Here is a 53592-nt window from a genome sequence, read left to right as displayed (position 1 = left end):
TCCCTCTGGGGCTGGAGGACGTGGCGCAGCGCGACGGGGCGTACGAAGATGATCGTGACCGTGGCGACGACGGTGAACACCAGGAACTGGAATGGCGCCGAAAGTCCGGCCGCGGCGGATCCGGCCGTGATCAGCGCGGCCGCACCCAGCATTCCGAGCGCGGCGGTGAGAGTGAAGATCTCCGCCACGATCAGAACCGCTGCGACGATCAACCAGATCAGCCATGGATCCATTACGACCCCCTCCTGGAAGGTGTGGGCGCGCGAATGGCTGGGCGTATACCTCTGTTTTACCTTCTTCCAGGAAAACAGAACCCCTCCGGTACTGTCACCGCTTCGGCACGCCTTCGTGGAGACGGCCCCTTGCGCCGCGTGGTGCCGTGGGCTGGGCTGTGCCCATGAAGTAGACAAGCCTCGCGGCACTGACCGCTGCCCTGGTCGTCACCCCTCTCTTAGCGGCGGGCGCGCCGGGTCAGCGGGCGGCAGCCGCCGAGCGGGGCGCCGGCGCTCCGCTGCCGCCCGCCGACCCGCAGCTCGACGCCGTGCTGCGCACCAGCCCGACGGGAGGCGTCGACCATCGCGACCGTCGCCTTGCCCCACCACTCCGTGGCGTCCGGCCAGAAAGCCGCGTCGACGGTGAACCCCTCCTGCACGGCACCGCCGCGGATGGTGGCCGGGGCCCGCTCGACGGCGGTCGCTCAGGCGCGCAGTGACTCGACGGCCCCGGCGCGGCCCCCCTCGTCCCATGCCGTCCGAACTCCGCGACGCGGTGGACGAGTTCGTGCTCCTGGGGATGCCAGGGGGTGGCTCCGAAAGTCGGGGCCAGGTGTTCGAGGTCACCGAAGACGGGCAGGGCCTCGGTGGCCTCCCGGTCGCCGCCCGCGAGGTAGCACCTGCGGCAACGGCGGCTGCCTCGCCGAACTCTGGGGCCGGCGCGGTGAGCAGTTCCCGCCCCCGCTGAAGCCCGGCGACACCGTCACCCTCACCGTCGAGGGCATCGGCGCCCTCACCAGCACCGTCGTCCCCGGCGTGGAGCCCGTCCCACTGCCGTCCGGCCGGCGCCGGTCCCGGGAGCGGCCGTGAGCGGCCCGCACGCCGAGAGGCCGCCCGGCGAGGTCGTCGTCGTCACCGGCGCCGCCCGCGGGCAGGGCGCCGCCGAAGCCGAGGCCCTCACCCTCGACGGCGGCCTGACCGCGTGCGGCGGCGTCACGTCCGTCTTCGACGCCCTGCGCGGCTGATGCCGGACCGGGGTCACAGGGCGTTGCACTCCTGACTGGCACACCAGTCAGGATCTCAATTGGGCGTTTAACCAGTACTTCTCTCTCCGATAGTGTTGAGTTTTCCGCAACACGCGCCTAGGGTCGTGGCCCGTGGAAACCGACGACGTCCTCGACGGCGCACCGACCGCCGACACCGCCGCCCGCGTCCGCGAGGTCATCGCGGAGGCGGGCGTCAGCCAGCGTGAGTTCGCGCGCCGTGTCGTCATGGATCCGTCCAAACTGTCGCGTTCGCTGAGCGGCACCCGCCGCTTCACGGCCGCGGAGCTGGCGCGGATCGCCGACGAGGGCCGCATCGACGCGGGCTGGCTGCTCGGCACCCGGCCCCGCGAGAAGGACACGGCGCCGGCCGCCGGCGTCGAGGGCGGGCGACCGCTGCAGATCGTTCGCGAGACCGTCCGGCTGATCGCGGAGCACGGCTTCCACGCGGTGCGGGTCGCCGACATCGCCCGCGCCTGCGCCACCAGCAGCGCCACGATCCACTACCACTTCCCCGGCCGCGCCGAACTCCTGGAGGCGGCCGTGCGCTGGTGCATGGACGAGGACACCGCACGCCGTGCCGCCCGTCTCGCCGAGGCGGACGACGCGGCGGCGGAGCTGCGCCAGCTCATCGCGCTGCAGACACCGCGCACCGCGCAGCAGCGCCGCCAGTGGGCGGTGTGGCTCGACCTGTGGGCCGAGGCCGCGCGCTCCACGGCGGTGGGCCGGCTGCACTCCGAGTACTACCGGCAGTGGCGGGAGACCGTCGCCGACGTCGTACGCCGAGGTGTCGGTCAGGGCGTGTTCCGCGCCGGGGTCGATCCGCAGGCCGCGGCACTGACGCTGACCGCGCTGATCGACGGCCTGGCGACCCACGTCCTGTCGGTGAGCGGCCCGTCGTCCGACAGTGCCGCGGACGCGATGCACGCGGCACTGACCGCCCACGTCACCCACACGATTCTGGCTCCGTAGCCCACAAGGCCGCAAAAGTCCGCCCCTGCCCCGCACCCGCACCCGCTCCGCCATCGCCGAAGCGGCAAGATCCCGGGAGGCCCCCGTATGCCCATGACCGAGAACGTCATCATCACCTGCGCGCTCACCGGCGCCGGCGACACCGTCCGCAAGAGCCCCCACGTCCCTGTCACTCCGGAGCAGATAGCCCGGAACGCCGTGGAGGCGGCCGCCGCCGGAGCGGCCGTCGTCCACATTCACGTACGCGATCCGGAGACCGGCGATCCGTCCCGCGACCCGAGGCTGTACCGGGAGGTCGTCGAGCGCGTCAAGGAGACCGGCACCGACGTCGTCATCAACCTCACCGCCGGCATGGGCGGCGATCTGGTCATCGACCCGGACGACCCGCTCACCCACCTCCCCGGCACCGACCTCGTCAGCGGTCTGGAGCGCCTTCCGCACGTCGAGGACCTGCTCCCCGACATCTGCACGCTGGACTGCGGCTCGCTCAACTTCGGCGACGGCTCGAACCTCTACGTCTCGACGCCCGACATGCTGCGCGCGGGCGCGCGGCGCATCCAGGAGCTGGGCGTGCGTCCCGAGCTGGAGATCTTCGACACGGGTCAGCTCTGGTTCGCCAAGCAGTTGCTCGCGGAGGGCCTGCTCGACGACCCGACCGTGTTCCAACTGTGCATGGGCATCCCGTGGGGCGCGCCGGCGGACCCCGGAGTGCTCCAGTCGATGGTCAACATGCTGCCGGAAGGCGCGCGTTGGGCGAGCTTCGCGCTCGGCCGGATGCAGATGCCGTGGGTCGCGCAGTCGATCCTGCTCGGCGGGCACGTCCGCGTGGGCCTGGAGGACAACCTGTACCTCGGCAAGGGCAACAAGGCGACCAACGCCCAGCTCGTCGAACGGGCGGTGACCCTCACCGAGTCGATCGGCGCACGCGTCGCGACACCGGACGAGGCCCGCACCGCGCTCGGCCTCGAGCCGCGCAAGTAGTCCGCCCCACGACGAAGGATCGATCCCTCTCATGACCTCACCCGAGACGACCTCACCCGAGCCGGCCTCACCCAGGACGACCTCACCGAAGACGACGTCACCGGAGCTCACCGCACCGGAGAACGTCCGCCGCGTCGCCTGCGTCGGCGCCGGAGTCATCGGCGGCGGCTGGGTCGCCCACTTCCTGGCGCGCGGCTACGACGTGACCGCCTGGGACCCGGCGCCCGACGCCGGGCGGAAGCTGCGCCGCCTGGTCGACGCGGCGTGGCCGGCGCTCACCTCGCTCGGCCTCGCCGAGGGCGCGTCGGCCGACCGGCTCACCGTGACCGACACCCTCGAACAGGCCGTGGCCGAAGCCGAGTTCGTCCAGGAGAGCGCGCCGGAGAAGCTCGACCTCAAGCGCGATCTGCTGGCCCGCCTGGACTCGGCGACACCGCCCGGCGTCGTCATCGCCTCCTCCACCTCCGGCTATCCGATGACCGACATGCAGACGACGGCCGCGGACCCGTCGCGCCTGGTCGTCGGCCACCCGTTCAACCCGCCCTATCTCATCCCGCTCGTCGAGGTCGTCGGCGGCGAGCGCACCGACGCGACGGCGGTCGCCTGGGCCGCCCGGTTCTACGAGGTCGCCGGCAAGTCCGTCATCACGATGGACAACGAGGTACCGGGCTTCATCGCCAACCGCCTCCAGGAGGCCCTGTGGCGGGAGGCGCTGCACATGGTCGCGAGCGGCGAGGCGACGGTCCGGGACATCGACCTGTCGATCACCGAGGGCCCGGGGCTGCGCTGGGCGGTGATGGGGCCGATGCTGACGTTCGCGCTCGCGGGCGGCGAGGGCGGCATGGCGCACATGCTGGACCACTTCGGACCGTCCCTGAAGTCGCCGTGGACCCGCCTCGAAGCGCCGGAGCTGGACAAGGAGCTGTACGACGCCGTGGTGGCGGGCTGCGACGAGGCGGCGGACGGCCGCTCCATCGCGGACCTGGTGACCGAACGCGACCGGGGCGTCATCGAAGTACTGCGCGCCACCGGCCGCCTGGACCGCGAGGAGGACTCCCGATGACGAGACTCCCTCTGTTCCACAGCACGGTCCGCCGGGAGTGGATCGACTACAACGGCCATATGAGCGAGGCGTTCTACGTGCTCGTCTTCGGCCATGCCACGGACGCGCTGATGATCGAGACGGGCCTGGACTCCGGCTACCGCGAGTCCACGGGCTGCTCCCTCTACACGGTCGAGTCCCACATCCGCTTTCTCCGGGACGTGCCCGAGGCCGCCCATCTGTCGATACGCACGCGTGTGCTGGGAGCGGCGGCGCGCAAGACCCACTTCGTGCACGAGATGTACGTGGTGTCCGAACCGGAGACGGAGCCGACGCCCGAGGCGGCCCCGGTGGCGACCACCGAGCTGCTCGCGGTCCATGTCGACCAACGGGCGGGCCGGGCCGCCGAGTTCCCCGACACGGTCCGGCACCGCTTCACCGACCTGACCGAACCGGCTCCGGACTGGGCGGGCCGCTCGATACCGCCCCCGTAGGACTCCTGCCGGGACGCAGTCGGCCCGCCGCAGCGAGAACGCGGGTGAATGATCCACCTGCCTGGTGCCGGCCGTGGAGCAGGTGTCAGGCCGAGGGCTTCGACTACTGGGCGGGGTCGTGTGCCGCGCGGAGTTCCTCGTTGATGCGCTGGGCTTCTTCGAGTTGGTCCTCGAGGATGATGATGCGGCAGGCGGCTTCGACGGCGGTGCCGGCGTCGACGAGTTCGCGGGCGCGGGCGGCGATGCGCAACTGGTAGCGGGAGTAGCGGCGGTGGCCGCCTTCGGAGCGCAGTGGGGTGATCAGTCGGTGTTCGCCCAGGGCACGGAGGAAGGCGGGGGTGGTGCCGAGCATGTCGGCGGCCCGGCCCATCGTGTAGGCGGGGTAGTCGTCGTCATCGAGAGGTGTGGTGGGGCGGGTACTGGCAGGGGGCATAGACCTCTTCTTCCGGGGACGCGTCGGAGGGCCCGGACGCCCACTGGCGCCCGGGCCCCGAGCTTTCACCACCATCAACCGGCTGACTGCGCCGGCCTTTGTGTCCGCAGGTCCCGCCTGGGAGGGCAGGGCTGCCGGGCCGCACCTGCTTGACCTGCTCTCCCGGGCAGTTCATCTCTGCCCGGGCCCTTCGACTTCTTGGCTACGCGGACAACCCTAGCTTCCACTCTCCCCGATGTCTACAGCGGTCATGGCAGATTTACTCCATTCGCAGATCCTGTGATTCTGCCGCTTTTGCGCCCGTAAGCGTTACCTGCCTGGTCGAAGGCCAACCGCGAGGGCGTCTCGGCCGGCACATGGCCCGTCGCCTCACGGCCGGCGCCACCGTCACCCACGGACCCGGGCATGGCGAGCGGAGGCGAGAGTCCACGCCTGTCACCTGGCGGGGCGACGGCTCGAGGACTGTTCCGGATGCCGCGCCTGGGTCGTTCCTCGGGGCCGCGGGGGGACGGACGGCTTGCGCGAGCCGCGCGATACCTCGGCGCCCTGCGGCGGGCGGCGCGGGACGGAATCCTTGCGTCGGTCAGTAGGCGGCGAGCGAGATGGCGATGTAGTGCGCGGTGAACGCTGCCACGGTCAGGGCGTGGAAGACCTCGTGGAAGCCGAACCAACGCGGTGAGGGGTCGGGACGCTGCAGGGCGTAGACGACCGCCCCCGCGCTGTAGAGAAGACCGCCGGCGACGATCAGGGTGAGTACGGCTGCCCCGCCGGTGTGCAGGAAGTCGGGCAGGTAGCGCACCGGCGCCCACCCCAGGGCCAGGTAACACGGGGTGTACAGCCAGCGCGGAGCGGTGACCCATAGGACCCGGAAGGCGATGCCGGCCAACGCACCCGCCCACACTATCCAGAGCAGCAGCGACCGCTGGCCCGGTGAGAGGAGAACTACGGCCAGGGGGGTGCAGGTACCGGCGATGATCAGGAAGATGTTGGCGTGGTCGAGCCGTCGCAGAAGAGCTTCGCCGAGCGGCCCCCAGGTGCCGCGGTGGTAGACGGCACTCGTTGCGAACAGCAGCCAGGCGGTGACCGAGTACACGGAGCAGGCCAGGACCGCCTGCGGGGTGCGAGCCAAGCAGATGAGTACGGTGCCTGCGATCAGGGAAGCGGGAACCATCCCGGCATGGAGCCAGCCACGCAACCTCGGCTTGATCGGTTCAGCCAGGTCAGCCGCTCGCTCCACCAGAGCGCCAACCGAGTGAGCGCTCTTCCCCGCGTCGTCACCTTGTGACCGGCAGGGCGGCCCGTCTGCACGGTGCTCTGCGGCGACGTGCATGTCTTCGGCTTCAGCGGCGTCGTGGGACACAGCTTCCCGTCCTCCCTCGGACCCATGGGTGTCACCCGTACTGGTGCGATCATGCTAGGCAACCTCACCCGGACGGCTCTGTGGCAGGTCGGCCTCGCACTGCATCAGCAACCGCGCCGTACACCGGGCCCCGCGAACCGACGCATGCCGAATTCGGCGCACAGACCACGAGAGGGTCGCGTCACCACTCGCATCCGCCGGGCTCGTGGCCGACGTGAGGGTGCTGTGAGGGGAGTCGATAGGCTCATCATCACAGTCGGTTGCGTCTCCCGATGAGGCGGGTGGGGAGAGTGTCATGACCGAAGGTCCCTCAGTTGTTGCGAGGGTGTCGGGTGTATGCCTGACCGTGCAGTTCGGCGGGGACATGGACTGGCGGACCGCGCCGTATTTCCGTGACCGTCTTCTGGGCGAGATCGCCCGGGGTCCGCGATGTGTGGTGCTGGACCTGTCCTCGGTGCCGTTCTGCGATTCTGCCGGGGTGAGCGTGCTGCTGTGGGCCTGGCGCCAGGTGGAAGGGGCCGGGGCTGTGCTGGTACTCGCCTGCGCGCGCCCGCAAGTGGCGAGGACGCTGACCCTGACCGGGGTGGACAGCGTTCTGCGGATGTACGGCTCCGTCGCCGAGGCTCAGCGTGAGATGGCGGTCGACGGCTGAACATGGCACCAGGCCGCTGAGCCTGTGGCGGACCGCGACGTGCAGGGACATCCGTGCCGTGCGGGCGTCTATCGGCGTGCGGTGGCGGCTTACGGGTGTCGGACCGGGCGAGGCGTGCGGTGATGCGTTCGCCGACCGGCTCCTGCGACAGGAGCAGCAGGCGTCGGCCCCCGGCGGGCCACCGCTACCGCCGATCGCACCACGCGTGGTCCCGGCCAGCCTGGTTTCCGTCTGCGTTGCTGCCTGGACTTGCGCCAGGACGCCCCCGCCCCATGCCAGAGGCCCCGCCGAGTCCGGCCGATCCGGCGCGGACACAACAGCCGCGCTGCGCCCCGCTCAGTCATCAAGCGAGGCGGCCGGGGGTGTGTCGGGGAGCAGGTCGGCGAGTTCGAGGGCGGGGTTCACTTCGGTGGCGAGGACCAACAGCCGCAGCGGCTGGGGCGCGAGGTTGGTCACTGTCGTCTTGCGGGGCGAGCCTCCTTGCGACGGCTGCTCGAAGAGCAGGTGGAGACCGGCGACGTCCATGAAGCGGGCGTCATGCAGGTCCCAGACCAGCTCGGTCACCTGCGGCGGCAGTCCAGCAGCGGCGGCACGGAGCGTGGGCAGTGTGGTGTAGTCGATGTCTCCGTGCACGGTGACCCGGGCGGCCGTGCCGTCGATGCGCATCGTGAAGTGCATGGTGGGCGAGCCCCCTTTCCAGGGGTGCGGAGCCCAAAGGCGAAGCGCCCCTCGGGGGCGGGCCGACGATGGCGGGAGCTGGATGCCCTGGAAGGGGGCAACGCCCAGAACCCAAAGACCGGCACCCGCGGTACCGGTCGGTCTCGTGTCCTGCCATCGTCGCACAGCGAGACCCGCCTGGCCCCATAGCAGGCGGCCTTGAACGGCATGTGCACACCAGGCACACGTATACACCGCCGGTTCGGCTCACCGGAGGGCGTTGGTGGTCCGCCGGACGAGGAGGTCGGTGCGGATGTCGACCACTGCCCGCTTCACCGCGTCCGAATACCCTACTCTAACGTGACAGTAGATTGCGCGCTGGCGTGTGAACCGGACATGGCCTTGACGGACCTGCAGACACGAGACGAAGAGCAAGAGCGGCAGCACCTGGCCGAGCCGGTACGTCTGCTGGAGCGGGAACGGGAGCGGCTCGGTGCCTCCATCGAGCGGACCGCCAAGGAGATCCAGATGAGGGGGTCGATGAAGACCGAGACGCCGGTGGTCTGACCGGGCGCCGTCATCGCCATGGCGAGCGCGCTGTAGGCGACGATCCGCCGGCCGTGGAAGCGCTGCCCGGAGGAGGGGGTGACAGGAGTGGAAGGCCGAGCTGGAGCGCCGGTCGGAAGACGCTTGGCGGGGCGGCTCGGTGTTCCCCCTTCGACCGACTCCGGATGTCTTGGGGGATCCTGCTGACGCGGTCGGGGCCATGGGCTCGTCGGCGCATTGTTCCGGACCCGGCCCGCACGTGAGAAGGCCGCCGCCCCGCGTTCCGTGGTGTGACGCGGGGCCGGCGACCGGCCCCTCAGTGCCCGCCGGTGAGCTGTCCGGCCAGGCGCTGGTGCATGTGGGCGCTGGGCTCGTTCAGGCCCACGATGGTGACCTTCTTGCCGCGCTGGGCGTACTTGGTCTCGATCGCGTCCAGGGCGGCGACCGACGAGGCGTCCCAGATGTGGGTGCCGGACAGGTCGATGACGACGTCGTCCGGGTCGTCCTTGTAGTCGAACTGGTAGACGAGGTCGTTGGAGGAGGCGAAGAACAGTTCACCGGTGACCGAGTAGACGACCTGCTTGCCGTCCGGATCCACCACGCCGGAGACGTTGGCCAGGTGCGCGACCCGCTTGGCGAAGATGATCATCGCGGCGATGGTTCCGACGACCACGCCGATGGCCAGGTTGTGGGTGGTGACCACGCACGCGACGGTGACGACCATGACGAGGGTCTCACCCACCGGCGACCGCTTGAGGGTCTTGGGCTGGATCGAATGCCAGTCGAACGTGCCCACCGACACCATGATCATGACGGCGACCAGGGCGGCCATGGGGATGTCGGAGACGACGGGGCCGAAGACGACGACCAGGATGATGAGGAAGACACCGGCCAGGAAGGTGGACAGGCGGGTGCGGGCGCCCGAGACCTTCACGTTGATCATGGTCTGGCCGATCATGGCGCAGCCGCCCATGCCGCCGAAGAAACCGGTGACGATGTTGGCGATGCCCTGGCCGATGGACTCGCGCGTCTTGCCCGAGTGGGTGTCGGTGATGTCGTCGACCAGCTTCGCGGTCATCAGCGACTCCATCAGACCGACCAGCGCCATGGCGAGCGCGTACGGGGCGATGGTCGTCAGCATGTCCAGGGTGAACGGCACGTCCGGCAGGCCCGGGACCGGCAGGGAGGACGGCAGCTCGCCCTTGTCGCCGACGTTGGGGACGGCGATGCCCGCGCCCACCGTGATCACGGTCAGGATGACGATGGAGACCAGCGGGGCCGGGATCACCTTGGTGACCTTCGGGAAGAACACCATGAGGGCCAGACCGGCGGCGATGAGCGGGTAGACGGCCCACGGCACGTCGTGCATCTCGGGTACCTGGGCCATGAAGATCAGGATCGCCAGGGCGTTGACGAAGCCCACCATGACGCTGCGCGGCACGAACCGCATCAGCTTGGCGACCCCGAGTGCGCCGAGGACCACCTGGAAGACGCCGGCCAGGATGACTGCCGCGATCATGTAGCCGAGGCCGTACTCGTGGTTGAGCGGCGCGATGACCAGGGCGACGGCACCGGTCGCGGCGGAGATCATTGCCTTGCGGCCGCCCACGATGGAGATGACGACGGCCATCGTGAAGGAAGCGAACAGACCGATCGCGGGGTCGACCCCGGCGATGATCGAGAACGAGATCGCCTCCGGGATGAGCGCCAGGGCGACGACCAGCCCGGCCAGCACCTCGGTGCGCACGACCTTCGGGGAGGCGAGCCAGTCCGGCTTGGACAGGCGCAGCTTGGGAGCTTGGGGCAGCGGTGAGGACATGCAACCGTTTCTGTTCAGGCGCACGCGTCCGTTGCCGCTGGACACACGCGCTCGGCGTACGTGATTCCGACGAGGAATCGTCCGGCAGCCCAGCCGCCTCGGCGGGGGCCTTGCCGGACAGGGCGGCAACCCTCGGGTCGCCGGTCGGGCATCATTGCCCGGAAGTCTTCAGTGCCGCCAGAGACCCGATCGGGGCCGACACCACTGCGGTTTCGCCTCTACCCTGCGATTGACGGCCAAGGCGAGCACGTGAACAGTCTACTCTGACGTGAGGGCAGAGTGCGAGGTGCGGCTTGTGAAGCGCAGGTAAACAGCACCCAAGATCCTGTGATTGACCTCACGTGAACTGGTTCACTTAACCGTTTCGAAGCCCAGGCGGACAACAGAGGGAGATGGCAGGACGATGACGGAACAGCGGCAGATGCAGATCGGCGAGGTGGCCGAACGGACCGGTTTGTCGCTGCGCACCATCCGTCACTACGAAGAAGTCGGCCTCGTTATTCCCTCGACGCGCAGCAAGGGCGGCTTTCGCCTCTACACGGAGGCCGATCTCGAACGGCTCATGGTGATCCGCCGCATGAAGCCGCTCGATTTCTCCCTCGAGGAGATGCGGGACCTGCTGGACATCACCGACCGGCTCGCCACTCCCGACGGTTCGCCGACCGGCGAGGAGAGGGAGCGGTTGCGGGAGCGCCTGGACTCCTACCGGAAGGTGGCCGACGCGCGCTGCGAGACGCTGCGCGCGCGCCTGACGATGGCCGAGGACTTCGCCGCCACACTGCAGCGACGACTCGAGGCGGAGTCCGACAGGAAGCTGACCCAACGGTAGAGGCGAGGCAGGGCCTGGCCCTCTCCCGGCGTGGGGCCCGTCCTGCCGGCGGTCAGTACGCCCACCAGCGTCCGGTGGACGGCTGGGGCTCCCAGCGTTCCGCGCCGTTGTCGTCGGTCTTGCGCGCGTTGGCGGCCTTGATCTGCCCGCCGGCGATCGTGCAGAAGTGGGACCGGTTGCCGCGGGCGTCGATCCTCTCGAACCCGACTTCTCCGGTGTCCGTGCGTGTGGCTCGGCCCGCGGTGAGGATCATCTCGGAGTCGTCGCTCATCTGCAGCAGAAAGAGGCCCACTGCCCCGCCTTCCCCTTGTCCTCGTCGCTCTCGTCCACGTCGGTCGCACCGCCACGTGCCGTCGGCGGGCTGCGGGAGCCAGCCATGGCCGCCACCGTCGAGGAGTCGACGGCGGAAGACGGCTGCGCTCGTCTCGGCCCGGAAGGTGTGCGGCCGCTTCACTCCGCCGCTCCGGTCCGTTCCTTCCAGCACGATCTCGCCCTTGGCCGTGCCACCGGCAGCGGCCGCTCGACGACCGTGCCGTGGCCGGCGGCGCGCTGCAGCATAAGACCGCCATGACCGCGCCCTCCGTCGACTCAAGCACCGACCGGAATCCGCGGTAGGTCCTCCCGAGCGCGCTCGCATGCGGCGCCTGTCAACGCCATGCCCCGTGCAGTCAACCGCTGTCAGCCCATCGACAGGAAGCGTGTCAGTCCCTGCCTGACCGTCGTTGTCGATACGGCTGCTCGGGTGGACGAAACCACCGTTGGAGCAAACCCTGGAATGTCTCGATGGCCATGAAGCCACAGGCTGGCTAGCGTCGGACCCACTCGCGAGTCTCGTTGATTCGCTCAATCTCGGAATTCGGAGGGCATCATGGAAAATGGCGCGCAAAAGCCCCAGCAGGCAGAGGTGCGAGTCCCCATCAAGGACCTTGGCGCTCTCAGGGACGCCGTCGGAAACCTCAATCCCATTCTTCGCGCGGCGCTTGAGGTCACCGAAGGCGGGCAGCCGCCTGTAACCGTCGGGTACAACCGCCTCACTTTCAGCAGGAGCTGGAACGAAATTCCGGAGATGTAGGAAACCGCGCCGCTGCTGGACGGTAGTGGGATCGGTCAGTCCGGAACGTTGAACAGAATCGGCAAGGGGTTGGTCCTTGATTTCATCTCGTATGCGAGATCGCGCGTTTCGACGCCCTTCTGGTGAAGAGGATTCGTTTCCTGAACGGCGATCTACAGGAATTGCTCTTCCTGTTTCCTGCATCCTCAAGATCTCTTCGAGATGCAACCTGGACTGCACCTATTGCTACATCTACAACAAGGGTGATACGACCCATCTGACCCGCCCCCGGGTCATGTCCTTGGAGGTCGCCCGAGCCGCCATTCGGGAGATTACGGAGTATGCGTCCCGGAACGGCATCACCGAAGCGGTAGTCGCACTTCACGGAGGAGAGCCGCTTCTGGTCGGCAAGCCCTGGATGACGCGCTTTCTGGACGATGTCAGGAGAATGGCGCCGGCAGACGTGCGGCTCTCCGTTACCCTGCAGTCCAACGGCGTTCTCATGGATGCGGACTGGCTCTCACTGTTCGCGAGCCATGGAGTCCAGGTCGGAGTGAGCCTCGACGGGCCGGCAGTCTGGAACGATCGTCATCGAGTGAACCACCAGGGAAAGGGAAGCTACAGCCGCGTCCGCAAAGCGATCGACCTTCTGGTGACTCAAGGCGCCGAATCGCCTCCCTGGGGAATCCTCGTCGTGGCCGACCCGCGATTCCCTGGGACGGAGGTGTTCCGTCACTTGCTCGATATCGGTGTCCGGAACATGGATTTCCTCTGGCCGGACTACCACCATGAGGAAGGGCCGCCCTGGAACGCTGACCTTCTCGGCAAATACTATATCGATCTGTTCGACGAGTGGTACGGTAATGCGGATCCAGGCGTGCGGATCAGATGGTTCGAAGCGCTGCTTCATCTGATCCTGGGCGGTGAATCACAGATCAGCGCATTGGGTGCCCAGCCGGTGACCGATGTGGTCGTGGAAACCGATGGCAGCCTGGAACCCCTGGACATGCTTCGGATCTGCGGTGACGGCATGACGCTCACGGGTCTTGATGTCCGCAGGCACCCGATCGAGAGGCTGCGGGAGACAGAGCTCTATCGCATGGGGCTGAGGAACCAGGAAATTCTGCCGAACGATTGTCTGCGATGCCCTGTCTACGGGCTGTGTGGCGGCGGCGAGATGCCGCACCGATGGTCGAAGAAAAACGCGTTCTCCAACCCGAGCGTGCACTGCGAATCCCTGCTCGCGGTGATCGAACACATCGTCGGTACCGTTCGGAAGGAAATGGCCTTTCACGCCGTCACTTCTCGATCAAACAACGCCGTCGCACAATCGATCTCGGGATGAAGGACTTGTCACCCCTCAAAAGACTGCATCAGGCACTTGGCTGGTGTGGCACAAGTGAAGTGTGCGATGAGATCCACCGTGGCTACTCCGATTTGGTGGGGCGGCACCTGGGGCAGTTCCTTACCGAGGTAAGGTCTACCCGCCCCGATGTCGAAGCGGAAATCGTCGCCAAGCTGACCGGATTGAGCGACGAGTCGCTCACCAGGCTGTTGCTGGCGCCCGAGACGACGCGACTGCTGATGTGGCCCGACCCCGCGCGAGATGCTTCGGCGGCAACCGAATTCCTCATTCGATCCGTGCAGGCGGAGATGGCGCGCGAGGGCAGCGTCGCACAGCCCGTCGTGGAGCCGCTCTGGACGGCCTTGGGGGACACTCAGATCCTTCCCGGCGGCCAGGTCGTCGAGGGGCCCTCTATCAAGGGCGTGGCAGCTCTCGATCTCGACAGTCCCTATGCCCTTGGCATCGATGTACAAGGGATGCGCTTCACCCAGCCCGAGGGCAGAGCCCCGTTGGCAGGGCGGGAGAGGGAGGAAGCGCTGGCGAAGTTGTCGGCAGCCATCGACGGAATCGCTTCGGTGAGCAGCGAAACGTCAGCGTTCGTCGCAAGATTCACCAAGGCCCTGGTGCTCCTCCGGGATGACCGGGAGCGAGTCTTCTCTTCGGGATCCTGTGCCCAGTACGTCGGACGCTCGGTTCTGGGAAATCCGCAGTTCTCGGCCGTGGATCAGGCTTTCGTCGCTGAAGGTGTGGTCCACGAGTCGATCCACGGATTTCTGTACATGCACGAAATGCAGGAGAGTTGGGTGCTCGACGACTCCTTGTACAGCATGCAACCGATGGTTCCCAGTCCGTGGACCGGTCGCCGACTGCCGGTCAGGCCTTTCCTGCAAGCCTGCTTCGTGTGGTATGGCCTGTTCAACTTCTGGTCGGCGGCAGCGGAAACCGGGGCGTTCGGGACTGCGCGGGCGCTCGAGAGGCGACAGGCAGCCTTGTGCGGTTTCCTGAAGGAACCGCTCACTCAACTGATCAAGCCCTATGTCGACCAGGTGAACGGCGACTTGCTGGATGCGCTCGGAGATCTGCAGGAACAGGTAGCGGCGAACCACGAGGCCGTGTTCTGAGAGTCGGCTTCGGTCCTTGTCCCGCATCGTGATGATCTCGGTGTGAGGCGAGGTCACTTTCCTGATAATCGATCTCGTGGTGGGCCGTGGTGAGCTGACGGATGCGGCGTGGGAGCGGACAGCACCTCTGCTACCGAGGGTTGACGGTCGTGGGCGGCCGTGACGGGATCACCTGCAGGTGATCAACGGGGTGCTGTGGCGGTTGCGGACCGGTGCTCCGTGGTGTGACCTACCGGAACGACGATCGCGGCCTGCCCCTGGCCGCGACGTCATGCCCGGCAACGTCAACGACTCCACCGTCTTCGACGCCGTCCTGGAGGAGCTGACGGGTGCCCCGGGCCAGCGCCGGACGGCGGACCGGCCCGGCGAACCGTGGACGGGCGATCCACGCGGTGGATCCGATGGCATGTGGGCCGGCTCCTCCCCCGGCCGCACCGACGCCCGCCGGCCAAGCTCCACGGGGCAAGGACTGTGGTGAGGGAGTCGCCAGGAAAGGCCAGGCGATCCCCCGCCAGGGCTGAGACGACGGCACACACAGAGCGCCCGGCGTCCAGCGACTCCCGCATGCCCCCACCGTGCAGGCGAAGCCGGTGCCCCGCGAACCGGCACACCGCGTCATTCCGAAGAAATGCGAAACTCGAATTCGGGACGGTCCCACGGCACGGCGGGCGGGTTCGCCGGCGCGGTCCCGGTCCGTACTGCACCGACGCGGTGGTAGAAGTCCTCGGCGGGAAGATGCGACACGACCTTGACACGGTCGAGCCCGGCGGCACGGCCCTCGGACCGCATGTGTGCGACGAGCAGTCGTCCAATACCCCGCCCTTGCGCTTCGTCGGCGACGAACAGCAGATCGAGCTCCGGTGGATCGAGGACGAGCGAGTAGAACCCGAGGACCCGGCCTCCATGCTCGTCGCCGCCGACGGCTACGAAGGCGCGGTGGGCCTCGATGTAATCGGGACCGACCCGGTAGCCCGCGACTGCGGCTGCGTACTTGCCCTCGTAGGCACTCGAGCCACGCACGAGCCGCGTGAGCCGTTTGGCATCCCGTGCGACGGCCCGCCGTATCGTGATCGCCCGGCTGACCGGGGAAGTGCGCGAACTCATCCGGAGAGTATTACGCACCGGGGAGTGTGCTCGTGCGGCCGGTCGGCTGCCTGGCAGGCGTTCCCGCACCGCTCCCGGGGACCGCTCGTCCAAGCCCCGATCGACCACGTCACTCCCACCGAGTGGGCCGCCAGCAGCAGCAACCGGACGCCCGAAGGGCTGCGGAGAAGCCGGATAACGCAGCACCCGCTCAGCCGCCGCAGCTCTACCCCCACCTTGCGATGCCTCGACTTTCGCCGCATCACGTCATGCACGCCGACCAGGGCGCGCCCAAGTCGTCCTCTCGCGTGACCTTCGCTGCCGCAAGGCCGATACTGCCGACAGCGGCGCCCCGACCGAGACCTGCCCGACCGCCGGAACAACCTGACGACCGTCACCGAAGACAGCATTGAGTCAGCATCAGTAACGCCAGAACCCGCTCACGACCGCCCCGGACCGCCAAGATCACGAACTACCCACCCCCACCCCTGAACAGCCAGAACGCATGTCAGAGGTCCATCCGCTAATCTGCCTAGGAGATACCCATGAAGATGCTCATCAACGTCCCGGAGACCGTGGTCGCGGACGCGCTGCGTGGTATGGCGGCCGCCCATCCCGAGCTGACCGTGGATGTCGAGAACCGGGTGATCGTGCGCAGGGACGCTCCCGTGGCCGGGAAGGTCGCCCTGGTGTCGGGGGGCGGATCCGGGCACGAGCCGCTGCACGGCGGGTTCGTGGGTCCCGGGATGCTGTCGGCGGCCTGTCCGGGTGAGGTGTTCACCTCCCCGGTGCCGGACCAGATGGTGCGGGCGGCGGCGGCCGTGGACAGCGGGGCCGGGGTGCTGTTCATCGTGAAGAACTACACCGGTGACGTGCTCAACTTCGACATGGCCGCCGAGCTGGCCGAGGACGAGGGCATCCAGGTCGCCAAGGTGCTGGTCGACGACGACGTGGCGGTGACGGACAGCCTCTACACGGCCGGGCGGCGCGGTACGGGGGCGACGCTGTTCGTGGAGAAGATCGCCGGGGCCGCGGCCGACGAGGGCCGGCCGCTGGAGCGGGTGGAGGCGATCGCCCGCCAGGTGAACGACAGCTCCCGCAGCTTCGGTGTCGCGCTGAGCGCCGTCACCACGCCCGCCAAGGGCAGCCCCACCTTCGACCTGCCGGCCGGTGAACTGGAACTGGGCATCGGCATCCACGGGGAGCCCGGCCGGGAGCGGCGCCCGATGATGACCTCGGGGGAGATCGCCGAGGCCGCCGTGGATGCGGTCCTGTCCGACTTCGACCCGCGCAATCCCGTCCTGGTCCTGGTCAACGGTATGGGCGCGACGCCGCTGCTGGAGCTGTACGGCTTCAACGCCGAGGTGCGGCGCGTGCTCGGCGAGCGAGGTGTCGCCGTGGCCCGCACCCTCGTCGGCAACTACGTCACCTCGCTGGACATGGCGGGGGCCTCGGTCACCCTGTGCGAGATCGACGAGGAGCTGCTCGGGCTGTGGGACGCGCCGGTGAGGACACCGGGTCTGAGGTGGGGCATGTGACGGCGCACGGGGAAGGAGTAGCAACGTACCTACCAAGCAAGGAGACCCAGTGCTCGACGCCGACTTCTTCCGCCGTTGGATGACGGCGACCGCCGCGTTGGTCGACCGCGAGGCGGAACGGCTCACCGCCCTCGACTCGCCGATCGGCGACGCCGACCACGGCAGCAACCTCCAGCGCGGGTTCACGGCCGTGACGGCCACGTTGGAGAAGGAGGCACCCGACACGCCCGGCGCGATCCTGACGCTCGCCGGACGCCAGCTCATCTCCACGGTCGGCGGTGCCTCGGGCCCGCTGTACGGGACGTTGCTGCGCCGTACCGGCAAGGCGCTCGGGGACGCCGCCGAGGTGAGTCCCGAGCAGTTGGCCGAGGCGTTGCGGACGGGAGTGGACGCCGTACGGACACTCGGGGGTGCCGCGCCGGGCGACAAGACCATGATCGACGCCCTGGTCCCCGCCGTGGACGCCCTCGGCGGCTCGTTCGCCGAGGCCCGCGCCGCGGCCGAGGAGGGAGCCGAGGCCACCGTGCCGATGCAGGCCCGCAAGGGCAGGGCGAGCTATCTGGGCGAGCGCAGTATCGGGCACCAGGACCCCGGGGCGACCTCGGCGGCGCTGCTCGTCGCGGCGCTGGAGGAGGCGTCCGGTGAGTGACGGCAAGCTGGTCGGAATCGTGCTGGTGTCGCACAGCGCCGAGGTCGCCGCGTCCGTGGCCGGGCTGGCGCAGGCCCTGTCGGGCGGTGGTGTGACGGTGCCGGTCGCGCCGGCGGGCGGGACCGCGTCCGGTGGGTTCGGCACCAGCTCCGAGCTGGTGTCCGCCGCCGCCGCGTCCGTGGACCGGGGCGCGGGGGTCGCCGTCCTCACCGACCTCGGCAGTGCGGTGCTCACCGTCAAGGCGCTGCTCGCCGAGGGCGACGAACTCCCCGAGAACACCCGTCTGGTGGACGCCCCGTTCGTCGAGGGCGCGGTGGCGGCGGTCGTGACGGCCGCGACGGGCGCCGACCTCGCGGCCGTGGAGGCGGCGGCCGTGGAGGCGTACTCCTACCGGAAGGCCTAGCCACGAGGTCCGGTGCCCCGAGGGCGGCGGGAGGGCGCCCCCTCGCCGCCCCCGCGGGCTTCGCCCGGCCGGCTACGCCGTCGGCGTGCCCGCGTCAGGTGAGGCCGTCCGCGGCGGCCCGGAGAGCGGTACGCAGGGTCGTGGCCAGTTCCGCCCGCGCCGTCGCGTCGTCGGCGCGGGCGTGGGTGTGGGCCGTGTGCCAGGCGTGGTGTTCGACCGCCGCGCGCAGCGCCGCGTCGAACATGGCCGCCCGGATCGCGGGCCGCAGGTCGTCCGCGGGCAGCCCGGCCCGTTCGGCGAGGGCGCGGGCGAACGCCGGTTCGGCCTCGTCGTAGGTCTGCAGCCAGACCGCGCGCAGGCCCGGTTCGGTGCGGGTCAGCCGTACGCGAGCAACATCAACGGCGCGATCCTGCCCGTCGACGACGGCTGGTCCGCCGTCTGAGACACCCGGACCCACGGGGCGCGGGCGGATTCAGCCGGCGTCCAGGAATTCCCGCGCCAGCCGCTCCCCCGCCTTCTCGGCGGCGGCCTCGTCCTCGATGGGCTCGACCTCGCTGCCCTTGAAGACGATGTACGTCACCCCGGACGCGGTACCACCCGCGTGCGGGTCGGCCGGGATGCCGAGCGAGCGAGCGGCGGCGTAGGAGGCCTCGCCGATGAGATCGCGCGGGCCGATGTCGCCGACGACCGCGTAGCGCACCCGGTCCCCGTGGACGACGGCCGCGACCGACCCGCCCCGGACGTCGTGCTCGCGGTGGTCCCAGATGTCGCTCGGCTCGGGCACGACGACGTAGGGCAGGCGTTCGGCGTCCAGAGCGCGGCCGTCCGACTGGGTGTAGGCCGTGGCAGCGGTGAAGTGCGGGTCGGTGCCGCCGTTGCAGTGGTCGCCGGGCCGGCCGTCGCAGTCGACGTCCAGGTCGGCCTTCCAGTACACGGCGTCCCGCGTACCGCAGACCGGGATGTCCGCCGGCGCTCCGGCGTCGGTGCGGTAGCGCCCGCGCGAGACGGGGTCGCAGCCCCGCGCCCTGGCCAGCAGGTCGGCGGCGCGGACGGGCCCCTCCCGCCGCGCCTCCTTCACCCCGGCACCGGCGCCGGCGCCGGGCCGCATCCCGGAGGGTGGAACGGGTCCCGCCTGGTCCCGCGGCACCGGTCCGATCCGGGCACCGGACCTGCCCGCGCGGACCGGCCAGGCCTGGTGCTGGTGTCCGGCCCCGGGCTGGGCCTGGGGGCCGGGACGGGGCGGGGGCGGCGCACCGGGGAACGCCGTGGGGGCGAGCAGGGCGGCGCTGGCCGCGACCAGTGTCAGCGACTGGACACGCACTATGTGGCCTCTCCTGGGGGACATGGACGGTCACTCGGCCACATCTGTCCCCGAATCGCGCACCCGGCCACCTTTTGTGGGCCAGACGGTGCACGCCCGCGCCCCGGCGCGGGTGCCGGGGCGGTGCGCTCCCTGGCGCGGGGCCGAGGACGCCCGACGCGACCAGGAGCGCCTGGCGCGACCAGGGGCGGGCAGGCCGGGCCCGTACCAGCGCCGGCCCGCCCGGCCGCCCGCGCCGGCGCGGCATCAGCGACGACAGCGGTCCGCGCCGACGCCCGAACTCCCGCGTTCCTACCGGGACTTCGGCCACGAGGAGCTTCAGCATACGTAATGCTTCCCGGTGGCCGCCGACCACGGCCCTCTTGATGTGATCGCATCACAGGCGCCATATTGGTCCGGACCATTACTGTTGAGTCGAAGCCGGCACGAAGCCGCTCCGTAGCCGAGCCGGAGCCGCATCCACGCCGCCCGGGAGGCAGAGCCGTGCGAGACGCGTCCGTTCCCGCCGTCACCGCCCCCGTCTCCGTCCTGCGCCGCTCCGCCCTGCTCTGCGGCGCGCTCGCCCTGGTCACGTCCTGCGGCTGGGGCACGGGCGACGACGGCGACGGGAGCGGCGCGCCGCCCGGGGCGCCGACCGGCGTCACCGCCGAAGCGGGCAGCGCCACGACCGTGCACGTGATGTGGAACGCGGTCGACGGCGTCGAGAGCTACGAGGTCCATCGCGGCGGCACCTTGGTGACGGAGGTGGCGGCGTCCGACCGCATGGTGGACGTCACCCGGCTGCGCCCCTCGACCGCCTACGCCTTCACCGTGCGGGCACGCGACGCCGACGGGCGGCTGGGGCCGCACAGCCGGGAGGTGAGGACGACCACTCCGGCCGCCGTCGCCGACGACTCCGCCCCGACGCGCCCGGCGGACGCCCACGGCCGGGCCGCGGGCAGCCGGGCGGTCCAGCTCACCTGGTCCGCCTCGACCGACGACCGCGGGGTGGTGTCGTACGACATCTACCAGGGCGTCACGAAGGTGCACAGCGTCGGGGGCGGCCAGACGACGGCCGTGGTCACGGGACTGCGCGCGGGCACCCGGTACTCCTTCACGGTCCGGGCGCGGGACGCCGCCGACAACGTCTCCCCCGCCGGCGCCACCGTCCGGCTCACCACCTCGGGCTCCGGCGACGGCCACGCCACCGCGCCCACCGCCCTGCGCGCGGCCTCCCACCGCGCCGACGGCGCGTACTACATCGACCTCACCTGGATCCCGCCGCGCACCGACGGCCTGGTCACCGAGTACCAGATCCACCTGGACGGCCGCCCGGCGACATCACTCGTCTACGGCGCCGACGCGCCGCGCGACCGGGCGGAGTACAGCTTCTACGCGGGACCGGAGGCCGGGGTGACGCACCGGGTGCGGGTCCGGGCCAGGCTGTCCGACGGCACCTGGGGCGGATTGTCGGCGGAGCGGAAGGTGACCACGGGCGGGGACGGATGACGTCGAGGCGGTGGTGCGCCGGGGCGGGGAACGCGTCACCTGGGCGGTCGCGCTCGGCATGCGGGCACGGCCGCCGACCTGTTGGCTGCCCGTGAGGCAGCACGGGCGTTTCCGATCCCGGCGGCGCAACCGGATGTACCGCCGACCGTGCCGCCGGAGGGCAGTCCACATGCGCATCTCATCGCCACTTCTCCGCTCCGGCCTGACCGTGGCAGCCGTCGCCGCGCTGCCCGTCGCACTGGCCGCCGGGCCGGCCGCCGCGGGCCCGGGGATCTCCGTGAGCACCACCGGGACCACCGTGTCGGTCACGACCACCGCCTGCGCCCAGCTCAACGGCAGTTGGGGCACCGCCTCACTGCTCACCGGCAGCCAGGGGGACTTCGCCCAGGGGCGCCAGGTGGCGCTGTCCGGGACGAGTTCCGGGCAGTCCGCCACCTGGTCGGGCATCAGCCCGGGCACGTACACGGTCATCGTCATGTGCTCGAACAACAGCACCGCCGGCACCCAGACCGTCATCGTCTCCGCGGCGCCCTCTCCTTCGCCCAGCCGATCCGCCTCCCCCTCCCCCTCCGCGTCCCCACGCGGTGTCCTGGGCGGTCTCGGCGGAGCCGTGCAGGACTACGGCACGGTCACCCTCGTGGCGGGCGGCGCGCTGGCCGGCACCGGCGTCATCGCGGCGGCCTGGTTCCTGCGCCGTCGCTCGAAGCCGTACCGGTTCTGAGCCGTGGAGGTGCTCACGCCCGCTCGTCACCCGGCGGCTCGGTGTCACCGGACAGCGCGGCGAACTCCGTGAGGGCATGCCTGAGCCACTGCGTCCAGAAGGTCTCCAGGTCGATGCCGGCGCGCAGCACCAGGTGCCGCAGCCGGTCCTCGGTGCTGTCCCTCCCGGGCGGGAAGTCCCGCTTCTCGATCTCCTCGTACTCGGCCAACTGCCTCTGGTGCAGCTCCAGATGGCGGCGCAGATCCGCCTCGATGCCGGTGGTGCCGACCACGGCCGCGGCACGCAGCCGCAGCAGCATCGTGTCCCGCAGGGGCTTGGGGTCCTGTGCGGCGGCGGCCCAGCGGGCCAGTTCGGCGCGGCCCGCGGGCAGGACCTCGTAGGACTTCTTCTGCCCCCGGGCCGGCTGCTGGTCGCGCAGCGCGCGGATCAGGCCGTCCGCCTCCAGTTTTCCCAGCTCGCGGTAGATCTGCTGGTGCGTCGCCGACCAGAAGTAGCCGATCGACCTGTCGAAACGGCGGGTCAGCTCCAGCCCCGACGACGGCTTTTCGACCAGGGCGGTGAGGATCGCGTGCGGGAGTGACATGGGGTCATCCTAGGGACGGCCCCCGTGCCCCCCGCCCCACGTGCCCCCGCCCCACGCGCCCTGCGCCCCACGCGCCGCTACAGCGCCGCCGCCAGCTCGGTGCCCTGCTTGATGGCGCGCTTGGCGTCCAGTTCGGCGGCCACGTCGGCGCCGCCGATAAGGTGCGCGCTGCGCCCGGCGGCGACCAGGTCGTCGTACAGGCCGCGGCTCGGCTCCTGGCCCGTGCACAGGACGACCGTGTCGACCTCCAGGACGGTGGACTCGTCGCCGACCGTCAGGTGCAGTCCGGCGTCGTCGATCCGGTCGTAGCGCACGCCCGGGACCATGGTGACGCCGCGGTGCTTCAGCTCGGTGCGGTGGATCCATCCCGTGGTCTTGCCGAGGCCGGCGCCGACCTTGGAGGCCTTGCGCTGGAGAAGGTGCACGGTGCGCGGCGGCACGGGGCGCTCGGGCGCGGTGAGACCGCCCGGCCCGGCGTAGTCCGTGTCGACGCCCCAGAGGCGGAAGTACGTCTCCGGGTCCTCGTGTGCCTTGTCGCCGCCGTCGGTGAGGTACTCGGCGACATCGAAGCCGATGCCGCCCGCGCCGAGGATCGCGACGCGGTCGCCGACGGGGGCGCCGTCGCGGAGCACGTCGAGGTAACCGACGACGCTCGGGTGGCCGACGCCGGGGATGTCGGGCGTGCGCGGGGTGACGCCGGTGGCGACGACGACCTCGTCGTGGCCGTCGAGGTCGTCGGCTCCGACCCGGGTGTTCAGTCGTACGTCGACGCCGTGCGCCGCCAGTCGCGTACGGAAGTAGCGCAGCGTCTCGTCGAACTCCTGCTTGCCGGGGACCTTCCGGGCGACGTTGAGCTGGCCGCCGATCTCGCTCGCGGCGTCGTACAGGGTGACCTCGTGGCCGCGTTCGGCCGCGCTCACCGCGCAGGCCAGCCCGGCGGGTCCGGCGCCGACGACCGCGACGCGCTTGCGCCGCCGGGTCGGGGCGAGGACCAGTTCGGTCTCGTGGCAGGCGCGCGGGTTGACCAGGCAGGAGGTGATCTTTCCGCTGAAGGTGTGGTCCAGGCAGGCCTGGTTGCAGCCGATGCAGGTGTTGATCGCCTCCGGGCGGCCGGCCGCGGCCTTGGCGACGAAGTCGGGGTCGGCGAGCATCGGGCGGGCCATCGACACCATGTCGGCGGTGCCCTCGGCGAGCAGCCGTTCGGCGACCTCGGGGGTGTTGATGCGGTTGGTGGTGACGAGCGGCACCGCCACCTCGCCCATCAGGCGCTTGGTCACCCAGGTGTAGGCGCCGCGCGGCACGGAGGTGGCGATGGTGGGGATGCGGGCCTCGTGCCAGCCGATGCCGGTGTTGATGATGGTGGCTCCGGCGGCCTCGACGGCCTTGGCCAGCGTGATCACCTCGTCGAGGGTGGAACCGCCGGGGACCAGGTCCAGCATGGAGAGCCGGTAGACGAGGATGAAGTCCTCGCCGGCCGCCTCGCGCACCCGGCGCACGATCTCGACGGGCAGGCGCATGCGGTTCTCGTAGGAGCCGCCCCAGCGGTCGGTGCGGTGGTTGGTGCGGGCGGCGATGAACTCGTTGATCAGGTAGCCCTCGGAGCCCATGATCTCGACGCCGTCGTACCCGGCTTCGCGCGCCAGGCGGGCGGTGCGTACGTAGTCGTCGATGGTGCGCTCGACGTCGGCGTCGGTCAGCTCGCGGGGGACGTGAGGGCTGATGGGTGCCTGGAGAGGGCTCGGGGCGACCAGGCCGGCGTGGTAGGCGTAGCGGCCGAAGTGCAGGATCTGCAGGGCGATGCGGCCGCCCTCGCGGTGCACGGCCTCTGTGACGACCCGGTGCTGCTCCGCCTCGGCCTCCGTGGTGAGCTTGGCGCCGCCCTCGTACGGCCGGCCCTCGTCGTTGGGGGCGATGCCGCCGGTGACGATCAGGCCCACTCCCCCGCGGGCGCGGGCGGCGTAGAAGGCGGCCATGCGCTCGAAGCCGCGCTCGGCCTCTTCCAGGCCGACGTGCATGGAGCCCATCAGGACCCGGTTGGGCAGCGTGGTGAAGCCCAGGTCGAGCGGACTCAGCAGGTGGGGGTAGCGGCTCATCGGGCCCTCCGTGCGCGGTGTGGTGCCTCTGTTGTAGAGGACGGCCGCCTTCTTGTGCAACTAGTTGCACAAGAAGGCGGCGCACACCACACACCGCACCCGGCGGGCCTCGGTCAGTGGCTCTCCAGCCGTACGTGCAGTTCCCGCTCCTGGTCCCCGGAGGCCGCGCTCAGGTCGTGCACGGTGAACAGGGAGTCCAGCGTGGTGCGGAACCGCTCGATCGCCCAGTAGCCGCCCTGCGCATCGGCCTCGACGGACGCCGAGAGCCGGGCCGGGTCGCACCCGCCCCGGGCCTCGGCCACGTCGAAGGTGCCGAGCCACACGGTGGGGCGCACCTCGTGGTACGTCCGGGGCACCTCGTCCGGGCGCCGGTCGGACGAGTAGCACGCGCACAGGGCCTCGAACACGGTCCGGGCGTCCTCCTTGCTGCACCCGCTCAGCTCCACCGAGACGGACTCCGGATGCAATCGCTCAGCGTCCATCGTGATAGCTCCTCTCGTGGCCCGTACCCCCAGAAAAGCACCACTTCGGGCCCGGCGCGAAGGGGGCGGGTCAGCTCCGGGTGAAGCGGTACGTCTTGCTGTCCGTCAGTACGCAGAAGCCCGGCGAGACGACGATCACGCGCAGGGTGCCGGTACGGCGGTCGTAGTCGATGCCCTCCGCCTCGAAGGTGCCGGAACAGGCGCTGCGCAGGGGCAACTGCCGCAGGGCGGTGACGTGGCCGGTGACGTCCGCGGTGCCGTTCGGCGCGGCGGACAGGTCGATCCGCAGCAGGGGCTTGGTGACGCCGAAGAGGGTGCCCGCCGGGTCGTCGGAGGAGCACAGCAGCGTGGTCGCGTCGAGGAAGTCGCAGCCCTGGACGTCGCGCACGGCGTGGTCCAGGCGGACGGTGGCCGCCTGCGGGAGGTTCGCCGAGGGCGAGGTGCTCGGGTTGACGCCGGGAGTCGGGAAGACCAGCAGCCGGTTCATGGTGCCCCACTCACCCGAGAGCATCCACTGGCCGTTCGGCGAGATGGCGGACCAGGAGTTGTTCAGCGCCTCGCCGGGGCTGAGCGTGTGCACGTATTCCGACCAGCGGCCGTCCGGCGCCTGCACGCGGAACATCTTGGTGTTCCCGTCGTCCCGCTGGTACGGCTCGACGTAGTGGCCGTCGTAGGAGGCGTCGGGGTCGCCGACGTGGTTCCAGCCCCGGCCGCTGAGGCTCAGGGGGATGGTGCCGATGCCGGTGTAGCGGTTGGGACTGCCCGCCGGGACCTCGACCGAGGCCAGACCCTGGCTCTCGGTCAGCGGATCGGCGCGGTCGGAGCCCACCTCGGTCCAGGTGCCGGCGGCCAGGGCGGCCGCGGTGGCCGCGGTGGCCGCGGTGGCCGCGGTGGCCGGACCGGCGAGGCCGACGGCGAGGGCGAGGGCGGCGAGTCCGGTCAGGGCCGCGTGACAACGTTGCCAGGCGCGCAGGGGCATGGGCGGGCTCCTCGATGGGGGGGGGTGGGTGGTGCGGCACTCGGCGCACAGTCTGTCCCGCCCACGCGGTCATGTACAGGCCAACATCGGCCGCGCTCCGTGCGGCGGCGGCCGCCGTGCCGGGTGATGCTGGAAGGAGACGGCAGCGGCCTCGGAGAATCGGCCCTGTGCGCGGTGGAACGCGGTAGAACAAGGGAGTCGGCATCAAAAGGGCGTGCCGCGTGGAACGGCGAAGGCGGGGCGTGGGATGAGTGCAGCCGGGTCTGCCGGGTTCGGGGGCGACGCGTCGCCGCGCGGGCCGGAGCGGCCCAGCGGGCTGCTCGACGTGCTGAACGTGGCCTCGGTCGTACTGGACACCGAGGGCCGGATCGTGCTGTGGAGCCCGCAGGCCGAGGAGCTGTTCGGATACACCGCGCCGGAGGCGCTGGGGCAGTACGCCGCCCGCATCATGGTCCACGAACGCCATCTCGACCTGGTCGTGAAGCTGTTCGCGGACGTCATGAAGACCGGACAGAGCTGGGCGGGTGCGTTCCCCATCCGCCGCAAGGACGGCACCACCCGGCTGGTGGAGTTCCGCAACATGCGCCTCCTGGACGACCGTGGGGACGTCTACGCGCTGGGCCTCGCCGTCGACCGGTCCACCGTGCGCCGACTGGAGCACGACGTGGCGCTGTCCACGCGGGTGATCCGGCAGTCGCCGATCGGGCTGGCGGTCCTGGACACCGAGCTGCGGTACGTCTCGGTCAACCCGTCTCTGGAGAACATGAACGGCATGTCCGCCGAGGACCACCTCGGCCGCACGGTCCGCGAGGTGCTGCCCCTGGTCGAGGCGGCCCCCCTGGAGGAGGCGGCGCGCCGGGTGCTGGAGACCGGACGGCCGATCGTCGGCCAGTCCGCGACCGGGCGGACCCCCGCCGACCCGGACGAGGAGCACACCTGGTCGCTCTCGCTGTACCGGCTGGAGGACGCCGTCGGCGCGGTACTGGGCGTGGCCGTCTCGGTGGTGGACGTCACCGAGCAGTACCGGGCGGGCGTCGAGGCGGAGGCAGCGCGGCGCCGGCTGGCCGCCGTCGCGGACGCCTCCGCGCGGATCGGCACCACGCTGGAGCTGGACCGTACGGCGCACGAGCTGGCCGGCGTGGCCGTGCCGGACCTCGCCGACATCGCGGCCGTGGACCTGCTGGAGGCCGTGGTGAAGGGCCGGCGCAGCACCCTGGGCCCGGCCGAGCCCGCGGTGATGCGGGCCCTGGCCGTGCAGGCGCACGACGCCCCTCGGGCGCTGCGGGCGGCCGATCCGCCCGGCCAGGTCGCCCGGTACGGGCCGGACCGCCTGGTCACCGAGTGCGTGCGCACCGGCAGGCCGGTTCTGGTGGCCCAGGTGACGGACGAGGACCTGCCGCGTATCGCCCGTTCACCGGAGGCGGCCGAGCTGCTGCGCCGGGCGGGTGTGCACTCCTACCTGGCGATGCCGCTGATCGCGCGGGGCGAGGTGCTCGGCGCCCTGGACCTCAAACGGGTCGGCAATCCGCTGCCCTTCGACGAGGACGATCTGCTGCTGGCCCGGGAGCTGGCCGCCCGCGCGGCGGTGCAGATCGACAACGCCCGCTGGTACCAGAACGCCCGCGACGCCGCACTCACCCTCCAGCGCAGCCTGCTGCCGAGCCACCCGCCGGTGACGGGCGGGCTGGAGGTCGCCTCCCGCTACCAGCCGGCCGAGGCGACCAGCGAGGTCGGCGGCGACTGGTTCGACGTGATCGAGCTGGAGGGCTGCAAGACCGCGCTCGTGGTGGGCGACGTGATGGGCAGCGGCATCGCGGCGGCGGCCTCCATGGGCCGGCTGCGCACCGCGACGAACACCCTGGCCGCGCTCGACCTCGATCCGGCGTTCCTGCTCGAACACCTCGACCGGACCACGGCCGGCCTGGACCAGGCCATCGCCACCTGCCTCTACGCCGTCCACGACCCGCACCGGCGGCAGTGCCGGATCGCCAACGCCGGGCACCTGCCGCCGGTCCGTCTGCGCGCCGGGCGGCCGCCGGAGCTGCTGGACCTGCCCACCGGGGTGCCGCTCGGGGTGGGCGGTGTCGCCTTCTCGACCACCACCGTCGACCTGGACCCGGGCGACCGGCTGGTGTTCTACACCGACGGTCTCGTCGAGACGCGCCGGCATCCGCTGGACGAGCGGCTGGACGCGCTCCTCGCCCTGCTGGAGGGCCCCGACCGCCCTCTGGAGGAGGTCTGCGACCTGCTTCTGCGCACGCTGCACGAGCCGGAGAACGCCGACGACGTGGCCCTGCTGATCGCCCGGGCCACGCCGCCGGAGGGGGCGTAGCCCGGGCCGCGCCGTCACTCCCTGACGCCGATCACCACATGGGCGTACAGCTCCTCGCAGACCGCGAGGCGGGGCGTCAGGCCGGCGCGGGTGAAGGCCTCGACGGCCGCCGGTGCCTGGCGTTCACTCGTCTCGACCAGCAGGCAGCCGCCGGGCGCGAGCCAGCGGGGCGCCTCGGTGGCGACCCTGCGCAGCACTTCGAGGCCGTCGGTGCCGCCGTCCAGGGCGACCAGCGGCTCGTGGTCCCGTGCCTCGGCGGGCAGGAGGGCGACCTCGCCGGTGGGCACGTAGGGCACGTTGGCCGCGAGGACGTCCACCCGGCCGCGCAGCGCGGCGGGCAGCGGTGCGAACAGGTCACCGGCGTACACCCGGCCCCCGGCGTCCGCGAGGTTGCCGCGGGCGCAGCACACGGCGGCCGGGTCGACGTCGGCGGCGTGCACCTCGGGCCGGTCGAGCGCGGCGGCCAGGGCGGCACCGACGGCGCCGGAGCCGCAGCACAGGTCCACGACGACGGCCGCGTCCGGCGCCTGCGCGAGAGCCTCGGTCACCAGGAACTCGGTACGGCGGCGGGGCACGAAGACGCCGGGGGCGACGGCGATGCGCAGTCCGCGGAACTCCGCCCAGCCCAGGACGAGTTCGAGGGGCAGGCCGGTGACGCGGCGGTCCACCAGGACGGTGAGCTCCTCGGCGGTGCGGGTGGCGTCGAGGAGCAGTTCCGCCTCGTCCTCGGCGAAGACGCAGCCCGCGGCGCGGAGCGCGGCCACGACGGAGTCACGCGTCGGGAAGGCGGTGGAGAAGGGGGAGGGAAAGCGAGAGGTGGAGAAGAGCTGAGGCATGGAAGCCGAGAGCCTTTCGAGAACCGAAGGGCGCTCTCACGGTCACCCGTTGGCGGGGACCGCACTGCCGTGAGGTGAGAGCACCAGGGCCGACACAGCGGTAATGGGTCTCACCTCCCAGGCGTTCGGCGGCCGGGGCTGTCCTCGGCCGTCGGTCACCTTACCCCAATGATCAGACGCCGACGACCTCCTCGGCCTCCTCCTCCGCTTCCTGCGCCGTGGGGCCGGCCTCCCGCCCGCCCGGCCTCGCGTGCCGGGGAGCGGTGGCCGACACCGGGGCCGGGCCGCTCCGCTCGCGCAGGCCGGCGGCCGCCGTCACCAGCAGTCCGAGGAGCCGCCAGGCGATCAGCGTCCACACGCCGCGGCCCAGTCCGTCGCCGTCGAAGTACAGCAGGCCGCGGGCGCCCTCGACGAATCCGGCACCGTTCCAGAAGGCGTGCAGGGTGCCGAAGAAGCCGTTCTGCGGTTCCGGCCGGAACAGGCCGCCGGAGCTGGTGAAGTTGAGCGTCACGAACAGCACCATCATGGCGAGCGTGGTCCACCGCTTGAGGAAGGTGTGCTGGCCCACGCCGATGAACAGGATGCCGGCGGCGTAGAGCCAGCCGAGGCCCCACAGACCGGCCAGGTCGTGGTGGGCGAGGTGGAACACCGGCCCGGCGAGCAGGGCGCCGACACCGCTGACGACGACGGGGACGCCGAGGGCGAGCAGGGCCCGCACGCGCATCGGCAGGCGGGCACCGGCGGCGCCGAGGGCGGCCACGGACGCGTAGGAGCCGATGCTGACCGCGATCAGCAGGAAGAACTGGCCCTGGCCGGTGGGTCGTCGTCGACCGGGGTGGCCACGTCGGTCACCTTCAGCGGGTCGCCCCGCTGCGTGGCGAGCGGGGTGAAGACCCGCTCCGCGGCCATGGCGCCCATGTCGGAGGCGGCGGTGGCCACCACGACCTCGGGTGTCTTGCCACCGGGCACGTAGGCGCCGGTGATGTCGCGGGCCGTCAGCAGGTCGACGGCGTCCTCCCATGACTGGTCCGGTCGGCCGGTTCGACGGCGACAGGCAGTTGGCTCATACAACCCTCTTTCGAGTTGTGCTACACAACTAGCGATGAGGAGGAGGACCCGTGACGGCAGCCGAGGTGCCCGATGAGACGACCGTCACCCGCGGCGACCGCCCGGCGGACGCGGCCGTGGAGACCATCCAGCGGGAGATGACGGCCTTCGCCCGCCGCGCCCGCGCCTCGGCGGGCCGCATGCACCCCGAACTCTCGCTGGTGTCGTACACGCTGCTCGGCCACCTGGAGGAGCGGGACGGCTGCCGGGCCACCGACCTGGCCGCCCACTACGCCCTGGACAAGTCCACCGTCAGCCGCCAGGTGTCCGCCCTGGAGCACGCCGGACTCGTCGAGCGGCGCGTCACTCCGGACGACCACCGTGTGCAGGTCCTGCACCTGACGCGGGCCGGGCGGCGGATCCTGGCCCAGGTCACCGAGAGCCGCCGGACGGCCTTCCGGGAGCGGCTCGCCGACTGGCCCGAGGAGGACCTGATCCGCTTCGCCGCGTATCTGGAGCGGTACAACGCGTGGCAGGGCGCCGCCTCCGGCGAGGACCAGGGCTGAGGTCCGTCCCCGGGACACGTACGGTTGACCGCGTAGGCACTGATCACGCCCGCCGCGGGCGTCCTCTCGCGGCGGCCCGAAAGGCTCCACCACATGAACACCACCCGAGGCTTCACCGGGCGCCCGCGCGCCGCCCGGCCGGGGCTGCCGCCCGGCCAGTACGACGCCGGTGACGACTGGCCCGTGCTGTCCGCCGAGGTCACGCCCGACCTGTCGCCCGGCGACTGGACCTTCCGTGTGGGCGGACTGGTGGCCGGGACCCGCACGTGGGACCTGGCCGCGGCCCGCCGGCTGCCGGCGTCGGCCTACTCGGGCGACATCCACTGCGTGACCGGCTGGTCGAAGTTCGGCGTGCGGTTCGGGGGCGTGTCCCTGGACGCCTTCCTGGACGCGGCGCGCCCGCTGCCGTCCGCCACGCACGCCGTCGCCTACTCGCACACCGGCTACACCGCGAACCTGCCGCTCGCGGACCTGACCGGCGGGCGTGCGTGGATCGTGTGGGAGTACGACGGGCGCCCGCTCGCCCCCGAGCACGGCGGCCCGGCGCGGCTGGTGGTGCCGCACCTGTACTTCTGGAAGAGCGTCAAGTGGGTCGCGGGCCTGGAACTCCTCGACCACGACGAACCGGGCTTCTGGGAGCGGAACGGCTACCACGCGCGCGGCAACCCCTGGCAGGAGCAGCGGTACTCCGGTGACTGAGACAGCGACGCACACGGCGAAGTCCTTCACTCCCCCGACGCGGTTCGCCGTGCCCGGGCGCATCGAGGTGAACGGCCAGGCGGCCGGGACGTGGCGGACGGCCACCCTCACGGAGATCCGCCGCGAGACGCCCCGCGCGTCCACCTTCCGGTTCGCCGTGCCGGACTGGGCGGGGCACCTGCCCGGCCAGCACCTGATGCTGCGGCTGACCGCCGGGGACGGGTACGTGGCGCAGCGCCACTACTCGCTGGCATCCGCGCCGGACGACTCCGGACACATCGAGCTGACCCTCGACCATGTCGAGGACGGCGAGGTGTCCGGCTGGTTCCACACGGTCGCCCGGCCCGGCGACCGGATCGAGGTGCGCGGCCCGCTGAGCGGCTTCTTCGCCTGGCCGGGCGACCGGCCCGCCCTGCTGCTGGGCGCGGGCTCCGGGGTCGTCCCGCTGATGTCGATGGTGCGGCACCACCGGGCGCGGGGTCTGACGGTGCCGCTGCGGCTGCTGGTGTCCGCGCGCGCTCCCGAGGAGTTGATCTACACCCGCGAGTTCGGCGCGGAGACCACGCCCGTCTTCACCCGCAGCGCCCCGGCCGGCACGCCGGTGGGCCGGATGACGACCGCACACCTGGCACCGCTTCTGGCCGAAGCGCCCGCCGACGGCTGGGAGGCCTACGTGTGCGGCTCCAACTCCTTCGCGGAGCACGCCTCGCGGCTGCTGGTGGCGGCCGGCCAGCCGGTGCACCGGATCCGGATCGAACGCTTCGGCTGACCCCGGGACCGGTCGCGACCGGCGGGACCCGCTCCACCGGCGGGCGTACCCCGGCCCCGGAGGAACCCCGGCCCGAAAGCGTCCCGGCGGGGCCCGGTTTCACCCGCACCCCGCCGGGCACCTGTCCTCGGCACGGTACGGTCGTCCGGCGTTCCGGGGCGGGCGACGGGGTGAGCGAGAGGCGCCGGACGGGTACCAGAACTGTGTGGGCACTCGCACGCGTGGCGCGATGCGGAGACACGGCGGCCCCCGCTCTCGTACGGCCGTCCGCCCGGGCCTCCGATCGCCGTGATCGCGAGGAGGTCGAGATGCGAACCGGGGTGCGCGGTTGGCGCGTGCGGCGCAATCCGCTGCGACGCCGGTCGGACGTCGTCGAAGCGTGGACCGTGCTGGTCGTCGCGATCCTGCTGGTCGTGGGGGCGCCGCTGCTCGGAGCCGCCACGGGCTGGTGGAGCCACCAGCAGGCCCGGGCGGTCGCCGCGGAGCAGCGCGCCGAACGGCACCGGGTCAGCGCCGAGGTGGTCGGCCGCACTCCCGACACCCTGCCGTCGGTACAGACCGGCGGGCAGCACTCGTACCGCGCGACCGTCCACTGGAGTACGCCGGACGGCACCGACCGGAGCACCTCGGCCCGTGTCCCGGCCGGCACCCGGCACGGTGACAGGGTGGACGTGTGGCTGGACTCCCGGGGCAGGAGCGTGCCACCGCCGACGGACCCCTCCGCGATCTGGCAGCACAGCGTCACCATCGGTGTGTGCACCACCTTGGGGACGGCGCTCACCGTGCTCCTCGCCCACTGCGCCGTACGCAAGGTCGCCCTCCGGCGCCGGATGGCCGAGTGGGACCGCGACTGGGCCCTCACCGAGCCGCAGTGGACACACCGCCGGGCCTGACCCAGGCGCCGGTGACCCGACCACCCGGCCCGGCCGCCGGGCGCCCGTGCGGCCTCCGCCGACGTTCGATCCGTCGAACCGCAGGTCAGGTTGGTGGCCCGCTGATGGTCCGCCCGTCGGCGATCTGGCGAGTCCTCCGACCATTCACGTACGGTGTGATCATCCGCACGGTCCCGCACTGTCTCCCCGCGAAGGCGGTTCTCGATGGCCCTGTTCGACCTTCCGCTCGACGAACTCCGCGCGTACCGCAGCGCGTCGGCCGAGCCCGAGGACTTCGACGCGTTCTGGAACGAGACGCTCGAGGAAGCCCGGGCGCACGAACTGGACGCCCGCTTCGAACCGGTCGACACCGGACTGTCCACGGTGCGGGTGCACGACGTGACGTTCGCCGGGTTCGGCGGCCACCCGGTGAAGGGCTGGCTGATCCTGCCGGCCGCGGCCAGGGAACCGCTGCCGCTGGTCGTGGAGTTCGTCGGGTACGGCGGCGGGCGCGGACTGCCGCACGAGCACCTGCTGTGGGCATCCACGGGGCGGGCGCACTTCGTGATGGACACCCGCGGCCAGGGCAGCGCCTGGGGCGGCGGCGGCGGGACCGCGGACCCCGTCGGCGGCACGCCCTCGTACCCGGGTTTCATGACCCGGGGCCTGGACGCACCCGGGAACTACTACTACCGCCGCGTCTTCACCGACGCCGTGCGCGCCGTCGAGGCGGCCCGCTCGCATCCGCTGACCGACCCGGCCCGCACGGTGGCCCTCGGCGGGAGCCAGGGCGGCGGCATCGCGATCGCCGTCGGCGGCCTGGTGCCGGACCTGACGGCCGTCACGCCCGACGTGCCGTTCCTCAGCGACTTCCCGCGCGCGACCACGCTCACCGACCGGCACCCCTACCGGGAGATCGGCCTGTACCTCAAGACCCACCGCGGCCGCACCGAGGACGCGCTGCGCACGCTGTCCTACTTCGACGGCGTGCACTTCGCGGCGCGCGGCCGAGCGCCGGCGCTGTTCTCGGCGGCCCTGGAGGACCAGACCTGCCCGCCGTCCACCGTCTTCGCGGCGTTCAACGCCTGGGCGCACGACGACAAGTCGATCGAGGTCTACGACTTCAACGACCACGAGGGCGGCGGGCCCTTCCAGCAGGCCGCCAAGCTGCGCTGGCTGCGCTCGCGTCTCTGAGCCCGCCGGCCCCGCCGGCCCCGGCTGCCCTGGCGGCCCCGGAGACCCAGGCGACCGGGAGCCCCGACGCGAACCCGCCACGGCCGTGTCCGCGGGCTACCGCCCAGTCCGACCAGTCGGTACGTTCAGGTCCGGGCCGCACCCTCGCGGCCCGGACACCGGCGGACGACGGAGGGCCCATGTCCGAGCACCAGGCGCAGGTCCACGGCCACTGCGACACCCGCTTCGCGGCGGTACGTACGGCGTTCGAGGAGAACTTCCGGGACCGGGGCGAGCTGGGCGCCGCCGTGGCCGTCACCGTGGGCGGCGCGACGGTGGTGGACCTGTGGGGCGGATGGGCCGACGCGGCCCGCACGCGGCCGTGGGAACGGGACACACTGGTCAACGTCTGGTCGACGTCCAAGGGCCCGACCGCCCTGTGCGCCCACATACTCGCCGACCGCGGCCTGCTGGACCTCGACGCACCGGTGGCCGCGTACTGGCCCGAGTTCGCCGCGGCGGGCAAGGAGAAGGTCCTCGTACGGCATCTGCTGTCGCACCGCGCCGGCCTGTCCGGGCTGCGGGAGCCGCACTCGGCGGCACAGTTGTACGACTGGAGGCTGACCACCGAGCGGCTCGCGGCCATGGAGCCCTGGTGGGAGCCCGGAACCCGGTCCGGATACCACGCGATGACCTACGGTTTCCTGGTCGGGGAGGTCGTGCGGCGGGTGTCGGGACTGCTGCCCGGAGCGTTCCTGGAGCGGGAGGTGACCGGGCCGCTCGGCGTCGACTTCACCATCGGGCTGCCGAAGAAGGAGGCGGGGCGGGCGGCCGAGCTGGTACACCCACGGGTGGCCTCCGACAGCGAGCAGGCCGCGCTCTTCGCCCGGTTGGCGCCCGCGGCCGTGGCGGCGCTCGCCAATCCTCCGGTGGGCGCCACGGAGGCCAACGGCGCCGCGTGGCGGGCCGCGGAGATACCGGCGGCCAACGGACACGGCACCGCCCGGGCGGTCGCCGCGCTGTACGGGATCCTCGCGGGCCGGGGCGCGTACGGCGGCCACCGCGTGCTGTCCCCGGAAGCGGCCGAGCGGGTGCGCGAGGGACAGGGCTCCTGCCGCGACCTGGTCCTGGGTGCCGGCTTCGCGCACGAGACCGAGGCCGGACTGGGGCTGTGGCTCAGCGGCCCCAATGGCTCCTACGGCCCCAATCCGCGGGCTTTCGGACACGACGGCTTCGGCGGCTCCTGCGGTCTGGCGGACCCGGACGCCGGAGTCTCACTGGGTTACGTCATGAACCGCATGGGGCCGCGCATCGCCGACGACCCACGGAAGACGGCGCTGGTGGACGCGCTGTACAGCGCCTTGTGAAGGGGTGACGGACGGTCGACGCGCGGGTGAGGTTTCGGCCGAACCGGCGGACCGCCCTTCCCGGTTGGTTTAGACCAATGATAATTCTGGTGGCGCACCGAGCCCGCGCGGCTACCGCACGTCACCAACAGGAGGGCGCGGCATGGCCCGCACCACTTCGCACGACCATCCCCTCACCGAAGCCCAGCCCCTCTACTGGCGGGTGGCCGCAGAGCTGCTCGGCGAGCTGCGCGACGGGACCGTCCCGCCGGGCACCCGGCTGCCGGGCGAACGCCGGCTGGCCGAGCACTACGGAGTGAGCCGCGAGACAGTTCGGCAGGCCCTGGAGGTGCTGCGCCGGGACGGCCTGCTCGCCACCGACCGGCGGGGCAGCCACGCCGCCCTGCCCGGCCCGCCGGCGCAGAGCCCGGCGTCCCTCACCTTCCCGGTCGGCGCCGGGCCGGCGCGGCCGTGCACCGGCGACCGCGCCACCGTCGCCTGGGAGGCTCCGCCGCCGGAGCATGCCGCGGCGCTGGGACTGGCGCCCGGCCGGCCGACGCTGGTGCACCGCTACACGTCCGCCACCGCCGACGGAACCGCCCGGCGGACCGCGTTGACCTCCTTCTCGGCCGTGGCGCTCGCCGAGGTCGAGGAGCTGGCCAGGTACCGCGACCGCGCCGACGGCACCGCCTCGGCGCAACTGCGGCGGGCCTACGACTGGATGCGCCGCGCGGGCCTGACCCTGCATCACCGCGACACGATCAGCCGCCTCGCGGACACGCCGTCGGTGCGGGTCGTCCGCCGGGTGCGCGACCAGTACGCGCGCCCCCTGGAGATAACGGACCTCCTCGTGGACGCCCGACAGGACGCGCTGGTCTACGAGTTCACACTGCCGGCGGCCGGCTGACCCCGCCCCCGCCCCCGCCCCCGCCCACCGTCAGGGCAGCCGCCGGGCCACGACCATCCGGACCCGCGGGCTGCCGTCGGGCCGGCGCCCGAACTCCGGCAGGGCGTGCAGGTCCGTCCGGAAACCGGCGCGCGCCAACTCCCGGCCCACGTCCCCGAGCCGGAACGTCCGGTAGTACATGACGAACGGCGGCCGCCACAGCGCGTTTCGCACCCGCATCGCGGCGTCGAAGCCGAGCAGCGTCCAGTAGCCGCGGGAGCCGGGGCGGGGTGGCGCCCCCACGGGGAAGGCGAAGCAGCCGCCCGGTCGCAGCACGGAGTGCACCTGGGTGAACAGGCCCGGCAGTTCACGGGGCAGGAAGTGCCCGAACGCCCCGAAGCTGACCACGAGGTCGAACGCGGGACCGAAGGGCAGGGCGCGGGCGTCCGCACGCACCCAGGAGACCGCCGGTCCCTCGGGCACGACGCGCCCCCGGGCCGCCTCCAGCATGCCCGCGCTGAAGTCGACCCCCGTCACGCGCTCCCGGCACACCCTGGCCAGCACGCCCACTCCCGCGCCGGTACCGCAGCACAGGTCGAGTCCGGCGCCGAACGGCCCCGACGGCGTCAGCGCCGAGGCCACGGCGTCGAGCACCCGGTCCGGGGTCCGGTACGGGGTGTGCTCGAACTTCGGGGCGAGCAGGTCGTAGCCGCGCTCGACCGACGACAGCGCCTGGACGGCGAGTTCGCGCAGGGTGGGGCCTTCGGGACTGAACATCCGGTCAGCCTAGAGGCTGCCCGGCGGGCCCGGCGGGCCCGGCGGGGGCGCGCCGCTCCCGCAGCACCGCGAGGACGCGCTCGCACCAGCGGGCGTTCTCGCGCTCGAAGGTGATCCCGGCGAGCAGCGTGAGGTAGGGCCCGACGCGGTCGGAGTCCCGCAGGTGCTCCTCCTCGGTACGGCCGTCGAGGAGGCGCTCGCGGACGCGCTCGTAGCGGGCCAGCTTCCCCAGGGCCCAGGACCTGCGCTCCTCCACCAGCGCGCGGACCCGCTCCGGGGCCACGCCGTCCATGGCCTGCATCTTGATCAGGAACTCGTCGCGGATGGCGGTGGGGCGCCGGGTCGGCTCGGCGGCGAAGGCACCCAGTTGTTCCCGGCCGGCCTCCGTGAGCGAGAACAGCCGCTTGGTGGGCCTGCGTTCCTGCGGCACCGTGCGCGCCTCGATGAGCCCGTCTCCCGCGAGACGCTCCAGCTCCCGGTAGAGCTGCTGCGGCGTGGCGGGCCAGAAGTTGGCGAGCGATACGTCGAACACCTTGGACAGCTCGTAGCCCGAGGCCTCGCCCTCCAGCAGGGCGGCCAGGACGGCGTACTTGAGAGACATGTCGACACGCTAGCAAGTAGAGGATAATCTCATTCGCACATATTCAAATAGTTCACTACCTCTGAGGAGCCGCGATGCAGGCATTCCGCTCGGCGATCGAGGCCCACGACCTCGACGCCGTCGAAGCGCTGCTGGCCGAGGACGTCGTCTTCACCAGTCCGGTCGTGTTCAAGCCGTACCACGGCAAGGCGATCACGGCCGCGATCCTGCGCGGGGTCGCCCGCGTCTTCGAGGACTTCCGCTACGAGCGCGTCATCGGCGACGCGGACGGCCGCGACCACGCCCTCGTCTTCACGGCACGGGTCGGCGACCGCGAGATCGGCGGCTGCGACTTCCTGCACCTCGACGAGTCCGGCCGCATCGACGAACTCACGGTGATGGTGCGCCCGTTGTCGGGCGCGCAGGCGCTGCAGGCGGCGATGGGCGCGCAGTTCGAACAGATCGCCCGGGAGGCTCAGCAGGCGCAGGACCGTTCGGGCCTTTGAGTCCGGCCCGGCCCATGCGGAAGAAGGAACAAGCGGAACCTCCGACTTGCTGACCGGGGTGGGACGGATCCGTCCGCCCCACTCCGCCACCCATTCACCGCGACCCGTGGTAAGGTGCGGTCAGCACTTGTGTACGCCCTCGTCGGGCGCCGGTGCCAGTTTCCCTTTCGGTTCGCCGACCCGCCCGTCCTGGTGCGACTGGCGCGTCCGCTTCTCAGCACAACCTCGTGAGCAGGGTCGTCCCCCGCCGTACCCGAGGTGCTGTTCCCGCCGTCCGGAGGCGTGTCGTCCGACCCCTCGCACGGCTTCTCTCCCCCTCCTTCCGCATGCCCCGTGCCCGTGTCCTCGAAAGGACCGAACACCATGACCACCACACTCGAACGTCCCCCCGTAGAGCAGTCCCCGGCCGAGATCGCGTCCGGTGTCCTGGACATCGACGCGGGCGGGAAGGGCCAGCTACGGGGCAGGAGCCTCCAGCCGGAGCCGTCCGACCTCTCCCTCTCCCCCGCGCTGATCCGCCGCCACGGCCTGCGCAAGGGCGACCTGGTCGAGGGCGTGCGCGGCGACCGCGCCCTGGCCGAGATCGTCCGCGTCAACGGCCGCACGCCCGACCGGCAGGGCGGCCGGCGGCACTTCCACGACCTGACACCACTGCACCCGCACGAGCGGCTGCGCCTCGAACACCCGGCGGCCGGCCTGACCGGGCGGGTCGCCGATCTGATCGCCCCGGTCGGCAAGGGCCAGCGCGGCCTGATCGTGGCCCCGCCGAAGACCGGCAAGACCGTCCTCCTCCAGCAGATCGCCGCCGCCGTCGCCGGCAACCACCCCGGCTCCCACCTGATGGTGGTGCTGCTCGACGAGCGGCCCGAGGAGGTCACCGACATGCGCCGCTCCGTGCGGGGCGAGGTGTACTCCTCGACCTTCGACCAGAGCGCCAAGCAGCACGTCGCACTCGCCGAGCTGGTGATCGAACGGGCCAAGCGGCTCGTAGAAACCGGCGAGGACGTCGTCATCCTGCTGGACTCCCTCACCCGGCTGTGCAGGGCGCACAACAACGCCGCCTCCTCCAGCGGCCGCACGCTCAGCGGCGGTGTCGACGCCGGGGCGCTGCTGGGGCCCAAGCGGTTCTTCGGTGCCGCCCGGAAGGCCGAGGAGGGCGGTTCCCTCACCATCCTCGCCACTGCCCTGGTGGAAACCGGCTCGCGTGCCGACGACTTCTACTTCGAGGAGCTCAAGAGCACCGGCAACATGGAGCTGCGGCTGAGCCGGGAGCTCGCCTCCCACCGGGTCTTCCCGGCCGTGGACCTGACCGGCTCCGGCACCCGCCGCGAGGAGCTCCTGCTGTCCGCCGCCGAGTCGACCGCCGTACGCGGGCTGCGGCGGGCCCTGGGGTCCAGGGACGGGCAGTCCGGCGTGGAGACGCTGCTGGAGCGGATGCGCCAGACGCCGGACAACGCCACGTTCCTGCGGCACGTCCAGCCGACGCTGCCCGCCGACTGACGCCGGCCGCCGCCCGACGGGCCCGGCCGGTCATCCCTACGGCATCCGGGTACTTGCGAGCGCGACTCGGCCCGGGCAGCGTGGCGTTCCCAGGGGCCGTTCCTACGTTTGCGGTATGACTATCGGATTCTCAGCCCGGGCGGCTCGATCCACCTGCGTCCTCTGCGTGGCCGGATTGCTGACGCTCATGCCCGCCGCCGCGGCCGCCCGTGCGGGGCGGCCGGACCCGGGCCCGTCCGGCGGTCCACGGGCGGCGGCGCCGCAACCGGCGCTGCTGTACCGCTCCGGTACCCAGGTCCGGCCCCGCCCCGGGGCGCCCGGGGTCCCCGATGTCTCGGCGCTGTCCTGGGTGGTCGCCGACGCCGAAACCGGCGACGTCCTGGCGGCCCACGACGCGCATCGCGAGCTGCCGCCCGCCAGCACCCTGAAGGCCCTGTTCGCGCTCACCGTGCTGCCGGTCCTGCCGGGCGGCATCCGCCACGAGGTGAGCACGGACGAGCTGTCCGGCATCGGCCCCGGCAGCAGCCTGGTCGGTGTCGTCGAGGGGGGCACATACCAGGTCTCCGACCTGTGGAACGGCGTCTTCCTCAACTCCGGCAACGACGCCGTCCACGTCCTCGCCTCGCTCACCGGCGGCTGGAGCGCCACGGCCGCCCGGATGCAGGCCGAGGCCCGTTCCCTCGGCGCCCGCGACACCCACGTGCGTTCCCCCGACGGCTACGACGCGCCGGGTCAGGTGTCGTCGGCGTACGACCTGGCGGTCTTCGGCCGGGCGGGGCTGCGGAACCCGGACTTCGCGCGGTACTGCGCCAAGGTCGACGCCATGTTCCCCGGCCGGAACGGGGACGCGTACGGGATCATGAACACCAACCGGCTGCTCACCGGGGCGGACGGCGTGGAGCCGTACCCGGGGCTGATCGGCGTCAAGAACGGCTACACCAGCAAGGCCGGCAACACCCTGATCGCCGCGGCACGCCGTGCCGGGCGGACGCTGGTGGTGACCGTGATGAACCCCCAGGAGGGCGGCGGCCTCGCCGTGTACGAGGAGGCCCGCTCGCTGCTCGACTGGGGGTTCGAGGCGGCCGGGCACGTCGCTCCGGTGGGTTCGCTGGCACGCGGGGGTGTCCGCCCCCGGCAGGGGCCGGAGGCCGTGCCCGCGGCGGCCACGGCGGTGCGGCCGGCGCGGGACGACCCGGGCTGGCCGGAGACCGGTGCGATCGTGGGCGTCGCCGGGCTCGGCGCGGGGGTCATGGCGCTGGCCCTGCGGCTCAAGCTGGTGCGGGTGGAGGAGAGTTGACGTTGCCCGGGCGGCCGTTCAGAAGACCGACAGCCCAGTGAGCGTCGTGAAGCGGTCCAGCGCCGCCACCCCGGCCACCGAGTTGCCCCGCTCGTCCAGTCCGGGGCTCCACACGCACAGCGTGCAGTGGCCCGGCACCACCGCGATGATGCCGCCGCCGACCCCGCTCTTGCCCGGCAGCCCCACCCGGTAGGCGAACTCGCCGGCCGCGTCGTACGTCCCGCAGGTCAGCATCACCGCGTTGACCTGCTTGGCCTGACTGCGGCTCAGCAGCCGGGTGCCGTCGGCGCGGATGCCGTGCCGGGCCAGGAACCCGGTCGCCAGGGCCAGGTCCGCGCAGGACGCGGCGACGGAGCACTGGCGGAAGTACTGCTCCAGCAGGACGGGCACGGGGTTGTCGATGTTGCCGTACGACGCCATGAAGTGGCCGAGGGCGGCGTTGCGGTCGCCGTGCGCGGTCTCGGAGGCGGCGACCTCCTCGTCGTAGGTCAGCTCCGGGTTGCCGCTCTCCGCGCGCAGGAAGGCGAGCAGTTCGCCCGCCGCGTCCGAGGTACGCGTGTGCAGGCGGTCGGTGACGACGAGGGCGCCCGCGTTGATGAACGGGTTGCGCGGGATGCCGTTCTCGTACTCCAGTTGCACCAGGGAGTTGAACGCGTTGCCGGACGGTTCGCGGCCCACGTGCTCCCAGAGGGCGTCGCCCTCGCGGGACAGGTCGAGGGCGAGGGTGAAGACCTTGGTGATGGACTGCGCGGAGAAGGGCTCGCGCCAGTCCCCCACCCCGTACACCGTGCCGTCCGGCTCGGCGACCGCCATGCCGAAGCGGCGCGGATCGCAGGCGGCCAGCGCCGGGATGTAGTCGGCGGGCCGGCCGCTGCCGGGGGTCCGCTCGATCTCCTCGGCGATGCGCTCGAGGACCGGCTGGAAGGTCGTCCGCGTACTCATGATCGCCATTCTTCCTCCGGGCCGGTTCCGGCGCGCGGCCGGGCGGTCGTGGTGCCGTTCGCCCGCCAGGACCCTCCGGCCGCGGCGAGGGCGGTGAGCCGACCGGGGAGGCCGCGGGCCCGCCCCGGCACGGGTTCGGCGACCCCGCGCCCGCTCGGCACGGCCCTCTCGGCGATCTCGGCCGCCGCCGTACCGCCGGGGCGCGGATCGAGCGCGGTGGCCATGCCCGTCGAGTCATCGACGGTCGCGGGCGGCACCTCGGTGCCGGCGGTGATGCCGTCGGCGCAGCGCTCGGCGAGGGTGCCTCTGCCGCGCCGGGCGGCAGGTGGAGCGCGAATGGGTTGCGGCAGCCGACGCGCAGGCCGGGTCGCGCACGACGCGCGCAGGGCCGGGCCCCCGCAGGCCACACACAGATGCGGTCGCGACAGACCCACGCGCAAACCGAGCCCCGGCAGGCCCGCGCGCAGACCGGGCCCCGGCAGCCGACGCGCAGGCCGAGTCGCCCACGACGCACGCAAGGCCGGGCCCCGGCAGGCCACACGCAGATGTGGTCGCGACAGACCCGCGCGCAGACCGAGCCCCGGCAGGCCCGCGCGCAGACCGGGCCCCGGCAGCCGACGCGCAGGCCGGGTCGCGCACGACGCGCGCAGGGCCGGGCCCCGGCAGGCGGGGTGCGGCACGCCGGGCGCAGACCGGGTCGCGGCACGCCGCACACAGGTGGGATCGCGGCCCCGTCACGTGCGGCGAGCGGCCTCTCCCGGTGCGCGCACCGGCAGCGGCCCGGCCGCCCCCGCATATCCGCGCCAGCCTAGGCGCACGAGGCGAGCGGTGCGGGGTCCAGTGCGGGCACCGGACGTAGGCATCCCACCGGCTCCCCGCCCCCGAGCAGCGGCGCACCCGCGAACTCCGTGAGCAGTTCCGGGGTGACACCCGCCCGCGCGAGTGCCGCCGCGGCGACCGGGACGCGGGCGCGGTCGGCCCCGTCGGCTATCTTCACGGCGATCGCGCTGCCGTCGGGCCGGGCGGCGACCTGGACTCCCTCGAAGCCGTCCTTGGCGAGCAGCCCGGGCACGGCCCGCATCAAGGCGGCGACGTCCCGGCCGGATCCGGAGGCCATCTCGGCGTGCTCCCGCATCGCGTCCGCCACCCGGGCCTCCGGGGTGCCGGGGACGGCGGTGGTGAGGCGGGCGGCGGCGCGGGCGAGACCGTGCAGGGAGACCGCGAACAGGGGCGCGCCGCAGCCGTCGACGGTCACCCGGGCGACGCGCTGCCCGGTGAGGTCCTCGACGATCTCGGCGATCGCCTGCTGGAGCGGGTGGCCGGGGTCGAGGTAGTCGTCCAGGGACCAGCCGTTGAGCACGCAGGTGTAGAGCATGGCGGCGTGCTTGCCGGAGCAGTTCTGGGCGAGCCGGGACGGGAGGCGGCCCTGCCCGACCCAGGAGTCCCGGACGACCGGGTCGAAGGGCAGGTCGGGGACGTTGCGCAGGTCGCTCTCGGTGAGTCCGGCGAGTTCGAGGACGCGCCGGACGCCGGCGAGGTGGCGCTCCTCGCCGGAGTGGCTGGCGGCGGCGAGCGAGAGCAGTTCGCCGTCCAGCGGCAGCCCGGCGCGGACCATGGCGACGGCCTGGACCGGCTTGAGCGCGGAGCGCGGGTAGCAGGCGGCCTCGACGTCCCCGAGCCGCAGCCGGATCTCTCCGTCCGGGCCGAGGACGACGACGGAGCCGTAGTGGACGCCCTCGACGACACCGCCGCGTACCAGGTGGGCGACGGGGGTGTGGAGGGGTTCGCGGACGGGGGGCGGGTCCGCGGGGGAACCGCCGTATGCCACGGCCCGGGGGTCGGGGGCCGGCGCGGTCGCCTGCGTCTGTCGGTGCTCGCTCACGCCTCGGGTGCGCCTTCCGTGGGGGTGTCCGTGCGGGTGGGGCGCACGATGTCGCTCAGGGTGGTCTCGACGCGGTCGAGGTGGTGGGCCATGGCCCGTTCCGCATCGTGGTCGCTGCCGTCGAGCAGTGCCTCGACGATGGCCCGGTGTTCCCGGTTGGACTGGTCGCGCCGGCCGCCCAGTTCGTTGAGGAAGGCGGACTGGCGGGCCAGCGCGTCGCGGATCTCCTCGATGACCCGGCGGAAGACCGGGTTCTGGGCGGCCTCGGCCACCGTGAGGTGGAAGAGGGTGTCCATCGCGACCCACGCGGTGGTGTCCGTCTCCCGCTCCATGCGGTCCAGGAGGTGGGCGAGGTGGTCGAGGTTCTCCGGGGTGCGGCGCCGGGCCGCGTAGCCGGCCACCGGGATCTCGACGTGGCGGCGTACCTCCAGCAGGTCGCCGGCCGTGTAGTCGCCGAAGGTGGGGTCCTCGACGGCACTGGCCACGACGAAGGTGCCCTTGCCGGTCCTGGAGACGGTCAGCCCCATGGTCTGCAGGGCGCGCAGCGCCTCGCGCAGTACCGGTCTGGAGATCTCCAGGGTGCGGCACAGCTCCGCCTCCGAGGGGAGCTTGTCACCGATCGCGTACTCGCCGCGCTCGATGGCGCCGCGGAGGTGGCCGAGCACCGCTTCCATGGCGCTGACGCGCCGCGGGACCGAGCCACCTGTATGGCTGTCTGACAGGTTCACGGGTCGATCCTGTGGGCCGGGCCGGAGAGCTGTCAAGGCAGGACCGCGGGACCGGGGGTGGTGCTAGCCACACCCCGCCTTCGGGGGCAGACGCCATTCTGCGGCCGGGGCGCCGTTCACATACTGAGGTACATGGCGAATCCAACGGTGCTCATCGAGAGCCTGCCCACCCGCGAGCGGGAAAAGGGACACGAGAACGGACGCGAAAAGGGAAGCGACTTTTCCGAACTCTCACGGCGTATTACCGACGCGGGGCTGCTCCGGCGCCGCCCGCTTTACTACACGCTCCGTTTCGGTGCCGTCGCCCTCGCGCTCGGGGGCGGTGTCGCCGCCTTTCTCACGCTGGGGAACAGTTGGAGCCAGCTCCTCGTCGCGGTGGCGCTGGCCGTCGTCTTCGGCCAGCTCGGACTCGCGGCCCACGACCTCGCCCACCGGCAGGTCTTCTCGCGCCGGCGTCCCAGCGAGACCGGCGGCCTCCTGGTGGCCAACCTGCTGCTGGGCATGAGCTACGGCTGGTGGATGAACAAGCACACGCGCCACCACGCGAATCCCAACCACGAGGGGAAGGACCCGGACGTCTCCCCCGACATCCTGGTGTGGTCACGGCGTCAGGCGAGCAAGGCCGAGGGGCTTCCCCGCTTCGTCGGGAAACACCAGGCCGCCCTGTTCTTCCCGCTGCTGACGCTGGAAGGCCTCAATCTGAGTTTCAGCAGCTTCAGGGCACTGCGCAGCCCGTCCATGAAGCGGCCGGTTCTCGAGGGCACGCTGCTCGTCGCGCATTTCGTCCTGTACTTCGGCGGGCTGTTCACGGTCCTCTCCCCCGGCAAGGCGCTCGCCTTCATCGCCGTGCACCAGGGACTGTTCGGCATCTACCTGGGCTCGGTCTTCGCGCCCAACCACAAGGGCATGCCGATGATCGAGGAGGGCACGCGGCTCGACTTCCTGCGCCGCCAGGTCCTCACCTCCCGCAATGTCCGCGGTGGTGTACTCGTCGACGCTTTCATGGGCGGCCTCAACTACCAGATCGAGCACCACCTGTTCCCCAGCATGCCGACGCCCGCCCTCGGCAGGGCCCAGGTCATCACCGAGCGGTACTGCGCCGAGCTGGGCGTCCCGTACTGCCAGACGGGCCTGCTCGCCTCGCACCGTGAGGCGCTGCGGCACCTCAGGAGCGTCGGGCAACCGCTGCGCGACGCCCGCTGAGCGGCGAGGGCGGGCCGGGTGCCGGCGCACGGCGGTCAGCTCCGCAGCACGCCCGCGCCGAGCAGCCCGAAGAGCAGGACGCCGACCGCGATCCGGTAGAGGACGAAGGCGTTGAAGGAGTGCTTGGCGACGAACTTCAGCAGCCAGGCGATCGAGGCGTAGGCGACCACGAACGACACCAGGGTGCCGACCGCGAGGGGGGCCGCGCCCGCCCCCGTGCCCAGGGCGTCCTTCAGCTCGTACAGGCCGGCGCCGGTCAGGGCCGGGATGCCGAGGAAGAAGGAGAGCCGCGTGGCGGCCACCCGGTCCAGGTCGAGCATCAGGGCGGTGGACATGGTGGCACCGGAACGGGAGAAGCCCGGGAAGAGCAGGGCGAGGATCTGGGAGCCGCCGACCAGCATCGCGTCCTTGAACGAGGTGTCGTCCTCGCCCCGCTTGTGCCGCCCCGTGCGGTCCGCCACCCACATCACGCCGCTGCCGACGATCAGCGAACCGGCGACCACCCACAGCGAGGCGAGCGGTCCTTTGATCAGCGGCTTGGCGGCCAGGCCCACGAGCACGATCGGGATCGTCGCGAAGATGACCCACCAGGCGAACTTGTAGTCGTGGTGGTAGCGCTCCTCGCGGTCGGTCAGCCCGCGCACCCAGGCGGTGAGGATCCGCGTGATGTCCTTGGAGAAGTAGACCAGCACGGCGGCGATCGCACCGACCTGGATGACCGCCGAGAACCCCACGACGGCGTCGTCGTCGACGGGGATGCCCATCAGCCCCTCGACGATCTTGAGGTGGCCGGTGGAGGAGACCGGAAGGAACTCGGTCACCCCCTCGACGGCTCCGAGGACGACGGCCTGGCCGATGCTGATGACGCTCATGGGATCCCGTTCTGCTCGGGGCTGCGGACGCGGGGCGACAGCCGTGGCGGGAGCCGGTCATCCGGTGGCCAGGTTTCCGACGCCCCCCGTCTTGCGCGGTCAGGTCTCCTGCGACCTGGCCTCCCGTGACCTGACCTCCCGCGGCCAGGTCTTCCGCGGCCAGGTCTCCTCCGGCCAGTCCTACTACACGCGCGTCGGTGCCTGGCGTCAGGCCCGGAGCGCGTCGGCCAGTGTCACCCCCGCGAACGCCGCCCCCAGACCGGCCGCCACGCTCGCCGCCACGTTCACGGCGGCCAGGAGGCGGGCTCCGGTCTCGGTCAGCCGGAGCGTCTCGTAGGAGAAGGTCGAGTACGTCGTGAGGGCACCGCACAGCCCGGTCCCGAGCAGTAGCCGCAGGTCGGAGCCCGCGGCCCCCGCGAGTGCCGCGCCGGACAGCAGGCCGAGGACCAGACAGCCGACGGCGTTCACCGTGAAGGTGCCCCAGGGAAAGACCGAACCGTGCCGGGACTGCACCGCTCGGTCGGTGAGGTAGCGGAGCGGGGCGCCCACCATGCCGCCCACGACGACCAGCAGCCAGTTCACGACGGCCTCTTGCCCTTCGTCTCCGGTTCGCCGGTCCCGGCGGTTGTCCCGCTCCGGCCGACGTATCTGATGACCTCGCAGTCGTCGAGGATGACCAGGCCCTCGGTGACGAGTTCGTCGAGCCGCGGCAGGAAGTCCCGTACCCGCTCCTCCGTGTCGACGATGACGACGGCCACCGGCAGGTCCTCGCTCAGGGACAGCAGCCGGGTGGTGTGGATCAGCGAGGAGGCACCGAAGCCCTCGACGCCGCGGAAGACGCTGGCGCCCGCGAGGCCCGCCGCGTGGGCCCGGTGGACGATCTCCGAGTACAGGGGGCGATGGTGCCAGGTGTCGTTCTCGCCGACGAAGACGGTGACGCGCAGAGCTGCGCCGGTCAGCCTCGTCATGGCTGCTTCCACTTCAGGGCGCGGCGGGCCGCCCATGCGGCGAGCCACACCGCCGTGAGTGCCGCGAGGGGGGTCGCGGCGAGGTAGGCCAGGCCCGTGCGGACCTGGTCGGCGGCGAACAGGTTCCGGCTGCCGACGGCGTAGGTGGAGAAGGTGGTGAAGCCGCCGAGCACTCCGGTGCCGAAGAAGGGCCGGACCAGGCGGTGGGCCACCCACACCTCGGTGATGACCACCATGAACACGCCGATCACGGCACAGCCGGCGACGTTGACCCAGAAGGTCGTCCAGGGGAAGCCACCGGTGTGCGTCGGCCACCACAGGGAGGCCGCGTAACGGGCGGCGGCGCCCGTGCCGCCACCGGCGGAGATCGCCAGGACGACCGGTGCCTGGACGCGCCAGGCGGGCCGGACGGCGACGCTCTCGGTGTTCGGGGCTGTCATCGGTCGTACGTCTCCTACTCGCCGGGCAGGGGAATGCCCCCGTTCGCAAGTAGGGACCGTTGGCGGCGACCGCCGCGGTTCGGGTACGGCGGGCCCCACCGCCGCGCCGCGGGCACCAGGGCCGCGGCTGAGGTCAGCTTAACGCCGGCCCGGCCCCGGGTCACTCCTCCGGGGGGCCGCGCGCGGCCTCCGCTCCATCAGCCCTTCTCGAACATCCGCGCCACCTCGGCGATCCCGCGCCATTTCGGCGATCCCGCGCCACCTCGGCGATCCGCACCTCGTCGCGCCGGTAGCGGGTCCGGCGGCGGGCGCGGAGATGGTCCGGGTACCGCCGGTCCGGATCGGCGGGGACGACCCGGCGGCGGTACCGCCGACGGAGCCGGTGGAGCGGGCTCGGCTGAGCGGGGCCCCTCGCCCTCTCCACCGGCCCCTTGGTCCTTGCGCGCACACTAGTTGCACACTCAAGGAACAGCCGCTTCGGTGCTACCGTGCAGGTATGGCAGTCAAGACGGCCGGTGCGCGGCTCGAGGAGCGGTGGCGGGAGATCCTCTCGGTGCACGCGCGCACGATGTGCGAGATCGACCGCGTGCTGCACCCGCACGGTCTGGGCGCGAGCGACTTCGAGGTGCTCGACATCCTCGTCACCGAGGCGCCCGAGGAGGGCGCCCAGTGCCGGGTGCAGAACCTGGTCGGCCGCGTCCACCTGAGTCAGAGCGCGCTGTCCCGGCTCATCGCCCGGCTGGAGAAGGACGGGCTGGTGGAGCGCTCGATGTGCGCGGAGGACCGGCGCGGTGTGTACGTCACCCTGACGCGAACCGGCCGGGACCTGCACACCGAGGTACTGCCGCTGCAGCGGGCCGCGCTGGCCCGCATGCTCGGCGACGAAGAGGACCTGCGCCCCTAGGGAGAGGCCCCCGCCCTCAGGGGCGGGCCAGCAGGGTGCGCACGCCGTCCGACGTGAGCGTGAGGCGGTGCTCCGAGCCCGCGTCGATGGACAGGGACAGGTCGTCGGCGGGCCACTGCGCTGCGAGGGCGCCCAGCGGCACCATGCGGTAGCGGGAGACGTACGGCAGCAGGTCGGCCATCTCCAGCTCCGAGGTGAACACGGGCACCACCTGGCGGCCGCCCTGCTGTTCCAGTACCGGCAGTGCCAGCATCCCGGGGTCGGCGGCGTCCTGGGCGTTCGCGTCGTCGGGCACCGGGACGAGGACGTCGCTGCTCGCGAGCGTGTCGAGCGCCGCCGTGTCCTCGGTGTTCTCGGCGAGTACGTCCAGCGCCCGCTGGGCGGGCGAGACGGTGTTGTCGTTCGCGGGTGTTTCCATGGCAGATCCCTGGTAGCGGCGGTGGTGGTGCCCGCCCCGATGATCGGCCACGGGGCGGTTCAGGCTCGCGTACCCGATCGTCCTTGGCGCAATCATGTTCGACGCCGGGCGCTGAGGCAATCGAGAGTTCGGGCCAATTCGATGGACAAGGCCGCACAGGCGGCAAACCTGACCATTTTCGGCAGCCGCGCGAGGTGACCGTGCCACCTTGGAGCAAGCGGTGCCGCGTCACCCCCGGGGCCCCGGGGGTGGCGCACGGTCGACGCACGCGCCCCCCAGGAACACCCGAAGCGCCCGCTCGCACCGCAACCTTCCGGTCAATCCGCTCGTCTCATCCAATACCGGCACAGGCAACCCCGGGGGACACAATGCGACGAAGCAGAGCGGCATGGGTGGCGGTGGTGCTCGCGGGCACCGCCTTGGGGACGGCCACGGCCGCGGCCGACGCGGCCCCGGTCGCCGACGCGCGGAGCGCCGCGCACACCACGGCCTGCCCCACCGGCTGGGACAGCCGCGACAAGGCCCGCGTCGCGGGCACGACGACGCCGGTGAAGGACGTGAGGACCGGGCGTCACGCGTGCTTCGACCGGCTGGTCGTCGACGTGCCCGGGGCGAGCGCCGACCGCCTCGGCCACTTCGTCCGGTACGCGGACCGGCTGCACCAGGACGGCTCCGGCCGCCCGATCGCGGTGGGCGGCGGGGCCGTCCTGGAGGTCCGGGTCGCCGCGCCCGGATACCGCCCCGAGACCGGCGCCGCCACGTATCCGGGCCGGGCCGGCCGACCCCTGCCGGGTGTCGACCTCACCGGATACCGCACCTTCAGGGACACCCGGTTCGCCGGCAGCTTCGAGGGCGAGACACAGATCGGGCTCGGGGTCCGCGCCCGGCTGCCCTTCCGGGTGCTGGCACTGGACGGCCGCGTCGTGGTGGACGTCGCCCACTCCTGGAGCGGCACCCGCTGAGACCCGAGGCCCGGCGGCCTCACTCCGGACGCCCGCCGGCCTCCACCAGTGCGGCCAGTTTGGCCAGGGCCATGCGCGTGCCCGTCTCGTTGTCCGCGGCGGGCACGGCATCGGGGAGGCCGTCGTGGTCCACGACCACCTCCGTGACACCGTCCGCTTCGGTGAGCGTGGTGGTCATCGTCATGGCCCCTTGGAAGGCGGGGTCGGCCGACTCGAACTCGACGACCTCCACGACCTGTTCGTCCGGGACGAGCCGCGCGAAGTACCCGTGGTAGGTGTCGGTGCGCGCACCGGACTTCCCGGCCCGCGTCGGCTCCTCATAGGTGAGCGAGACGCGGAAGGCACCGCCCTCACTGGCGTCGAACGCGTGCACCCGCGCCGTCATGTCGTCCGGGGCCCGCCACGCCGCGACGGCGTCCGCGTCCAGCAGCGCGCGGTACACGGCGGAGCGCGGGGCGTTCACACGACAGGAGACCCGGGTCGAGTGCATGTGAACCACCCTAACGGCACTCATCTGATCACCGGAGGGCCCACTTGATCGATCAGAAGAGTGGTCGGGTTAGCATATGAGCGCCGCCTAGCTCGAAAGATAGAGACGTGACTGCCAACGACGACTCGTTCACCAACTGGAAGAACCGCGAAGAGATCGCGGAATCGATGATCCCGATGATCGGGAAGCTGCACCGGGAGCAGGACGTCACGATCCTGCTGCACAGCCGTTCCCTGGTGAACAAGTCTGTGGTCAGCATCCTCAAGACCCACCGTTTCGCCCGCCAGATCGCCGGTGCGGAGCTGTCGGTCACCGAGACGATGCCCTTCCTGCGGGCCCTCACCACGCTCGACCTCGGCCCCTCGCAGATCGACATCGGCATGCTCGCCGCGACCTACAAGAGCGACGACCGCGGGCTCACGGTCGAGGAGTTCACCGCCGACGCCGTCGCCGGGGCCACGGGCGCCAACAAGATCGACCGGCGCGAGGGGCGCGACGTCGTCCTGTACGGCTTCGGCCGCATCGGCCGGCTCGTCGCCCGCCTGCTCATCGAGAAGGCCGGCTCGGGCAACGGCCTCAGGCTGCGCGCCATCGTGGTCCGGGGCGGCGGCGAACAGGATCTCGTCAAGCGCGCCTCACTGCTGCGCCGGGACTCCGTGCACGGCCAGTTCCAGGGCACGATCACCGTCGACGAGGACAACAGCACGATCCTCGCCAACGGCAACGCGATCAAGGTGATCTACGCCGACGACCCGACGCAGGTCGACTACACGGCGTACGGCATCAAGAACGCCATCCTCATCGACAACACCGGCAAGTGGCGTGACCGCGAGGGCCTGTCCAAGCACCTGCGTCCCGGCATCGACAAGGTCGTCCTGACCGCGCCGGGCAAGGGCGACGTCCCCAACATCGTCCACGGCGTCAACCACCACACCATCAAGCCGGACGAGCGAATCCTGTCCTGCGCGTCCTGCACCACCAACGCGATCGTCCCGCCGCTGAAGGCGATGGCCGACGAGTACGGCGTGCTGCGCGGCCACGTGGAGACCGTCCACTCGTTCACCAACGACCAGAACCTGCTGGACAACTACCACAAGTCGGACCGCCGCGGCCGCAGCGCACCGCTGAACATGGTCATCACCGAGACGGGTGCCGCCTCCGCCGTCGCCAAGGCCCTCCCGGACCTCAAGGCGAAGATCACCGGCAGCTCGATCCGCGTCCCCGTGCCGGACGTGTCGATCGCGATCCTCAACCTCCAGTTGGCCCGCGAGGCCGGCCGCGAGGAGGTCCTCGACCACCTGCGCGACGTGTCGCTGACCTCGCCGCTCAAGCGCCAGATCGACTTCATCAGCGCCCCCGACGCGGTCTCCAGCGACTTCATCGGCTCGCGCCACGCCTCGATCGTCGACGCCGGTGCGCTGAAGGTCGAGGGCGACAACGCGATCCTCTACCTCTGGTACGACAACGAGTTCGGCTACTCCTGCCAGGTGGTGCGGGTCGTGCAGCACGTCTCCGGGGTGGAGTACCCGACGTACCCGGCCCCGGCGGTCTGATCCGCGGCGGATGTGCGCGAGGGGCGGTGGGACGTCGTGTCCCACCGCCCCTCGCGCGTGCCGGGTCAGGACGTGAGACCGTCCACGAAAAGCCGGGTGAGCGCGGTCGACGCCGTGACGGCGGTGCCCACGACGACGCTCGACGCGCCCGCGGCCGGCGCCTCGGCGGCCTGGGCGGGGGTCGCTATACGGCCCTCGGCGGCCCGGGCGGGGGTCGCTATACGGCCCTCGGCGGCCCGGGCGGGGGTCGCTACACGGCCCTCGGCGACCACCGCGACGCGGACCGCGGCGGCCCAGTTCGGCGACGAGCCGCAGATCGGGCGCGTACTGCCGCGGGGAGCCCGGGACGTAGCCGGACGGGGTCGCCGACACCAGGTCGGCGCCCTGTGCGGCGGCCTCCCGGCCCTCCTCCAGAGTCGAGACGTCGGCCATGACCTGGGCACCGGCCGCGTGGACCGCCGCTACCAGGTCGGCGAAGGTACTGCCGTCGGGGCTCCGGCGCCTCGCGCCACCCGTACACCGAGGCCCTGCTCTCCGCCACGCCGAGCCTGCCGGAGCGCACCGAGCGGATCGTCCTGCACGGCCCGGTGCCCTCGGCCGCCAACCCACCGTCCGGCTGCCCGTTCCGCACCCGCTGCTGAAAGGCGGACGACGCGTGCGCCACCGCCTTCCCGGCGGTGACGGACGGTACCGCGGGACATCGCTGGCACTGCGTACACCCTCAGCGGAGCACCGTCGCGCAGGAGGCGTCGCCGAGCGGAGGCTGACCGGCATCGGCCGACCGGGCCGGGGCATGAGTGTGGTGGCGTTCTCCGCTCGGACGCCGGGTCGCACGACGGTCGGCCGACACGAGAATGGGGCCATGGACGGACTGGTTCGGCGCTCGCCCTGGGTCGAGGTGCTGGTCTGGTGCGTCGCGGTGCTGAGCCTGACCGTTCTGGCCTCGGCCGCCGTCGTGCGCAGCACCGTGCTCGATCCGAAGTTCTACGGGCAGGTACTGGAGGACGAGCGGGCCTACCAGCGGTTCTACGACGAGGTGCTGGTCGACCCGGGCAGTACGCCACTGGCCCGCGAACTGCTGGACCGGCTGCCCGTTCCGCAGTCCACCATCACCTCCAACCTCAAGGTCGTGATCCCTCCGGAGACG

General features: G+C 71.8%; 59 protein-coding genes and 6 pseudogenes (2 of these 65 running past the window's edge). 36 read left to right on the top strand and 29 right to left on the bottom strand.

Annotation, left to right across the window (positions count from 1 at the left end; translation table 11 throughout):
* Together B1H29_RS33270 and B1H29_RS38915 are read right to left on the bottom strand one after the other, a co-directional pair.
* On the bottom strand, window positions 1–233 hold the 5' portion of the coding sequence (locus B1H29_RS33270; RefSeq protein ID WP_055420415.1) for an NfeD family protein. It extends 199 nt beyond the left edge of the window; only the first 233 of its 432 coding nucleotides appear in the window; the start codon lies at window positions 231–233; its stop codon lies beyond the left edge, outside the window.
* Window positions 234–451: 218 nt separating this feature from the next.
* A complete protein-coding gene (locus tag B1H29_RS38915) occupies window positions 452–652 on the bottom strand; it encodes a hypothetical protein (protein ID WP_055420416.1) in 201 nt (66 codons plus the stop codon).
* 235 nt (window positions 653–887) lie between these two features.
* Here B1H29_RS38915 and B1H29_RS39635 point away from each other — a divergent pair.
* The 6 genes and pseudogenes from B1H29_RS39635 to B1H29_RS33240 all read left to right on the top strand — a co-directional run.
* Window positions 888–1082, top strand: a pseudogene (locus tag B1H29_RS39635) (fumarylacetoacetate hydrolase family protein); the annotation flags it as partial.
* Window positions 1079–1237 carry a hypothetical protein gene (locus B1H29_RS37755; RefSeq protein WP_267891964.1) on the top strand — a complete coding sequence of 53 codons (159 nt, stop codon included), beginning with the start codon at window positions 1079–1081 and terminating at the stop codon, window positions 1235–1237. The pseudogene B1H29_RS39635 and the gene B1H29_RS37755, both read left to right, overlap by 4 nt.
* A 132-nt stretch (window positions 1238–1369) precedes the next feature.
* On the top strand, window positions 1370–2227 hold the full coding sequence (locus B1H29_RS33255; RefSeq protein ID WP_055420418.1) for a TetR/AcrR family transcriptional regulator: 858 nt from the start codon (window positions 1370–1372) through the stop codon (window positions 2225–2227).
* Window positions 2228–2314: 87 nt separating this feature from the next.
* The gene (locus B1H29_RS33250; RefSeq protein ID WP_055420419.1) at window positions 2315–3208 is read left to right on the top strand and encodes a 3-keto-5-aminohexanoate cleavage protein; all 894 of its coding nucleotides are present in this window, start codon (window positions 2315–2317) and stop codon (window positions 3206–3208) included.
* Between the two features lie 31 nt (window positions 3209–3239).
* Complete coding sequence (locus B1H29_RS33245) at window positions 3240–4271, top strand: 3-hydroxyacyl-CoA dehydrogenase NAD-binding domain-containing protein (RefSeq protein WP_055420420.1); 1032 nt, start codon at window positions 3240–3242, stop codon at window positions 4269–4271.
* The gene (locus tag B1H29_RS33240; RefSeq protein WP_055420421.1) at window positions 4268–4744 is read left to right on the top strand and encodes a thioesterase family protein; all 477 of its coding nucleotides are present in this window, start codon (window positions 4268–4270) and stop codon (window positions 4742–4744) included. Before B1H29_RS33245 ends, B1H29_RS33240 begins: the two co-directional genes overlap by 4 nt.
* A gap of 103 nt (window positions 4745–4847) precedes the next feature.
* Here the strand turns inward: B1H29_RS33240 and B1H29_RS33235 are convergent, their stop codons facing one another.
* Both B1H29_RS33235 and trhA read right to left on the bottom strand, forming a co-directional pair.
* Entirely contained in the window at window positions 4848–5177 is a 330-nt protein-coding gene (locus tag B1H29_RS33235; RefSeq protein WP_055420422.1) for a MerR family transcriptional regulator, read from the bottom strand.
* A gap of 583 nt (window positions 5178–5760) precedes the next feature.
* A complete protein-coding gene (gene trhA / locus B1H29_RS33230; protein WP_409350925.1) occupies window positions 5761–6507 on the bottom strand; it encodes a PAQR family membrane homeostasis protein TrhA in 747 nt (248 codons plus the stop codon).
* 325 nt (window positions 6508–6832) lie between these two features.
* On the opposite strand from trhA, the gene B1H29_RS33225 reads away from it, so the two are divergent.
* Both B1H29_RS33225 and B1H29_RS39630 read left to right on the top strand, forming a co-directional pair.
* Complete coding sequence (locus B1H29_RS33225; protein WP_055420424.1) at window positions 6833–7189, top strand: STAS domain-containing protein; 357 nt, start codon at window positions 6833–6835, stop codon at window positions 7187–7189.
* A gap of 174 nt (window positions 7190–7363) precedes the next feature.
* A pseudogene (locus tag B1H29_RS39630) lies at window positions 7364–7438 on the top strand (DUF6207 family protein); the annotation flags it as partial.
* An 87-nt stretch (window positions 7439–7525) separates the two neighbouring features.
* Here B1H29_RS39630 and B1H29_RS33215 read toward each other — a convergent pair.
* Entirely contained in the window at window positions 7526–7867 is a 342-nt protein-coding gene (locus tag B1H29_RS33215; RefSeq protein WP_055420425.1) for an STAS domain-containing protein, read from the bottom strand.
* Between the two features lie 375 nt (window positions 7868–8242).
* Between B1H29_RS33215 and B1H29_RS38290 the strand changes: the two genes are divergently transcribed.
* Window positions 8243–8413 carry a hypothetical protein gene (locus B1H29_RS38290; protein ID WP_159027870.1) on the top strand — a complete coding sequence of 57 codons (171 nt, stop codon included), beginning with the start codon at window positions 8243–8245 and terminating at the stop codon, window positions 8411–8413.
* Window positions 8414–8708: 295 nt separating this feature from the next.
* Here the strand turns inward: B1H29_RS38290 and B1H29_RS33210 are convergent, their stop codons facing one another.
* A complete protein-coding gene (locus B1H29_RS33210) occupies window positions 8709–10211 on the bottom strand; it encodes a SulP family inorganic anion transporter (RefSeq protein WP_055420426.1) in 1503 nt (500 codons plus the stop codon).
* Window positions 10212–10614: 403 nt separating this feature from the next.
* On the opposite strand from B1H29_RS33210, the gene B1H29_RS33205 reads away from it, so the two are divergent.
* Entirely contained in the window at window positions 10615–11040 is a 426-nt protein-coding gene (locus B1H29_RS33205; protein ID WP_055420427.1) for a MerR family transcriptional regulator, read from the top strand.
* A 52-nt stretch (window positions 11041–11092) separates the two neighbouring features.
* Here the strand turns inward: B1H29_RS33205 and B1H29_RS38285 are convergent, their stop codons facing one another.
* Window positions 11093–11311, bottom strand: a complete 219-nt coding sequence (locus B1H29_RS38285) for a hypothetical protein (RefSeq protein WP_159027869.1) — start codon at window positions 11309–11311, stop codon at window positions 11093–11095.
* A gap of 877 nt (window positions 11312–12188) precedes the next feature.
* On the opposite strand from B1H29_RS38285, the gene B1H29_RS33195 reads away from it, so the two are divergent.
* From B1H29_RS33195 to B1H29_RS38280, 4 genes and pseudogenes are all read left to right on the top strand, one after another.
* Complete coding sequence (locus tag B1H29_RS33195; RefSeq protein WP_159027868.1) at window positions 12189–13436, top strand: radical SAM protein; 1248 nt, start codon at window positions 12189–12191, stop codon at window positions 13434–13436.
* On the top strand, window positions 13433–14557 hold the full coding sequence (locus B1H29_RS33190) for an aKG-HExxH-type peptide beta-hydroxylase (protein WP_159027867.1): 1125 nt from the start codon (window positions 13433–13435) through the stop codon (window positions 14555–14557). The genes B1H29_RS33195 and B1H29_RS33190 overlap by 4 nt, the downstream gene beginning before the upstream one ends.
* A gap of 76 nt (window positions 14558–14633) precedes the next feature.
* Window positions 14634–14798, top strand: a pseudogene (locus B1H29_RS38910) (transposase); the annotation flags it as partial.
* Window positions 14799–14828: 30 nt separating this feature from the next.
* A complete protein-coding gene (locus B1H29_RS38280) occupies window positions 14829–15035 on the top strand; it encodes a hypothetical protein (protein ID WP_055420431.1) in 207 nt (68 codons plus the stop codon).
* A gap of 137 nt (window positions 15036–15172) precedes the next feature.
* Here B1H29_RS38280 and B1H29_RS33180 read toward each other — a convergent pair whose 3' ends face one another.
* Window positions 15173–15661, bottom strand: coding sequence for a GNAT family N-acetyltransferase (locus B1H29_RS33180; RefSeq protein ID WP_055420432.1), 489 nt, complete (start codon window positions 15659–15661; stop codon window positions 15173–15175).
* A 524-nt stretch (window positions 15662–16185) separates the two neighbouring features.
* On the opposite strand from B1H29_RS33180, the gene dhaK reads away from it, so the two are divergent.
* The 3 genes from dhaK to B1H29_RS33165 are packed head-to-tail and all read left to right on the top strand — an operon-like array spanning window position 16186 to window position 18230.
* Entirely contained in the window at window positions 16186–17178 is a 993-nt protein-coding gene (gene dhaK, locus B1H29_RS33175) for a dihydroxyacetone kinase subunit DhaK (RefSeq protein ID WP_055420433.1), read from the top strand.
* A 49-nt stretch (window positions 17179–17227) separates the two neighbouring features.
* On the top strand, window positions 17228–17827 hold the full coding sequence (gene dhaL / locus B1H29_RS33170; RefSeq protein ID WP_055420434.1) for a dihydroxyacetone kinase subunit DhaL: 600 nt from the start codon (window positions 17228–17230) through the stop codon (window positions 17825–17827).
* A complete protein-coding gene (locus B1H29_RS33165) occupies window positions 17820–18230 on the top strand; it encodes a PTS-dependent dihydroxyacetone kinase phosphotransferase subunit DhaM (protein ID WP_055420435.1) in 411 nt (136 codons plus the stop codon). Before dhaL ends, B1H29_RS33165 begins: the two co-directional genes overlap by 8 nt.
* A gap of 94 nt (window positions 18231–18324) precedes the next feature.
* Here B1H29_RS33165 and B1H29_RS33160 read toward each other — a convergent pair whose 3' ends face one another.
* Both B1H29_RS33160 and B1H29_RS33155 read right to left on the bottom strand, forming a co-directional pair.
* Window positions 18325–18687, bottom strand: coding sequence for a hypothetical protein (locus B1H29_RS33160; RefSeq protein ID WP_267891965.1), 363 nt, complete (start codon window positions 18685–18687; stop codon window positions 18325–18327).
* A gap of 15 nt (window positions 18688–18702) precedes the next feature.
* Window positions 18703–19551, bottom strand: a complete 849-nt coding sequence (locus B1H29_RS33155; protein WP_055420436.1) for a glycoside hydrolase family 75 protein — start codon at window positions 19549–19551, stop codon at window positions 18703–18705.
* Window positions 19552–20034: 483 nt separating this feature from the next.
* On the opposite strand from B1H29_RS33155, the gene B1H29_RS33150 reads away from it, so the two are divergent.
* On the top strand, window positions 20035–21039 hold the full coding sequence (locus tag B1H29_RS33150; RefSeq protein ID WP_055420437.1) for a fibronectin type III domain-containing protein: 1005 nt from the start codon (window positions 20035–20037) through the stop codon (window positions 21037–21039).
* Between the two features lie 169 nt (window positions 21040–21208).
* Window positions 21209–21760, top strand: coding sequence for a hypothetical protein (locus tag B1H29_RS33145; RefSeq protein ID WP_055420438.1), 552 nt, complete (start codon window positions 21209–21211; stop codon window positions 21758–21760).
* 13 nt (window positions 21761–21773) lie between these two features.
* On the opposite strand, the gene B1H29_RS33140 is transcribed toward B1H29_RS33145, so the two are convergent.
* The 4 genes from B1H29_RS33140 to B1H29_RS33125 form a co-directional block, all read right to left on the bottom strand.
* Window positions 21774–22343: a PadR family transcriptional regulator gene (locus B1H29_RS33140; RefSeq protein WP_055420439.1), complete on the bottom strand. Its 570-nt coding sequence runs from the start codon at window positions 22341–22343 to the stop codon at window positions 21774–21776.
* A 77-nt stretch (window positions 22344–22420) separates the two neighbouring features.
* Window positions 22421–24436, bottom strand: coding sequence for an NADPH-dependent 2,4-dienoyl-CoA reductase (locus B1H29_RS33135; RefSeq protein ID WP_055420440.1), 2016 nt, complete (start codon window positions 24434–24436; stop codon window positions 22421–22423).
* Window positions 24437–24549: 113 nt separating this feature from the next.
* Entirely contained in the window at window positions 24550–24918 is a 369-nt protein-coding gene (locus B1H29_RS33130; RefSeq protein WP_055420441.1) for a hypothetical protein, read from the bottom strand.
* A gap of 70 nt (window positions 24919–24988) precedes the next feature.
* Window positions 24989–25897: a hypothetical protein gene (locus B1H29_RS33125; protein ID WP_055420442.1), complete on the bottom strand. Its 909-nt coding sequence runs from the start codon at window positions 25895–25897 to the stop codon at window positions 24989–24991.
* Between the two features lie 247 nt (window positions 25898–26144).
* Here B1H29_RS33125 and B1H29_RS33120 point away from each other — a divergent pair, with 247 nt between their 5' ends.
* Entirely contained in the window at window positions 26145–28229 is a 2085-nt protein-coding gene (locus B1H29_RS33120; protein WP_055420443.1) for a SpoIIE family protein phosphatase, read from the top strand.
* A 14-nt stretch (window positions 28230–28243) separates the two neighbouring features.
* Here B1H29_RS33120 and B1H29_RS33115 read toward each other — a convergent pair whose 3' ends face one another.
* Both B1H29_RS33115 and B1H29_RS33110 read right to left on the bottom strand, forming a co-directional pair.
* Window positions 28244–29065: a putative protein N(5)-glutamine methyltransferase gene (locus B1H29_RS33115; RefSeq protein ID WP_055420444.1), complete on the bottom strand. Its 822-nt coding sequence runs from the start codon at window positions 29063–29065 to the stop codon at window positions 28244–28246.
* 172 nt (window positions 29066–29237) lie between these two features.
* A pseudogene (locus B1H29_RS33110) lies at window positions 29238–30079 on the bottom strand (hypothetical protein); the annotation flags it as partial.
* A gap of 104 nt (window positions 30080–30183) precedes the next feature.
* On the opposite strand from B1H29_RS33110, the gene B1H29_RS33105 reads away from it, so the two are divergent.
* The 7 genes from B1H29_RS33105 (at window position 30184) to B1H29_RS33075 (ending at window position 36444) form a co-directional block, all read left to right on the top strand.
* Window positions 30184–30678 (top strand): MarR family winged helix-turn-helix transcriptional regulator, encoded by a 495-nt coding sequence (locus B1H29_RS33105; protein WP_055420445.1) that lies wholly within the window; start codon window positions 30184–30186, stop codon window positions 30676–30678.
* 93 nt (window positions 30679–30771) lie between these two features.
* On the top strand, window positions 30772–31377 hold the full coding sequence (locus B1H29_RS33100; RefSeq protein ID WP_055420446.1) for a sulfite oxidase-like oxidoreductase: 606 nt from the start codon (window positions 30772–30774) through the stop codon (window positions 31375–31377).
* A 49-nt stretch (window positions 31378–31426) separates the two neighbouring features.
* The gene (locus B1H29_RS33095; protein ID WP_055420903.1) at window positions 31427–32146 is read left to right on the top strand and encodes a ferredoxin reductase; all 720 of its coding nucleotides are present in this window, start codon (window positions 31427–31429) and stop codon (window positions 32144–32146) included.
* Window positions 32147–32454: 308 nt separating this feature from the next.
* Window positions 32455–33039 carry an Rv1733c family protein gene (locus tag B1H29_RS33090; protein ID WP_055420447.1) on the top strand — a complete coding sequence of 195 codons (585 nt, stop codon included), beginning with the start codon at window positions 32455–32457 and terminating at the stop codon, window positions 33037–33039.
* Between the two features lie 204 nt (window positions 33040–33243).
* Window positions 33244–34212 (top strand): acetylxylan esterase, encoded by a 969-nt coding sequence (locus B1H29_RS33085; protein WP_055420448.1) that lies wholly within the window; start codon window positions 33244–33246, stop codon window positions 34210–34212.
* A gap of 179 nt (window positions 34213–34391) precedes the next feature.
* Complete coding sequence (locus B1H29_RS33080) at window positions 34392–35558, top strand: serine hydrolase domain-containing protein (RefSeq protein ID WP_055420449.1); 1167 nt, start codon at window positions 34392–34394, stop codon at window positions 35556–35558.
* A 142-nt stretch (window positions 35559–35700) separates the two neighbouring features.
* A complete protein-coding gene (locus B1H29_RS33075) occupies window positions 35701–36444 on the top strand; it encodes a GntR family transcriptional regulator (protein ID WP_055420450.1) in 744 nt (247 codons plus the stop codon).
* A 30-nt stretch (window positions 36445–36474) separates the two neighbouring features.
* On the opposite strand, the gene B1H29_RS33070 is transcribed toward B1H29_RS33075, so the two are convergent.
* Together B1H29_RS33070 and B1H29_RS33065 are read right to left on the bottom strand one after the other, a co-directional pair.
* Window positions 36475–37200, bottom strand: coding sequence for a class I SAM-dependent methyltransferase (locus B1H29_RS33070; RefSeq protein WP_055420451.1), 726 nt, complete (start codon window positions 37198–37200; stop codon window positions 36475–36477).
* 4 nt (window positions 37201–37204) lie between these two features.
* On the bottom strand, window positions 37205–37801 hold the full coding sequence (locus B1H29_RS33065) for a PadR family transcriptional regulator (RefSeq protein WP_055420452.1): 597 nt from the start codon (window positions 37799–37801) through the stop codon (window positions 37205–37207).
* Window positions 37802–37875: 74 nt separating this feature from the next.
* Between B1H29_RS33065 and B1H29_RS33060 the strand changes: the two genes are divergently transcribed.
* The 3 genes from B1H29_RS33060 to B1H29_RS33050 all read left to right on the top strand — a co-directional run bounded on the left by B1H29_RS33060 (window position 37876) and on the right by B1H29_RS33050 (window position 41083).
* The gene (locus tag B1H29_RS33060; protein WP_055420453.1) at window positions 37876–38286 is read left to right on the top strand and encodes a nuclear transport factor 2 family protein; all 411 of its coding nucleotides are present in this window, start codon (window positions 37876–37878) and stop codon (window positions 38284–38286) included.
* A gap of 363 nt (window positions 38287–38649) precedes the next feature.
* The gene (gene rho, locus B1H29_RS33055) at window positions 38650–39786 is read left to right on the top strand and encodes a transcription termination factor Rho (protein ID WP_055420454.1); all 1137 of its coding nucleotides are present in this window, start codon (window positions 38650–38652) and stop codon (window positions 39784–39786) included.
* Window positions 39787–39901: 115 nt separating this feature from the next.
* Window positions 39902–41083: a D-alanyl-D-alanine carboxypeptidase family protein gene (locus B1H29_RS33050; RefSeq protein WP_055420455.1), complete on the top strand. Its 1182-nt coding sequence runs from the start codon at window positions 39902–39904 to the stop codon at window positions 41081–41083.
* Between the two features lie 18 nt (window positions 41084–41101).
* Here B1H29_RS33050 and B1H29_RS33045 read toward each other — a convergent pair whose 3' ends face one another.
* The 4 genes from B1H29_RS33045 to B1H29_RS33030 all read right to left on the bottom strand — a co-directional run bounded on the left by B1H29_RS33045 (window position 41102) and on the right by B1H29_RS33030 (window position 44581).
* Window positions 41102–42034 (bottom strand): glutaminase, encoded by a 933-nt coding sequence (locus B1H29_RS33045; RefSeq protein ID WP_055420456.1) that lies wholly within the window; start codon window positions 42032–42034, stop codon window positions 41102–41104.
* The gene (locus B1H29_RS40080) at window positions 42022–42459 is read right to left on the bottom strand and encodes a hypothetical protein (protein WP_159027866.1); all 438 of its coding nucleotides are present in this window, start codon (window positions 42457–42459) and stop codon (window positions 42022–42024) included. Before B1H29_RS40080 ends, B1H29_RS33045 begins: the two co-directional genes overlap by 13 nt.
* Before the next feature lie 374 nt (window positions 42460–42833).
* A complete protein-coding gene (locus B1H29_RS33035; protein ID WP_055420904.1) occupies window positions 42834–43853 on the bottom strand; it encodes an asparaginase in 1020 nt (339 codons plus the stop codon).
* 50 nt (window positions 43854–43903) lie between these two features.
* Complete coding sequence (locus B1H29_RS33030) at window positions 43904–44581, bottom strand: FadR/GntR family transcriptional regulator (RefSeq protein ID WP_055420458.1); 678 nt, start codon at window positions 44579–44581, stop codon at window positions 43904–43906.
* Between the two features lie 186 nt (window positions 44582–44767).
* Here B1H29_RS33030 and B1H29_RS33025 point away from each other — a divergent pair, with 186 nt between their 5' ends.
* Window positions 44768–45838, top strand: coding sequence for a fatty acid desaturase family protein (locus tag B1H29_RS33025; protein ID WP_199832409.1), 1071 nt, complete (start codon window positions 44768–44770; stop codon window positions 45836–45838).
* 35 nt (window positions 45839–45873) lie between these two features.
* Here B1H29_RS33025 and B1H29_RS33020 read toward each other — a convergent pair whose 3' ends face one another.
* The 4 genes from B1H29_RS33020 to crcB (B1H29_RS33005) all read right to left on the bottom strand — a co-directional run bounded on the left by B1H29_RS33020 (window position 45874) and on the right by crcB (B1H29_RS33005) (window position 48118).
* Window positions 45874–46710, bottom strand: a complete 837-nt coding sequence (locus tag B1H29_RS33020) for an undecaprenyl-diphosphate phosphatase (RefSeq protein ID WP_055420460.1) — start codon at window positions 46708–46710, stop codon at window positions 45874–45876.
* Window positions 46711–46917: 207 nt separating this feature from the next.
* Complete coding sequence (gene crcB / locus B1H29_RS33015) at window positions 46918–47292, bottom strand: fluoride efflux transporter CrcB (protein ID WP_055420461.1); 375 nt, start codon at window positions 47290–47292, stop codon at window positions 46918–46920.
* Entirely contained in the window at window positions 47289–47678 is a 390-nt protein-coding gene (locus tag B1H29_RS33010) for a DUF190 domain-containing protein (protein WP_055420462.1), read from the bottom strand. The genes crcB (B1H29_RS33015) and B1H29_RS33010 overlap by 4 nt, the downstream gene beginning before the upstream one ends.
* Window positions 47675–48118, bottom strand: a complete 444-nt coding sequence (crcB, locus tag B1H29_RS33005) for a fluoride efflux transporter CrcB (protein ID WP_055420463.1) — start codon at window positions 48116–48118, stop codon at window positions 47675–47677. The genes B1H29_RS33010 and crcB (B1H29_RS33005) overlap by 4 nt, the downstream gene beginning before the upstream one ends.
* A 496-nt stretch (window positions 48119–48614) precedes the next feature.
* On the opposite strand from crcB (B1H29_RS33005), the gene B1H29_RS32995 reads away from it, so the two are divergent.
* Window positions 48615–49022, top strand: a complete 408-nt coding sequence (locus B1H29_RS32995; RefSeq protein ID WP_055420464.1) for a MarR family winged helix-turn-helix transcriptional regulator — start codon at window positions 48615–48617, stop codon at window positions 49020–49022.
* 16 nt (window positions 49023–49038) lie between these two features.
* Here the strand turns inward: B1H29_RS32995 and B1H29_RS32990 are convergent, their stop codons facing one another.
* Complete coding sequence (locus B1H29_RS32990) at window positions 49039–49440, bottom strand: SseB family protein (RefSeq protein WP_055420465.1); 402 nt, start codon at window positions 49438–49440, stop codon at window positions 49039–49041.
* 368 nt (window positions 49441–49808) lie between these two features.
* On the opposite strand from B1H29_RS32990, the gene B1H29_RS32985 reads away from it, so the two are divergent.
* On the top strand, window positions 49809–50402 hold the full coding sequence (locus tag B1H29_RS32985) for an AMIN-like domain-containing (lipo)protein (protein WP_055420466.1): 594 nt from the start codon (window positions 49809–49811) through the stop codon (window positions 50400–50402).
* A gap of 19 nt (window positions 50403–50421) precedes the next feature.
* On the opposite strand, the gene B1H29_RS32980 is transcribed toward B1H29_RS32985, so the two are convergent.
* Entirely contained in the window at window positions 50422–50892 is a 471-nt protein-coding gene (locus B1H29_RS32980) for an SRPBCC domain-containing protein (RefSeq protein WP_055420467.1), read from the bottom strand.
* 107 nt (window positions 50893–50999) lie between these two features.
* Here B1H29_RS32980 and B1H29_RS32975 point away from each other — a divergent pair, with 107 nt between their 5' ends.
* Window positions 51000–52445 (top strand): glyceraldehyde-3-phosphate dehydrogenase, encoded by a 1446-nt coding sequence (locus B1H29_RS32975; protein ID WP_055420468.1) that lies wholly within the window; start codon window positions 51000–51002, stop codon window positions 52443–52445.
* 65 nt (window positions 52446–52510) lie between these two features.
* Here B1H29_RS32975 and B1H29_RS39620 read toward each other — a convergent pair.
* A pseudogene (locus tag B1H29_RS39620) lies at window positions 52511–52946 on the bottom strand (hypothetical protein); the annotation flags it as partial.
* Between B1H29_RS39620 and B1H29_RS32965 the strand changes: the two are divergent.
* Window positions 52940–53212, top strand: a pseudogene (locus tag B1H29_RS32965) (oligopeptide/dipeptide ABC transporter ATP-binding protein); the annotation flags it as partial. The pseudogenes B1H29_RS39620 and B1H29_RS32965 overlap by 7 nt on opposite strands.
* 95 nt (window positions 53213–53307) lie before the next feature.
* Window positions 53308–53592: the 5' end (the start) of a PI-PLC domain-containing protein gene (locus B1H29_RS32960; protein WP_055420470.1), read on the top strand. Its footprint extends 1971 nt past the window's final position; 285 of the gene's 2256 nt are visible here — the first part of the coding sequence; the start codon lies at window positions 53308–53310; its stop codon lies off the right edge, out of view.

Source organism: Streptomyces pactum (assembly GCF_002005225.1).
GTDB lineage: Bacteria > Actinomycetota > Actinomycetes > Streptomycetales > Streptomycetaceae > Streptomyces > Streptomyces pactum_A.
This window is presented reverse-complemented; position numbering and strand designations above follow the sequence as displayed.

Coding starts and splice junctions, on each gene's coding strand:
- B1H29_RS32985 (WP_055420466.1), top strand. CDS start 49,809: ATGCGACGAAGCAGAGCGGCATGGGTGGCGGTGGTGCTCGCGGGCACC.
- B1H29_RS33145 (WP_055420438.1), top strand. CDS start 21,209: ATGCGCATCTCATCGCCACTTCTCCGCTCCGGCCTGACCGTGGCAGCC.
- B1H29_RS33030 (WP_055420458.1), bottom strand. CDS start 44,581: ATGGAAGCGGTGCTCGGCCACCTCCGCGGCGCCATCGAGCGCGGCGAG.
- B1H29_RS33125 (WP_055420442.1), bottom strand. CDS start 25,897: ATGCCCCTGCGCGCCTGGCAACGTTGTCACGCGGCCCTGACCGGACTC.
- B1H29_RS33190 (WP_159027867.1), top strand. CDS start 13,433: ATGAAGGACTTGTCACCCCTCAAAAGACTGCATCAGGCACTTGGCTGG.
- B1H29_RS33020 (WP_055420460.1), bottom strand. CDS start 46,710: ATGAGCGTCATCAGCATCGGCCAGGCCGTCGTCCTCGGAGCCGTCGAG.
- B1H29_RS33070 (WP_055420451.1), bottom strand. CDS start 37,200: ATGTTCAGTCCCGAAGGCCCCACCCTGCGCGAACTCGCCGTCCAGGCG.
- B1H29_RS33240 (WP_055420421.1), top strand. CDS start 4,268: ATGACGAGACTCCCTCTGTTCCACAGCACGGTCCGCCGGGAGTGGATC.
- B1H29_RS33050 (WP_055420455.1), top strand. CDS start 39,902: ATGACTATCGGATTCTCAGCCCGGGCGGCTCGATCCACCTGCGTCCTC.
- B1H29_RS33085 (WP_055420448.1), top strand. CDS start 33,244: ATGGCCCTGTTCGACCTTCCGCTCGACGAACTCCGCGCGTACCGCAGC.
- trhA (WP_409350925.1), bottom strand. CDS start 6,507: ATGCACGTCGCCGCAGAGCACCGTGCAGACGGGCCGCCCTGCCGGTCA.
- B1H29_RS33090 (WP_055420447.1), top strand. CDS start 32,455: ATGCGAACCGGGGTGCGCGGTTGGCGCGTGCGGCGCAATCCGCTGCGA.
- B1H29_RS33235 (WP_055420422.1), bottom strand. CDS start 5,177: ATGCCCCCTGCCAGTACCCGCCCCACCACACCTCTCGATGACGACGAC.
- B1H29_RS38285 (WP_159027869.1), bottom strand. CDS start 11,311: ATGAGCGACGACTCCGAGATGATCCTCACCGCGGGCCGAGCCACACGC.
- B1H29_RS32980 (WP_055420467.1), bottom strand. CDS start 50,892: ATGCACTCGACCCGGGTCTCCTGTCGTGTGAACGCCCCGCGCTCCGCC.
- B1H29_RS38290 (WP_159027870.1), top strand. CDS start 8,243: ATGGCCTTGACGGACCTGCAGACACGAGACGAAGAGCAAGAGCGGCAG.
- dhaK (WP_055420433.1), top strand. CDS start 16,186: ATGAAGATGCTCATCAACGTCCCGGAGACCGTGGTCGCGGACGCGCTG.
- B1H29_RS33065 (WP_055420452.1), bottom strand. CDS start 37,801: ATGTCTCTCAAGTACGCCGTCCTGGCCGCCCTGCTGGAGGGCGAGGCC.
- B1H29_RS33135 (WP_055420440.1), bottom strand. CDS start 24,436: ATGAGCCGCTACCCCCACCTGCTGAGTCCGCTCGACCTGGGCTTCACC.
- B1H29_RS33115 (WP_055420444.1), bottom strand. CDS start 29,065: ATGCCTCAGCTCTTCTCCACCTCTCGCTTTCCCTCCCCCTTCTCCACC.
- B1H29_RS33225 (WP_055420424.1), top strand. CDS start 6,833: ATGACCGAAGGTCCCTCAGTTGTTGCGAGGGTGTCGGGTGTATGCCTG.
- B1H29_RS33100 (WP_055420446.1), top strand. CDS start 30,772: ATGAACACCACCCGAGGCTTCACCGGGCGCCCGCGCGCCGCCCGGCCG.
- B1H29_RS33025 (WP_199832409.1), top strand. CDS start 44,768: ATGGCGAATCCAACGGTGCTCATCGAGAGCCTGCCCACCCGCGAGCGG.
- B1H29_RS33205 (WP_055420427.1), top strand. CDS start 10,615: ATGACGGAACAGCGGCAGATGCAGATCGGCGAGGTGGCCGAACGGACC.
- B1H29_RS33140 (WP_055420439.1), bottom strand. CDS start 22,343: ATGTCACTCCCGCACGCGATCCTCACCGCCCTGGTCGAAAAGCCGTCG.
- B1H29_RS38280 (WP_055420431.1), top strand. CDS start 14,829: ATGCCCGGCAACGTCAACGACTCCACCGTCTTCGACGCCGTCCTGGAG.
- B1H29_RS33210 (WP_055420426.1), bottom strand. CDS start 10,211: ATGTCCTCACCGCTGCCCCAAGCTCCCAAGCTGCGCCTGTCCAAGCCG.
- B1H29_RS33130 (WP_055420441.1), bottom strand. CDS start 24,918: ATGGACGCTGAGCGATTGCATCCGGAGTCCGTCTCGGTGGAGCTGAGC.
- B1H29_RS33060 (WP_055420453.1), top strand. CDS start 37,876: ATGCAGGCATTCCGCTCGGCGATCGAGGCCCACGACCTCGACGCCGTC.
- B1H29_RS33080 (WP_055420449.1), top strand. CDS start 34,392: ATGTCCGAGCACCAGGCGCAGGTCCACGGCCACTGCGACACCCGCTTC.
- B1H29_RS33250 (WP_055420419.1), top strand. CDS start 2,315: ATGCCCATGACCGAGAACGTCATCATCACCTGCGCGCTCACCGGCGCC.
- B1H29_RS33075 (WP_055420450.1), top strand. CDS start 35,701: ATGGCCCGCACCACTTCGCACGACCATCCCCTCACCGAAGCCCAGCCC.
- rho (WP_055420454.1), top strand. CDS start 38,650: ATGACCACCACACTCGAACGTCCCCCCGTAGAGCAGTCCCCGGCCGAG.
- B1H29_RS33245 (WP_055420420.1), top strand. CDS start 3,240: ATGACCTCACCCGAGACGACCTCACCCGAGCCGGCCTCACCCAGGACG.
- B1H29_RS33120 (WP_055420443.1), top strand. CDS start 26,145: ATGAGTGCAGCCGGGTCTGCCGGGTTCGGGGGCGACGCGTCGCCGCGC.
- B1H29_RS33010 (WP_055420462.1), bottom strand. CDS start 47,678: ATGACGAGGCTGACCGGCGCAGCTCTGCGCGTCACCGTCTTCGTCGGC.
- crcB (WP_055420463.1), bottom strand. CDS start 48,118: ATGACAGCCCCGAACACCGAGAGCGTCGCCGTCCGGCCCGCCTGGCGC.
- B1H29_RS32995 (WP_055420464.1), top strand. CDS start 48,615: ATGGCAGTCAAGACGGCCGGTGCGCGGCTCGAGGAGCGGTGGCGGGAG.
- B1H29_RS32990 (WP_055420465.1), bottom strand. CDS start 49,440: ATGGAAACACCCGCGAACGACAACACCGTCTCGCCCGCCCAGCGGGCG.
- B1H29_RS33215 (WP_055420425.1), bottom strand. CDS start 7,867: ATGCACTTCACGATGCGCATCGACGGCACGGCCGCCCGGGTCACCGTG.
- B1H29_RS33180 (WP_055420432.1), bottom strand. CDS start 15,661: ATGAGTTCGCGCACTTCCCCGGTCAGCCGGGCGATCACGATACGGCGG.
- B1H29_RS33045 (WP_055420456.1), bottom strand. CDS start 42,034: ATGGCGATCATGAGTACGCGGACGACCTTCCAGCCGGTCCTCGAGCGC.